This window comes from Achromobacter sp. Marseille-Q0513, from assembly GCF_018195695.1.
Taxonomy (GTDB): Bacteria; Pseudomonadota; Gammaproteobacteria; order Burkholderiales; family Burkholderiaceae_B; genus Achromobacter.
In genome coordinates, this window is the sequence record NZ_JAGTJY010000014.1 from 1 (window position 1) to 42,800 (window position 42,800).

Annotated in this window: 40 protein-coding genes and 1 pseudogene (1 of these 41 running past the window's edge); 23 read left to right on the forward strand and 18 right to left on the reverse strand. The window is 66.0% G+C overall.

Going from position 1 to position 42,800, the window contains the following annotated elements; translation table 11 throughout:
- Window positions 1–59 precede the first annotated feature (59 nt).
- Window positions 60–1,238 carry an MFS transporter gene (locus KDH83_RS05250; protein ID WP_212313383.1) on the forward strand — a complete coding sequence of 393 codons (1,179 nt, stop codon included), beginning with the start codon at window positions 60–62 and terminating at the stop codon, window positions 1,236–1,238.
- Window positions 1,239–1,845: 607 nt separating this feature from the next.
- Here KDH83_RS05250 and KDH83_RS32950 read toward each other — a convergent pair.
- The 4 genes from KDH83_RS32950 to KDH83_RS05270 form a co-directional block, all read right to left on the reverse strand.
- Window positions 1,846–3,225 carry an HNH endonuclease gene (locus tag KDH83_RS32950; protein ID WP_212313289.1) on the reverse strand — a complete coding sequence of 460 codons (1,380 nt, stop codon included), beginning with the start codon at window positions 3,223–3,225 and terminating at the stop codon, window positions 1,846–1,848.
- Window positions 3,226–4,248: 1,023 nt separating this feature from the next.
- Window positions 4,249–4,665 (reverse strand): VOC family protein, encoded by a 417-nt coding sequence (locus KDH83_RS05260; RefSeq protein WP_212313291.1) that lies wholly within the window; start codon window positions 4,663–4,665, stop codon window positions 4,249–4,251.
- A 167-nt stretch (window positions 4,666–4,832) separates the two neighbouring features.
- On the reverse strand, window positions 4,833–5,543 hold the full coding sequence (locus tag KDH83_RS05265; protein ID WP_212313293.1) for a hypothetical protein: 711 nt from the start codon (window positions 5,541–5,543) through the stop codon (window positions 4,833–4,835).
- Between the two features lie 628 nt (window positions 5,544–6,171).
- The gene (locus KDH83_RS05270) at window positions 6,172–6,636 is read right to left on the reverse strand and encodes a MarR family transcriptional regulator (RefSeq protein WP_212313295.1); all 465 of its coding nucleotides are present in this window, start codon (window positions 6,634–6,636) and stop codon (window positions 6,172–6,174) included.
- 189 nt (window positions 6,637–6,825) lie between these two features.
- On the opposite strand from KDH83_RS05270, the gene KDH83_RS05275 reads away from it, so the two are divergent.
- The 3 genes from KDH83_RS05275 to KDH83_RS05280 are packed head-to-tail and all read left to right on the forward strand — an operon-like array spanning window position 6,826 to window position 9,186.
- On the forward strand, window positions 6,826–7,278 hold the full coding sequence (locus tag KDH83_RS05275; RefSeq protein ID WP_212313297.1) for an Ohr family peroxiredoxin: 453 nt from the start codon (window positions 6,826–6,828) through the stop codon (window positions 7,276–7,278).
- Window positions 7,279–7,290: 12 nt separating this feature from the next.
- Entirely contained in the window at window positions 7,291–7,422 is a 132-nt protein-coding gene (locus KDH83_RS32840) for a hypothetical protein (RefSeq protein ID WP_283093801.1), read from the forward strand.
- A gap of 51 nt (window positions 7,423–7,473) precedes the next feature.
- The gene (locus tag KDH83_RS05280) at window positions 7,474–9,186 is read left to right on the forward strand and encodes a cytochrome c biogenesis protein CcdA (protein WP_212313299.1); all 1,713 of its coding nucleotides are present in this window, start codon (window positions 7,474–7,476) and stop codon (window positions 9,184–9,186) included.
- Between the two features lie 76 nt (window positions 9,187–9,262).
- Here KDH83_RS05280 and KDH83_RS05285 read toward each other — a convergent pair whose 3' ends face one another.
- The 6 genes from KDH83_RS05285 to KDH83_RS05310 form a co-directional block, all read right to left on the reverse strand.
- Window positions 9,263–10,936, reverse strand: coding sequence for a cation/acetate symporter (locus tag KDH83_RS05285; RefSeq protein WP_212313301.1), 1,674 nt, complete (start codon window positions 10,934–10,936; stop codon window positions 9,263–9,265).
- Window positions 10,933–11,304, reverse strand: a complete 372-nt coding sequence (locus KDH83_RS05290) for a DUF485 domain-containing protein (RefSeq protein WP_212313303.1) — start codon at window positions 11,302–11,304, stop codon at window positions 10,933–10,935. Before KDH83_RS05290 ends, KDH83_RS05285 begins: the two co-directional genes overlap by 4 nt.
- A 233-nt stretch (window positions 11,305–11,537) precedes the next feature.
- Window positions 11,538–12,917 carry an acetyl-CoA carboxylase biotin carboxylase subunit gene (accC, locus tag KDH83_RS05295; protein WP_212313306.1) on the reverse strand — a complete coding sequence of 460 codons (1,380 nt, stop codon included), beginning with the start codon at window positions 12,915–12,917 and terminating at the stop codon, window positions 11,538–11,540.
- Between the two features lie 13 nt (window positions 12,918–12,930).
- Complete coding sequence (accB, locus tag KDH83_RS05300; protein WP_212313308.1) at window positions 12,931–13,464, reverse strand: acetyl-CoA carboxylase biotin carboxyl carrier protein; 534 nt, start codon at window positions 13,462–13,464, stop codon at window positions 12,931–12,933.
- Between the two features lie 31 nt (window positions 13,465–13,495).
- Window positions 13,496–14,965, reverse strand: coding sequence for a pyruvate carboxylase subunit B (locus KDH83_RS05305; protein WP_212313310.1), 1,470 nt, complete (start codon window positions 14,963–14,965; stop codon window positions 13,496–13,498).
- A gap of 519 nt (window positions 14,966–15,484) precedes the next feature.
- Window positions 15,485–16,237, reverse strand: a complete 753-nt coding sequence (locus KDH83_RS05310) for a GntR family transcriptional regulator (protein ID WP_212313312.1) — start codon at window positions 16,235–16,237, stop codon at window positions 15,485–15,487.
- A gap of 392 nt (window positions 16,238–16,629) precedes the next feature.
- Here KDH83_RS05310 and KDH83_RS05315 point away from each other — a divergent pair, with 392 nt between their 5' ends.
- A complete protein-coding gene (locus tag KDH83_RS05315) occupies window positions 16,630–17,586 on the forward strand; it encodes a 2-hydroxyacid dehydrogenase (protein WP_212313314.1) in 957 nt (318 codons plus the stop codon).
- 242 nt (window positions 17,587–17,828) lie between these two features.
- Here KDH83_RS05315 and KDH83_RS05320 read toward each other — a convergent pair whose 3' ends face one another.
- From KDH83_RS05320 to radA, 3 genes are all read right to left on the reverse strand, one after another.
- Window positions 17,829–18,095: a hypothetical protein gene (locus KDH83_RS05320; RefSeq protein ID WP_212313316.1), complete on the reverse strand. Its 267-nt coding sequence runs from the start codon at window positions 18,093–18,095 to the stop codon at window positions 17,829–17,831.
- Between the two features lie 165 nt (window positions 18,096–18,260).
- Window positions 18,261–19,088 (reverse strand): sulfite exporter TauE/SafE family protein, encoded by an 828-nt coding sequence (locus KDH83_RS05325; protein WP_212313385.1) that lies wholly within the window; start codon window positions 19,086–19,088, stop codon window positions 18,261–18,263.
- Window positions 19,089–19,201: 113 nt separating this feature from the next.
- Window positions 19,202–20,563, reverse strand: coding sequence for a DNA repair protein RadA (radA, locus tag KDH83_RS05330; protein WP_212313318.1), 1,362 nt, complete (start codon window positions 20,561–20,563; stop codon window positions 19,202–19,204).
- A gap of 100 nt (window positions 20,564–20,663) precedes the next feature.
- Between radA and KDH83_RS05335 the strand changes: the two genes are divergently transcribed.
- The 3 genes from KDH83_RS05335 to hpaR all read left to right on the forward strand — a co-directional run bounded on the left by KDH83_RS05335 (window position 20,664) and on the right by hpaR (window position 22,209).
- Window positions 20,664–20,909 (forward strand): hypothetical protein, encoded by a 246-nt coding sequence (locus tag KDH83_RS05335; RefSeq protein WP_212313320.1) that lies wholly within the window; start codon window positions 20,664–20,666, stop codon window positions 20,907–20,909.
- 87 nt (window positions 20,910–20,996) lie between these two features.
- Window positions 20,997–21,626, forward strand: coding sequence for a hypothetical protein (locus tag KDH83_RS05340; RefSeq protein WP_212313322.1), 630 nt, complete (start codon window positions 20,997–20,999; stop codon window positions 21,624–21,626).
- 142 nt (window positions 21,627–21,768) lie between these two features.
- A complete protein-coding gene (hpaR, locus tag KDH83_RS05345; RefSeq protein ID WP_212313324.1) occupies window positions 21,769–22,209 on the forward strand; it encodes a homoprotocatechuate degradation operon regulator HpaR in 441 nt (146 codons plus the stop codon).
- A 30-nt stretch (window positions 22,210–22,239) separates the two neighbouring features.
- Here the strand turns inward: hpaR and hpaD are convergent, their stop codons facing one another.
- Together hpaD and hpaE are read right to left on the reverse strand one after the other, a co-directional pair.
- On the reverse strand, window positions 22,240–23,091 hold the full coding sequence (gene hpaD, locus KDH83_RS05350; RefSeq protein WP_212313326.1) for a 3,4-dihydroxyphenylacetate 2,3-dioxygenase: 852 nt from the start codon (window positions 23,089–23,091) through the stop codon (window positions 22,240–22,242).
- A 54-nt stretch (window positions 23,092–23,145) separates the two neighbouring features.
- Window positions 23,146–24,612, reverse strand: coding sequence for a 5-carboxymethyl-2-hydroxymuconate semialdehyde dehydrogenase (gene hpaE, locus KDH83_RS05355; protein ID WP_212313327.1), 1,467 nt, complete (start codon window positions 24,610–24,612; stop codon window positions 23,146–23,148).
- Window positions 24,613–24,852: 240 nt separating this feature from the next.
- Between hpaE and KDH83_RS05360 the strand changes: the two genes are divergently transcribed.
- The 4 genes from KDH83_RS05360 to hpaI are packed head-to-tail and all read left to right on the forward strand — an operon-like array spanning window position 24,853 to window position 28,299.
- Complete coding sequence (locus tag KDH83_RS05360) at window positions 24,853–25,887, forward strand: fumarylacetoacetate hydrolase family protein (RefSeq protein WP_212313329.1); 1,035 nt, start codon at window positions 24,853–24,855, stop codon at window positions 25,885–25,887.
- 23 nt (window positions 25,888–25,910) lie between these two features.
- On the forward strand, window positions 25,911–26,660 hold the full coding sequence (locus KDH83_RS05365) for a fumarylacetoacetate hydrolase family protein (protein ID WP_212313331.1): 750 nt from the start codon (window positions 25,911–25,913) through the stop codon (window positions 26,658–26,660).
- A 23-nt stretch (window positions 26,661–26,683) separates the two neighbouring features.
- The gene (hpaH, locus tag KDH83_RS05370) at window positions 26,684–27,487 is read left to right on the forward strand and encodes a 2-oxo-hept-4-ene-1,7-dioate hydratase (RefSeq protein ID WP_212313334.1); all 804 of its coding nucleotides are present in this window, start codon (window positions 26,684–26,686) and stop codon (window positions 27,485–27,487) included.
- 11 nt (window positions 27,488–27,498) lie between these two features.
- On the forward strand, window positions 27,499–28,299 hold the full coding sequence (hpaI, locus tag KDH83_RS05375; protein ID WP_212313336.1) for a 4-hydroxy-2-oxoheptanedioate aldolase: 801 nt from the start codon (window positions 27,499–27,501) through the stop codon (window positions 28,297–28,299).
- Between the two features lie 75 nt (window positions 28,300–28,374).
- Here the strand turns inward: hpaI and KDH83_RS05380 are convergent, their stop codons facing one another.
- Together KDH83_RS05380 and alr are read right to left on the reverse strand one after the other, a co-directional pair.
- Window positions 28,375–29,094 carry an SDR family oxidoreductase gene (locus KDH83_RS05380; RefSeq protein WP_103275193.1) on the reverse strand — a complete coding sequence of 240 codons (720 nt, stop codon included), beginning with the start codon at window positions 29,092–29,094 and terminating at the stop codon, window positions 28,375–28,377.
- Between the two features lie 222 nt (window positions 29,095–29,316).
- Window positions 29,317–30,444 carry an alanine racemase gene (gene alr, locus KDH83_RS05385; protein ID WP_212313338.1) on the reverse strand — a complete coding sequence of 376 codons (1,128 nt, stop codon included), beginning with the start codon at window positions 30,442–30,444 and terminating at the stop codon, window positions 29,317–29,319.
- Window positions 30,445–30,671: 227 nt separating this feature from the next.
- Between alr and KDH83_RS05390 the strand changes: the two genes are divergently transcribed.
- The 6 genes from KDH83_RS05390 (at window position 30,672) to hpnE (ending at window position 38,191) form a co-directional block, all read left to right on the forward strand.
- Window positions 30,672–31,166: a sigma-70 family RNA polymerase sigma factor gene (locus KDH83_RS05390; protein WP_249204869.1), complete on the forward strand. Its 495-nt coding sequence runs from the start codon at window positions 30,672–30,674 to the stop codon at window positions 31,164–31,166.
- A gap of 91 nt (window positions 31,167–31,257) precedes the next feature.
- Entirely contained in the window at window positions 31,258–32,256 is a 999-nt protein-coding gene (locus KDH83_RS05395) for a FecR domain-containing protein (RefSeq protein WP_212313340.1), read from the forward strand.
- A 209-nt stretch (window positions 32,257–32,465) separates the two neighbouring features.
- Window positions 32,466–34,928 carry a TonB-dependent receptor gene (locus KDH83_RS05400; RefSeq protein ID WP_212313341.1) on the forward strand — a complete coding sequence of 821 codons (2,463 nt, stop codon included), beginning with the start codon at window positions 32,466–32,468 and terminating at the stop codon, window positions 34,926–34,928.
- Between the two features lie 218 nt (window positions 34,929–35,146).
- The gene (hpnC, locus tag KDH83_RS05405) at window positions 35,147–35,977 is read left to right on the forward strand and encodes a squalene synthase HpnC (RefSeq protein WP_212313342.1); all 831 of its coding nucleotides are present in this window, start codon (window positions 35,147–35,149) and stop codon (window positions 35,975–35,977) included.
- A 31-nt stretch (window positions 35,978–36,008) separates the two neighbouring features.
- Complete coding sequence (gene hpnD, locus KDH83_RS05410; RefSeq protein ID WP_212313343.1) at window positions 36,009–36,872, forward strand: presqualene diphosphate synthase HpnD; 864 nt, start codon at window positions 36,009–36,011, stop codon at window positions 36,870–36,872.
- On the forward strand, window positions 36,869–38,191 hold the full coding sequence (gene hpnE, locus KDH83_RS05415) for a hydroxysqualene dehydroxylase HpnE (protein WP_212313344.1): 1,323 nt from the start codon (window positions 36,869–36,871) through the stop codon (window positions 38,189–38,191). The genes hpnD and hpnE overlap by 4 nt, the downstream gene beginning before the upstream one ends.
- A 60-nt stretch (window positions 38,192–38,251) precedes the next feature.
- Here the strand turns inward: hpnE and crcB are convergent, their stop codons facing one another.
- Window positions 38,252–38,644: a fluoride efflux transporter CrcB gene (crcB, locus tag KDH83_RS05420; protein WP_212313346.1), complete on the reverse strand. Its 393-nt coding sequence runs from the start codon at window positions 38,642–38,644 to the stop codon at window positions 38,252–38,254.
- Between the two features lie 230 nt (window positions 38,645–38,874).
- Here crcB and KDH83_RS05425 point away from each other — a divergent pair, with 230 nt between their 5' ends.
- The 5 genes and pseudogenes from KDH83_RS05425 to KDH83_RS05445 form a co-directional block, all read left to right on the forward strand.
- Window positions 38,875–39,501, forward strand: coding sequence for a PepSY-associated TM helix domain-containing protein (locus tag KDH83_RS05425; RefSeq protein WP_212313348.1), 627 nt, complete (start codon window positions 38,875–38,877; stop codon window positions 39,499–39,501).
- 26 nt (window positions 39,502–39,527) lie between these two features.
- Window positions 39,528–40,043 carry a DUF2271 domain-containing protein gene (locus tag KDH83_RS05430; protein ID WP_212313350.1) on the forward strand — a complete coding sequence of 172 codons (516 nt, stop codon included), beginning with the start codon at window positions 39,528–39,530 and terminating at the stop codon, window positions 40,041–40,043.
- Window positions 40,044–40,093: 50 nt separating this feature from the next.
- Window positions 40,094–40,897 carry a DUF4198 domain-containing protein gene (locus KDH83_RS05435; RefSeq protein ID WP_212313352.1) on the forward strand — a complete coding sequence of 268 codons (804 nt, stop codon included), beginning with the start codon at window positions 40,094–40,096 and terminating at the stop codon, window positions 40,895–40,897.
- A gap of 23 nt (window positions 40,898–40,920) precedes the next feature.
- Entirely contained in the window at window positions 40,921–41,949 is a 1,029-nt protein-coding gene (locus tag KDH83_RS05440; protein WP_212313354.1) for an FAD:protein FMN transferase, read from the forward strand.
- Window positions 41,950–41,954: 5 nt separating this feature from the next.
- Window positions 41,955–42,800, forward strand: a pseudogene (locus tag KDH83_RS05445) (sulfite reductase subunit alpha); it runs 488 nt beyond the window's last position.

A 42,800-nucleotide genomic window follows, 5' to 3' on the forward strand; every position in this document is an offset into this window, starting at 1 on the left:
CATGTGGCCGGTCAGCGCCGTCAGCCTCCCCCACCCACGGCCGTCGCAACGCCCGTCTCCTGGCCATCTGCCAGGGCCTGTTCGTCGCCGCCATCTCCATCGACCTGACGCTGACGGCGCTGACCGGCCACATGCTCGCGCCCAACAAGGCCTTGTCGACCCTGCCATTCGCGCTGATCACGGTCGCGGGCGCACTGGTCACCTGGTTTGCCTCGTTGCTGATGCAGCGCATCGGCCGGCGCAGGGGATTCACGCTGGGCGCGCTGGCTGGCGCGGCGGGCAGCGGTTTATCGGTATGGGCCGTGTTTCATGCCGACTTCTGGGTGTTCTGCGCCGGCACCGCGCTCGTCGGCGTATTCCAGGCCTTTGCTCAGTACTACCGACTGGCGGCGGCGGACGCCGTCGAGCCCGCCGCCAAGAGCCGCGCGATCTCGGTGGTGATGGCGGGCGGCGTCATCGCTGCCATTGCCGGCCCCGCATTGGCCGCCTGGAGTCGCGATCTTTTCGCACCGGTCGCCTTCGCCGGCGCGTATTTGATGGTGGCCTTGCTGGCGCTGCTGTCGGCCGCGCTGCTGTGGGTCGGCTATCGCGACGCCGAAGCGCCCGCCGCGGCAGGCGAGACCCAGGCCGGCCTGCCGGCGCGACCGCTGCGCGAGGTGGCCCGCCAGCCGGTGTTCGTCGCCGCGCTTGCCAACAACGTGGTCGGGTCGGTGTCGATGATGTTCATCATGACCGCCGCGCCGCTGGCCGCCGTGGCGTGCAGCCACAGCATCGGTGACGGCGCCAACATCATGCAATGGCACCTGGTCGGCATGTACGCGCCGGCCTTCTTTGCCGGCACGCTGATCCAGCGCTTCGGCCTGCCTCGGGTGCTGGGCGCCGGCATGCTGCTGAACGTCGCGTGCTCGCTGATCGCGATGACGTCGCCGTCGCTGCCCGCGTTCTATGCGGCGCTGTTCTGCCTGGGGGTGGGATGGAACTTCATGTTCGTCGGCGGCACCACGCTGCTGGCGCAGTCCTACCGTCCGTCGGAACGCGCCCGCGCGCAAGGCGCGGCCGAGATGCTGCGCTATGCCGCCACCGCGCTGGCCACCCTGGCGGCCGGACCGGCGCTGGACGCCTTCGGGTGGCAAGCGCTGAACGCGGCCATGCTGCCGGTGGTGCTGGCGGCCGGCCTGATGACGTGGTGGTGGGCGCGTGGGCCGGCCCGGGGGGTAGCGGTGGCCGGGTCGGATTGACGCTGCGAGCTACCGGCGCCAGGCGAGAGCCTGGGCCGATGTCCCGCGCGACCCGCACCGCATGACCGGGCGTGAAAATCTGCCGCGCCGTTGCCGCCGGCGCCGTTGCTCGAGCGCTTTCAGGCATTGCGCCACGCTGGGCTGCATCTGGTCGTCGGACAGGGCCGCGCGGTCCGATACTTCGGGACACCGCTGGTACTGCGCCCGAGCGGTGGAGAGCAGTGGAATTGTCTTGAAGGCTGATCACTCCGTCGGCACGCGATCTATCCAAACGCCAAAGTCGGCACTGGATGTCCGCTCCCTGCCTTTGGCAACGACTGCTCCGTGCCGAGAGCCGCCTTTGGCGATCGGCTGTTTCCGACTTGTAGCGGAAATTCAGTTTGCAGATTTCAATGTCTGGTGGAGGTTGGAAGCGGTCCTTCGACATCCAAACAGGCCGCTGCTTACAGCCTTCCTGGTGCTTTGGTACCTTCCGCTGGTACATCCAAGCAGGAGGTCTCCGCTAAGTATTCAGGTGTCGCAAGCTCGCCAAAGCACTCCCAATAGAAGCGCCGATCTATTGCGGTGTTAGACCAATGAGTGTGCTCCAGCTTTGCCAATGCTTCTCTCAAAGACCATGCTGCGCACGGTGCCTCGCGAGCGTAGCTCGAAGCGCTGCTTTGTCGCTCGCAGGAAGGTGATCCCAAGCAATCCGCAGACCGGGATGGACTCCAAAATGTTTGCAGGTATCGGGTGTCAGCTTGTTGGACAGGATAATGGCTCCGGCATCATCGAACGAGATCAGGCCACGGTCGAACAAGTTATCCAGTGGCACCGATAGCAGCAGGCCGTTGTTCACGTCGCCGCGAAGAGCCTCGTCAAGACTCCACGCGACGATGTGCGACGCACGGAGCTGGTCATTGCAAGCGACGCCGTGAACCGAGCACTTGTCCGACCATCGGCGTTGAAGAGCTCGCCGAAAAGCTGCGTGCTGAGGTCCTCGGACCCAAACTTCCCGCAGTAGCTCTGATGCAACAGGGTCTACCGAGCCGCCGTCGCCGCTGCTTGGAGGCAACGCTCCCGCTATTAGCAGTTCCTTCACGGCTTGTGCCTGCGCAGCCTCACGCTTAAGTTCACTGAGAATGGCCTGGAAGCCAAGAGCGCTTTGTTTGAGGCTTGTTTTTGCGTAGTGAACGTAACCCTCGATGGCCTGAATCACGTTAGGCACAACGCGCTCTCCAAGCCGAGCAACGATCGCGTCGACAAAGAGCTGCAGCCCGAAAGCGCGCATGGGTGCCTTAAACGTTTCCCCCGCGACTAGGCATCGGAAATTGTTGAAGTTCGCACTGGCCGTGCCTTTGTTGATGCCATAGATTGCGCTCAAGGACTCAAGTTCATGTGCGCGCATGGAGTCTTGCAGATACGTACGCACTGCTGCATCGCGAATCGCCAGGTAGTCTTCGTCAGGAAGGATATGGCCGCGGGATTTACGTGCCGGCCCCGAGCCATCGAGCGCGTGTGTGTTCGGAAGCGCGACCTCCTCGCACCCGGTACCAATGCCTGCCATTGGCACTTGCAACTTGAGCCAAAGGGCGGAACCATCGTCCTGGAGGCGGACATCCGTGATGTCAAAGACGTGGTCTGGCGAGCAACGGTGCGTCTTACCATCTTTCAGGATGGCCCTCATTGGGAAAGGCTGTGGCATGGCTGCAGCGATATGCAGCGCATCCCACAATGACTGCCGGTTCTGCGAGGTGGGCCTGCCACGCTCTTTCGCAACACGGTACCAGTGCTCCCCCGTCTCAGGGTTCTTTGTAATGCCCCACCGCTCGAACTCCCGCGTGCCGTCGATGCAGTGGAAGTTCCAGATCGTCATGCCAAATCGCTTGGCGTTCGCGTTGCGAGCATTGCCCATCGGCACATCGAAAGCAAACCAGCGCTGCCCAGCCTTCAGCACTTGCAGCTTCTCCAGATATGCGCGGTCGGATGGAAGCGAGTAGATCGTCACTAATGGTCCTCACAAGGTCATCTAGTTGGAATGCTCTTGTAGACGATCTGACTGACCGTCTAGGCCACGCATCCAGCGTGTCCGCTATGTTCTGGGCGTCTCACGGTATCGGGTTAGCGGTGCGGGCGCGGAGATGTCCGCTATCGCTGCAAAACAGATACTCAATTGTATTCGCCTAACTTCCGCTTTTGGCCGCGAACCGCCGTTGGTGACGGGCAGCTTTCGACCCAAAGCGGCCAGTCATCTATCGAAATTGACGACTGTATAAAATCGTGCATTTAAATCGACGGGATTACCGAGGCGATGTTGAATCCGCGGAAACTAACGAAAGAACCATATTCTGACACAAAGAAAGGCTCCGCCGAATAAAATTGACCATGCTCCCACTGTCGCAAATCGCGAGGCTGTGCGAAGGGTACGAACAATTTCATCTATGACCGCAACATGATTCTTTCGCAGTTTTTGTAGAGCTGAAAATTCATTTGGAGACATGCGAACGCCCAAAGCCGTCCAAAGTGCGCCGAACATGCTTAAAACTGTTCCATTGAGTTCAAAGAAGAGACTCCAACCAACCTTCCCGAAAAGACCGCTGAGAAACGTAAGCTCTAACAAGACGACAGCTATCGTGGCCACGACAATAACCACCCAAGCAAAAAGGTCCGCCTTTGGCTCACGCAAGATTGAAAGTGCCGCACGAGTATTCTCAGAGGGCCTTTTAGCTCTATTCATAATGAATATTTAGGGTGGTTGTTAGTTTGAAAGCGAACTATAAACGGCTGCCAGTAAGACAGCGACCGCAGTCCGCTTCTGGCCGTCGGCGGAAGTCCGCCGCTGACCTATGAGATAAGAATTGACGAGAACCGGACGTTCCGACGTCGCGTGCGTGATCGACAGGGAAATTTCGTTCTACGATTCAATGAGATGCAACGATTCTTGCAAGCGTTGCACATGCACTGCCGCCCCATCGCCGTCTTGGACAGCGATTCCTTTGCCTGGCGGGACGTCGTCGCGCCGTATCAGTCTTCACTCTGACCACTGCGGATTCCAGACGACCTCCCATAAATGGCCGTCGGGGTCCTGAAAGTAGCCTGAATAACCGCCCCAGAACGTGTCGTGCGGTGGCTTGATGATCCTCGCCCCTGCCATACTCGCCTGCCCCATGACAGTGTCGACTTCGCTTCTTGACGAGACGTTGTGGCCAAGCGTCATCTGAGTCGGATTGATCGGCGTTGCCGTCAATCCCGTGTCGTGGGAAATGCTCGTCCGCGGCCAGAGCGCTAGGCGAAGGCCAGACTGCAAATCTAAGAAGACGACAGCACCATGCTCGAACTCGGTGCCTACTATGCCGTCGGTGGAAAGGCCTAATCCATCTCGGTAAAAGCGCAACGACACCTCAAGATCTTCAACGCCGAGGGCGATGACGGTAACTCGTGGCTTCATGTGCGTGCATCCGTTTTGAGCTACGAGTCTATCTCGGCCGCCACTTGGAAGCCGATAGCAGTCGCCATGAGGCCACTGTCGACCCAAAGTGGAAATCGGCTATGCACGATTGAGCCCCGAAAAGCTGACCCTCAGAGCGCGCACACGTCCAGTCGCTGCGCGTCAACCTAGACAAACGACGTAGCCCCGCCATCCGCGCCGACTCCGAGTGTCCAGAGGTACTTGTCGAAAATGCGGTCAGCGAACCAAAGTTCTTTGAAAACCGCCTTTGCCTCGGCATGCACATCGGACGGGATGCAAGTCCACGCAAGTTGGCGAGGCAGGTCGACGAGCGCTTCCGCCAGAACTCCCTTGTGCGCGTCAAACTGATCTTTCCAGACTGCCGCATACTGCTCGTAGTCGACACCCAATTTGCCTCGAACGCCTCTGAGGCGGCCGAGTGCATCAACTGCTCGCTTGTCCAGTATTCGCACCTCGTGCTCGCCAGCAAACCATAAAAACTTCGTGGCTGCCGACAGTAGATTGGTTCCAGTAATGCTCTTTACCGGCGCGACCTTGCCCAGTTCAATCGCGAGAGTGTGTACCTTGACTTCGGCTTGCTCCGCGCTTTGAGCGGCGACCGTTAAGTGCGCTGCCGCCGTCACCCATCGTTGGCTGCTCGAGAGCGGATTGTCCTTTTCGGTCTTGAATCCGCGGGCTACCATGTACTTCGCCGCGAGATCTCCCAGGACGAGGGCATCAATTGCCCGAGAGCCGTTTTTTTTCAGCTCTTTCATGAACTTGCGGTCTGTCATGAACCATTGATTGGCATAGGACAGCGCCGAGTGCTTCATCAACCAAGGCGCGCTTACATTTGATTTTGTCTTCGTCGATTTCATTGATCTCCCTTTTCGCAGAATCTGGTGAAAACGTGGAGTGCACGCCACCGGAGGACGGCCGGTGTGATCATCCGACCCGTAAGCAGACTGATGCAATCAGTCTGCTCCTGGCCAGCAACAGACACCGTCTAGGGCAAGCAAGTCGCCAGCCGACATGCTAGCAGGCAGACAACCGTCTGCCTGCCCGAACCCTGCAAGACGGCACACCTGCCCCGGCGGCACTTCGAACGGCAAGCGGAAAGCCCGTTCCAACCACTGCGCATGCCGCGCCCGTGCCTTGCGGATCGAAACATTCCGGCGGGCATCCGCCGGCATCGACTCCTGATCCGAAAGCACATGCTGCGAAGACGCCATGAGCCGCTCGACGGCCAGTTCCACAAAGGCCCGCGCGCGCCGTGGCGCCGCGCGACTGCCTGACCGGCCAGCGTGGCTTGCAGCTCCAGGCCCATGTCATTGGTGCATAGCACCGGGGCGAGATCGTAGTCCACCAGATTGCCGCCGACGCGCACGGTCCACGGCATGGGCTTGCCGGCCCTCGGATGCTGGTAGACGCTGCAACGGTGCGCAACCAGCTCCGCAAGGCTGGGGCCATCGGACGCAGCGCCATCATACGTCACCGTCGAGGCGCCTAAGCGCCCTTCGAGCGTGCCGCCTCGACCAGGTTGTCGCGCAGCGCGACGACCTGCTCCCGCAAGGAGGCGAACTGATCGCCCGTGAGCCCGCAAGCGTCGCTCAGGTTGATGCTTGCGGTCTTCTCGCGCAGCAGCCGGCCCTCATCGGTCAGGCGCACCCGAACCAGCCGCTCATCCACTGAATCGCGCACGCGTTCCAGGTAGCCCATGCCTTCAAGCTTCTTGAGTATCGGCGTGAGGGTGTTGGACTCCAGGAAGAGCTTTTCGCCCAGGCTGCTGACGGTCTGGGCGTCCTCTTCGAAGAGGGCGATCATCGTCACATATTGGGTGTAGGTAAGCCCGAGCGCATCGAGGATGGGACGGTACACGCGGCCGAACGCCAGGTTGGTCGAGTACACGGCGAAGCAGAGGAATTCCGCCAGCTTTCTCTGGGACGGATCGGTTGGCGTCTTGGACTTCATCTGTACCTCACGGCTGGCTGATCGGATCGAATGCACCACTTTACATCGCATGCGATGTGGTCGCAAACGATTGGATACAAATTTCCGCGCCATCGATCATTGACGTCGGGATAGGTCATCTTTACCATGCGCTTCAATCGTATTCGATTTAATCGAATGCGATAAATAACCCAACACCCGGAGCTGACCATGACCACCCGCATCCAGAAAGTCCTCTTGACCGGCAAGACCCATACGACCGTTGCCCGCAACGGCGCCGCCCCGAACGGCGAGGAACGGCTCGATATCCGTCTGTCGACGCCCAACAACCCGAGCCTGGTTCACGCGTTCGAGGCCATCCAGCCCCATCCGACCGCCGAACAGCTTTTCGCCGGCGCCTGGTCCGCCTGCTACACCAGCGCGCTGGAAGTCATCGCCAAGCAGATGAAGGTTCAACTGCCCGACGATCGCGCGGTAGCGGTGGAAGTGGACCTGGGCATGTCGGGCAGCGCCTATCTGCTCCAGGCCCGCTTCAACGTGTTCCTGCCCGGACTGGACCCGGCCCTCGCCGAACAGATTGCCCACGCGGCCGACGAAATCTGCCCGTACTCAAAGGCCACGCGCGGCAATATCGACGTGACCCTGAGCGTCCATGCGTCCTGAAGGAAAAGCGACATGCGCAAGCTCCTGCTGGTGCTCATCCTGTTTGCCGGCGGGCTGGCGCATGAACTGCGCAACCCGCTGAGCTGCCAGGCCATCACGGCGCGCAAGGACATCGGTCCGCGCCGGCAAAAGCGAGAGCCATGAATCCAAGCCGGGCTCTCGTCCTCCCCTACCCCGCACCTATCGGTACATCCCATGCTGATCCTGCTTGTGGCCTTTATCGGCGGCATCCTCACCATCGTGAGCCCGTGCATCCTGCCCATCCTGCCGTTCGTGTTCGCGCGTGGTTCGGGCTCATTCCGTACGCATGCGTTGCCCCTGCTGGCGAGCATGGCTGTCGCTTTCGCGGCAGTCGCCAGCCTTGCGGCTGTCGGCGGATCGTGGGTGGTGACACTCAATGAAGGCGCGCGCCATGCCGCGATGGGACTGCTGGCGCTCTTCGGGCTCGCGCTCCTGCTGCCCACGGTGAGCGACTGGATGAGCCGGCCCTTGCTTGCCCTGGGCAAGCGCCTGACCGACAGCGCGCCCGGCGCGCCGCGCATGACCGGGCTGCTGTCCATTGGAGTGGGCATCGGCACCGGTCTGCTGTGGGCGCCGTGCGCCGGCCCCATCCTCGGGCTGCTGCTCACCGGCGCGGCGCTCAACGGGGCGAATATCGAGACGTCCCTGCTGCTGTTGTCGTTCGCATGCGGTGCCGCGCTGGCGCTGGCCGCGGCGCTGTGGCTGGGACGTCGCATGGCGGCCGCCCTGCGCCGCGTCGTGCCGCTGGCCAACGGCATGCGCCGTCTTGCGGGCGCCGCCGTGCTGGCCGGCGTTGCCTTGCCTGCGCTCGGCTGGAATCCGGCGCTCGTCTCCAGCGCGACGGCGCCCGGCATCGCGCGACTGGAACAGCAACTGATCGCACAAGTGCGCCCGAGTTCGTCCGTCCAGGCACCAGCGGCCGCCAGCGGTCCGCTGGCGGCGCTGCCTGGCACGGACGGCTGGCTGAATTCGCCGCCGCTCGACGCCGCCGACCTTGAGGGCAAGATCGTACTGGTCGACTTCTGGACCTACTCGTGCATCAACTGCCTGCGCACGCTCCCCTATCTGAAGACCTGGCACGAAAAGTACAAGGATGCGGGGCTGACGGTGATAGGCGTGCACGCGCCCGAATTTGCATTCGAGAGGCGCCCAGCCAATGTGCGCCAGGCCGTCGCGGATCTGGGCATCCGGTATCCGGTCGCCCAGGACAACGCGTTCAAGCTATGGCGCGCGTTCCACAATCAGTCCTGGCCCGCCTTCTACCTGCTCGATGGTCGGGGTCGCCTGCGCTACGCCGTGGCGGGCGAGCACGACTACGCGCGAACGGAGCGGATGATCCAGGATCTGCTTGCACAGGCGGGGCGGAAGCTTCCCGATGCCAGCGTCGTGACGCCGGAAGCCCGCGGCGTGGAAGCGCCTCCGCAGTGGTCCGCGCTGCATTCCGGCGAGAGCTATCTGGGCCATGACAAGGCAAGCGACTACGCGCCGGGCGCCACTCCGATCCTGCCGGACAGGGAGCGGGTGTATGCGCCCGCGGCCGAACTGGGCGCGAACCAGTGGACGCTGGCCGGCTCATGGCGACTGGAACCGGAGCGCGCGGTGGCCACCGAGTCCAACGGCCGCATCATCCAGCGCTTTCGCGCCCGCGACCTGCACATGGTGCTGGGCCCCTCCGCGGATGGCCGGCCGCTGCGCTTTCGCGTCACGCTGGACGGCCGACCGCCGCTGGCCGACCACGGAACAGACATCAACGCGCAGGGAGAAGGCGTCATCGACCGGCAGAAGCTCTATCAGCTCATCCGGCAACAGTCGCCGGACCGGGACCGGGTCTTTCAGATCGAATTCCTGGACCCAGGCGTTGAAGCCTACGCCTTCACTTTCGGCTGACGAGAACTTGAGGCGGCCTGGGAACGAGCTACCGCCAGCCCTGGCCAACGGCAGCGAAGTCGAGCTACGACCCACGCTAGTGCGAGGCGGGCGCACTGACTCCCACTCCGGTCTGGCTGCGCACATATAGATCAAGGAATCGTGCGCGCTCTGACGCCGCCGCCTCGCTGCGGTCCAACAGCGACACGACGATGGCCACGGCGAACGCCAAAGGCATCGAGAACAGCGCCGGCTGTTCATACGGAAAGAGCGCATCCGCGTAGCCCAGAACGTTGACCCACACGGACTTCGAGGCACAGACCAGGGCCACGGCGGACACCAGGCCGGTATAGCCGCCGGCCAATGCCCCTCTTGTTGTAAGTCCGCGCCAGAACATCGAAAGAAACAGGACGGGAAAATTGGCCGACGCCGCCACGCCGAACGCGATGGCCACCATGAAAGCGACATTCACTTTCTGGAAAACAATGCCCAGCAGGATGGCCACGACACCCAATGCCAGCGTCGCGAACTTCGTGAGTCGCAGCTCCTTGGCTTCGTCGGCCACCCCTCGACAGATGACGTGAACATAGAAGTCACGCGCGATCGCCGATGCCCCGGCAAGCGCCAGCCCCGACACGACGGCCAGAATGGTGGCAAACGTGATCGCCGCGAGGAAACCGAACATCAAGTCACCGCCCACGGCATGCGCAAGGTGCATCGCCACCATGTTTCCGCCGCCCAGCAACTTGCCGTTGATGTCGCCCGCCTCGAAGAACCTCAAGTCCTGGCTGACGATGACGATGGACGCCAGCCCCAGAATCAGCAGCACGTTGAAGAAATATCCGATGAAGCCACTGGCATACAACACGGATTTCCTCGCTTCCTTTGCATCCTTCACCGTGAAGAATCGCATCAGGATATGAGGCATCCCCGCCGTGCCGAAGATGAGGCCAAGGCTCAAGGAAATCGCGGCGACGGGATCCCCCAGAAGCTTGCCCGGCATCAGCAACGCCGCCCCGCTCCGGTGAATCTCCATGGCACGGGAAACCAGCGCCTCGAAATCAAAGTCGAATTTCGAGAACGCGAGCAAGGCCACGATCGTGCCGCCGATCAGCAACAGAAACGCCTTGGTGATCTGCACCCACGTGGTGGCCACCATCCCCCCGAAAATGACGTATGCCATCATCAGGAAGCCGACGATGATCAGCGCCCAGTTGTATTCCAGCCCAAACAAGAGCTTGATCAACTGTCCCGCGCCAACCATCTGGGCGATCAGATAGAAGCAGACCACGACCAGCGAGCCAAGCGCCGACATGGCCCGGATCGGACGCTGGGCCAGCCGGTAGGACGTGACATCCGCGAAGGTGAACTTTCCCAGGTTCCTCAATCTGTCGGTCATCAGCAGCAACAGCACCGGCCAACCTGTAAAGAACGCGATCAGATAGATATAGCCGTCGATGCCATCCGTGTAGATGATCGCGGTGATCCCCAGCAGCGTCGAGGCGGACATATAGTCTCCCGCCAGGGCCAGCCCATTCTGCATGCTGCTTATGCCGCCACCCGCGCTGTAGAAATCCGAAGCGGATCGGCTTCGCTTCGCCGCCCATACGGTGATTCCCAGCGTGACCAGCACAAAGCAGAAAAACAGCGCGATCGCATGCACATTGACGGGCTGGCGCGACGTCTCTCCGATTGCGACATCAGCCCATGCCGCCGGCGATGCCAGCGCCCACCCCAGGAAAAGAATCAAGAGCTTTCGCGCGCGTGTCATTGCGTCCTCCCCTCGCCCGCCTTCTCCACGAGGCTGCGGAGCATCGGATCGAACTTGCCGTTCGCGAACGAGACATAGATCGTGGAGATGATCAGGAACAGCAGGAACAAGGCCAGCTCGGCGGCGATCCCCACCGTCAAGCCGCTCCCGGCGTAGAACGGCTGCGCGGCGAATTTCGGCATCAGGCATACAACGCCCAGAAATCCGAAATAGCCCAGGAAAATAACAAGCAACAGCGAACAAACAAGTCGATTTCGACTGGAAACCAGTTTCGAGAAACTCTTGTTGGCATATATCTTCTCGAATTGCAGCGAGACTTCCGCGGCGGCCTCTTTCACCTGAATAGGCACGGAATGGCTATCAGACAAAACTGTCTCCTTTGGATTTCAAGCGATCACGGGTGCTCGCGGCGCCTGTCATTGCCTGTGTTGGGTTTTATTCTTGTGAATGTGAATGCTCGACTTCCAGCTATCCGGGAAATAGCGCTTCGGCCGCACCTCCGACGGCCTCCTTCCGTATCGCCGCTGGGGCGCACGAACCATCGTGCGTGGACCATCAATCCAGAAAGTGACGCCACCTCCATGTGGCATCACTCCCTGCGCTAGCTCATTTTTCGCGCTTCGGCCAGTTGCTTCAGGTAGGTATCCTGGATGTACCGCGTATGGATCCTGGCTTCTGCGAAGTCAGGACTGCCGATCAGCTGAAGATGGAATTCGCGCGTCGTCTGCACGCCTTCGATTTCAAGCTCCTGAAGCGCACGCTGCATCCGCGCAATCGCCTCGGCCCTGGATTCTCCCCAGCAGATCACCTTGCCCAACAGGGAGTCGTAATAAGGCGGCACCACGTAGCCCGAAAAGATATGGCTATCCATTCGCACGCCGATGCCGCCGGGCGGGGAATACCGCTGGACCTTGCCAGGCTTGGGCTGGAAATCCTGTTCCGGGTCTTCGGCATTGATGCGGCATTCAATGGCGTGACCGTTGAGCCGGACGTCCGCCTGAAGCAGCTCGATGCGTTCCCCCGACGCGATGCGGATCTGAGCCTTGACCAGGTCAATTCCGCAGACCATTTCAGTGACAGGATGCTCGACCTGGATCCGCGTGTTCATTTCCATGAAGTAGAAGCGCTGCGACGCGGGATCGAGAATGCACTCGATCGTGCCGGCGCTGCGATACTGCACATGCCTGCACAAGCTGACTGCCGCCTCGCCTATCTTCGCGCGCAACGCTGCGCTCAACACCGGCGACGGGCTCTCCTCCACAAGCTTCTGATTGCGGCGTTGCGAGGAACAGTCGCGCTCGCCCAGATGCAGGATGTTGTGGCCATCACCCAGCACCTGGATCTCGATGTGCCGGATATCTGTCAGGAATTTTTCCAGATACATGGCGCCATTGCCGAACGCAATCATGGCTTCGCGCGAGGCTTCGAGAAACGCCTTCTCGATCATCGACGCATCGTTGACGACGCGCATTCCCCGCCCTCCGCCACCCGCCGAGGCCTTCAACAGCACGGGATAGCCGATGCTCTCAGCGATCGATGCCGCTTCCTCGGCGGACGCCACGATGCCCTTGGAACCGGGAGTGGTTGGCACGCCGGCCTCTTCGGCCAGCTTCCTCGCCGTTGCCTTGTCTCCCATCGCGCGTATCGAGGCGCCTGTCGGCCCCACGAAAATGAAGCCCTCCGCTTCGACCAGATCGGCGAAATCGGCGTTCTCCGAGAGGAACCCATACCCAGGATGAATCGCATCCACGCCAAGCGCCGACGCCGCTCCCAGAATCCGCTGCGCGTTCAAGTAGCTATCTTGCGGCTTGGGGCCGCCGATGCAAACCGCGCGGTCCGCCATGCGAACCGCGAGCGAGTCCCTGTCCGCCTCGGAGAAAACCTGAACCGTTTCAATGCCCAACTCGCGGCACGCCCGCAGGATGCGGACGGCGATTTCGCCACGGTTTGCAACCAACAACCGCTTGATCTTCGAACCCATCGACACACCCCTCTCAGTTGGCAGGCTCGATCACGATGAGAGGCTGTCCGTATTCCACGGTGTCCCCGTCGGAGACCAGGATTTCCCGGACGATGCCACCCGATTGCGCCGACAGTGCGTTCATCAACTTCATGACTTCAATGATGCACACCGTGTCGTGCGCGGCAATCACGTCTCCGACGGCGACAAAGGGCTTCGCGCCAGGCTCGGGAGCGCAATAGAACGTTCCGACCATGGGCGCACGGACCGTGACGAAATGCTCTGGCCATTCATTGCGGACATGGGCAGCGGGTGCCGGCGTCGTGTTCGATGCCGCCCCGGGGACACGGATCGCGGTTTGCGGCGCCGGCTCCACGGACACGGCGACCGGCTCGGAGCCAGGCAAAGGACGTTGTGCCTGAGTCGCGGCATCGCCAAGCGGCGCATGCTTGCTCAGCGAAATCTCGATGTCGTTGTAGCGCAATCGAAACTCGCCAAACTTGTCGGCTTCCTCGACAAGCTTGATGATTTCCCTGACGTCCTGGTAGGTAAGGGTCTTATCGGTCATTCAGTTTTCTCCTGGGGTGGGCCGGGATGGTTCAGGAACCCACGATGTTCAATTGGAAATCGCCCTGCGAAATATGCACGCGGCCAATCTTGGGGCGCTGCGAGAGATGCTTGAGCAAGGCGACGATGGAATGCTCGTGCTGGTACTCGTATGTATTGGCGCCCTTCTCGCGCAGCATGTCGTCGACCTGGGAGCCGGCGAACATGTATCGCAGCAGCCGCTCATCGTCTGACGCCGTCGGATACTTCTTGCGAAGCGCGGCGACCGCAGGCTCGGGTGCGACCGGCTTCAACGCGATCTGCTTCGAGCCGTTCTCCACAATGCGATCGATCACGTCGGGGACAACAGGCGCCAAGAGCTTCCCGTAATATCCCAGCGCGTATTTCTTGATCTCATTCGGCACGACGCGATATCGCTCGCCGTGAACCACATTGAGTACCGCCTGGGTCCCGACCAATTGCGCAAAGGGCGTGATCATGATCGGGTAGCCCAACTCCTCGCGCACCCTGGCCACTTCCTCCAGCAGCTGATCGAATCGATCGGAAAGCCCGGCCTCTGCCAACTGCGACTTGAAATTGCTCAGCATGCCGCCCGGCATCTGGTGCTGGTAGTGGAACGCGTCATACTCCAGCACCTCGCCAACAGGCTTTCCCTCAGCTTCGGCGATACGCCTGAAATGCTCGCCCACATGATCGACGGTCAGGTCGTCAATCGGCACGTCGTAGCCCATCAGCCGAAGGTTGCGGGCGACACTTTGCGTGGCGGGTTGCGCCGCGCCGTTCGCCAGCGGCGCGATGGATGTGTGCAGGATATCCGCGCCGCACTTCACCGCTTCCAGGTAGACAAGCGGCGCGAGTCCGGTCAGACAGTGGCTGTGAATTTCCAGCGGCATGTCACCGATCACGCGCTTGATCGCGGGAACCAGCGTCCGGATTCGATCAACCGTCAGCAGGCCGGCGGCGTCCTTGAGCATGATGCCGTCGATGACCTTGCTCTGGACCAGTTCTCGCGCGGTCTTGACGTACAGCTCGTCCGTATGGACAGGACTGAGCGAGTACGACAAGGCGCCAAACGTCGTCACGCCCAGGCGCTTCGCGACGCGCGTGGACGCCAGAATGTTCTCGACGTCGTTCAGGCCATCGAACGCGCCGACGACGCGAAAGCCATTGGCCACGGCCCGCTCGACCCACAGCTCCAGGATGTCGTCGGGCAAGGTGTCGAACGTCATCAGGTTCTTGCTTCGGACAAGAAAGCGCAGCGGCGTGTTTTGAACCTTGCTGCGCATCAGGCGCACGCGCTCCCACGGATCCTCTTTCAGGTAGCGAACGCTGACGTCGAATTGAATCGGCGCGACCAGGTCTATCTGCGCGAAGCCTGCCTTGTCCATGGCTTCCGCCACGGGAAGCATGTGCGCTGTCTTCATTCGTGTTGCCCAAAGGCACTGATGGGCATCGCGCAGCGTGGTATCAACGATGCCGATCTTCTTGCGTTGCACGTCCATGGGACCCTCCTTTCAAGATCAATTACTATATAGTAATAGAAGAAAAGAAAGGAATCGGATTGGTGTTTTCCCTGACTTAGCACCCTTATTTTTTTGGGTTTACCTAGTTAAATGACATATCTTCCGGGCGGTCGAAGACAGCCAGAATAAAATCAATACTATGGTGTATTTAGAGACACGTCACTAGCAAGATGGCCACTGAACCGCCCCGTGAGCCCGTGCCATGCAGGTCAGCACGATGTCTCGGGCAGTTCGGGCGCGCGCGGCGCCGGCAACCACCATGCAGGCGAGATGACGGCAATCCCTGTACGCGAGAACGATGTCTTGCCGCGCATCGAACGGCAAGACCACCGCCACGGTGCTCAGGGGCCGATGGCGAGGCAAGTGTCGTGGTGGGCCTGATCTGCTTCTGTTGACGTGCTTTTGATAGTTGTAGGTATCAAACAGAGCATGATTCGATTCGCACGACCGCCCAACACCTGGGCGGGCAGGATCCCCGTGAAAAATCCAGGGCGGAATTCAGACGCACAGGCGCAGCCCGCCCGCGGGCAAGAACAGCTGCTGATAGAAAACGGGTTGCCCGGCAGAGGTGCTCCCCATGATTTCAACATGAGTCCCAGACACCTTTCCCGACACATCAAGATCGCTCAAGATGCTTTTTGGAAGCGCGATGGTTCTAACCGAGCGCATGACATTCGAGGCAGATACCTTGTATACATTCTTGGTCAACTGCACGAAGTTCTCTCCCTTCATGCTGTCCAGCGTAGCCTCCATGAAGTATGGGAACCGGTTCACATCCGCGAAGTACTGGCTGATGAAGGCATAGCCCTCGGCGACGATCTTCCGGTCTAGGCGGACGATCTCACAATCATTGGCGTCGCCGCGCAGCCAATTCGCCCACAGCGCATCCGATTCAACCTGGATCCGCCGCAGCACGGTGCTGGTCATGGGCACGAATCTTGTCCCATCAACCGAAAGCACGCGATAGATCCAGGGTTCCCCCAATCGCTTCTCTCTGGGGATGATGAACGTTCCCGCGCCCCGCTTTCTCTGGACATAGCCGCTGCTGACCAGGGAACCGACGGCTTTCTGGATGGTCCCCAGACTGAACGGCACCAGCGCCGCCATCTCCTGCTCGGTGGGAAACTTGTCCCCGTCGCGCCAATAACCGTCCTCGATCGCAGCGATGAAAATTTCTTTGAGATATTCGTGTTTCACAGGGTTCTCGGAAACCTGAACCTGATACAGCTCGAAGAAATTATTGGATTTCATATCGATAGCACACCTTCCATATCCATCTTGCCCTGCGACCCACTCTGGCGGGCCCCATTGATCCATCCGACAACAGGAGCCCCATTCGTCTTGGGAGCAGCAAATTCAATACCCGCACGAACGCCGGGAATCTACACGATCGAATTCCCGATCACCGCCAGACGATAACCCAGACAAGTCAGCTGAACGCGTTCAGCCCGCCCGCGAAGCCAGACGGCTGGCACAAGACGCCTGCTGGAGCGCCCCGCGTGCGGAGCCGGGGCCGCGCATGCGGCGAGCCACGGGCCATCTCTGCTGAACCCGCCCCTGGCACCAGGCCCGCTCAAGCACAGGCTCGCCATCCGCGTCGAATCAAGTAGCATGGACCTTTCGCCACCCACTTGTACGACAACATGACCACCAAGCCTCGCATCATCCAGGTCGGTTCGCTGGCCGGTTCCCCCTCCGCCAACCAGACCCTGGCCGACCGCTACGACGTCGTCGAACTCTGGAAATTCCCCGACCGCAAGGCCGCCCTGGCCGAACACGGCAAGGGCATCACGGCCATCGTCACCTCGGCCAACTTCGGCGCCAACGCCGAACTGATCGACGCCCTGCCGGACCTGAAGGCCATCTGCAGCTGGGGCGTGGGCTACGAGACCATCGACGTGGCGGCGGCGCAGGCGCGCGGCGTGCAGGTCAGCAATACGCCCGACGTGCTGACGGACTGCGTGGCGGACCTGGCCTGGGGCCTGTTGATCGCGGCCGCGCGCCGCATGGGCCAGGGCGAGCGCTTCGTGCGCGGCGGGCAGTGGGGCCAGATTCACGGCAGCATTCCGCTGGGCATGCGCGTCAGCGGCAAGAAGCTGGGCATCGTCGGCCTGGGCCGCATCGGCGATGCCATCGCCAAGCGCGGCGCGGGCTTCGACATGCAGGTGCGCTATCACAACCGCAGAAAGCGCGACGACGTGGCATACGGCTACGAAGCCTCGCTGGTCGAGCTGGCGCGCTGGGCCGATTTCCTGATCGTGGCCACGGTGGGCGGCGCGGGCACGCGCCATCTGGTGAACCAGGAAGTGCTGGAAGCGCTGGGCCCCAAGGGCATCGTCGTGAACATCGCGCGCGGTCCCGTCATCGACGAAGCCGCGCTGGTCGCCGCGCTGGAAGCGGGCAAGCTGGGCTGGGCCGCGCTGGACGTGTTCGAGCACGAGCCCAAGGTGCCGCAGGCGCTGCTGGGCAGCGACCAGGCCGTGCTGCTGCCGCACATCGGCAGCGCCACGCTGGAAACGCGCCAGGACATGGAAGACCTGATGCTGGACAATCTGCGCGCGTTCTTCGAGACCGGCCGCGTGGTGACGCCGGTGGAGTAGGTCCACCCCCGAAGCGCTCCGCGCTTCCCCCTCAAGGGGGCGCAGCTGCGGACCGGCAAAGCCGGCTCCGCGCTGCCCCGCTTGGGGGCATCGGGTTCTTGCGGGCGTAGGGGTTGCGCCTGGACACCGGAATGAAAAAAGCCTCCCGGTGCCCATACCGGGAGGCTTTCGAGTTTCCGGGCGGCGACGGCGCCGCGTCGGAATCTCTTTGCAAAGGAACTGCGGGTGTGGCCCGCGCCGGTTTACTTGGCCGGCGTGGTCGCCGGCGTCATCGCGCCGGCCTTGTCGGTCTTGTCCATCTTGTCGGACTTGGCGGCGGCGGGCTTGGCGGCCGCCGGCTTGGCCGAGGTCTTGTCGGCCTTGTGGTGTTTGCCGCCGTGCTCCATCTGGCTCTTGGTTTCGCCCGGCTTGGCGGTCGCGTCCGCGGCGAAGGCCGCCGGCGCTGCCGCGAGACCCAGGCACAGGGCCGAGGTGGAAAGGAACGCGGCAATACGGGAGTGGGTCGTCATGTCATGTACTCCTGAATGATCAAAGGCCCAGGGCCTTCTTCCAGCAAGGTGCGGCAAGGTGTTCGCCGCAAGCCCCGTACTTCGTTGGAATGCAGACCGGCGCGAAGGTTCTGCGCGGAACCAGAAATTTTCCCGCGCTAACGCTTGGTCATGAGATCGTGACAATCATGCTTCGAATACCAGCAGCGCCACCGTGGCGAACAGCATGAGCGCGAAGCAGGCTCTCAGCCGGCGTTCAGGAAGACGATAGGCCAGGCGCACGCCCACCGGCACGAAGGCCAGGCTGCCCACGGCCAGCGGCGCGCCCACCATCCAGTTGGCCTGCCCGGCCCAGGTGTACGTGATGAGCGCGATGGTGGAGCCGGGTATCACCATGCTCAGGGCCAGCGCCTGCGCGGTGGTCTGCGGCAGGCGGAACACCGAGGTGATGATGGGCACGGCCAGCACCGCGCCGCCGACGCCGAAGAAGCCGCCGAGCGTGCCGCACAACATGCCCAGCGCGCTGGCGCGGCGCGGCGTGAAGACAGGCGCGGCGCTCTGTCGCGAGGCTTCCTTGCCGGTGCTGTTGCGTGCGTCCTTGTTCTGATCCTTGCCCGCGCCGCGCGCCACCGTCGGCCGCGAGGCGCGCCAGGTCTGCCATACATAGAACAGCGCGATGAAGAACAGGAACACGGCGAAGCTCAGGCGCAGGCTGCTTGAGTCGATGCCCAGCGCCAGCCGCGCGCCGAACCAGGTGAACACGACCGCGCCCGCCGCCCCGGCCGCGGCCACGCGCTTGTCGATGCGCACCTGCTGGTTGTACTTGCGCACGGCCATCATGATGGTGGGCAGCACCATGATCAGCGCCGTGCCCTGCGCCAGCTGCTGCGGCAGGTCCATCAGCAGCACCAGCGCTGGAATCGCGATCAGCCCGCCGCCGATGCCCAGCACGCCGCCCATGAAGCCGATGAGGCCGCCCGCGGCCAGGCACAGGACGATGACGAACAGGTTCACGGCTTGCTCCAGCTTGCCCGCGCCATGCGCGCGGGCGGTCAAGATGTCGGATGAGAATCGCGTTCAGGCCCGGGGCCTGGCTCGCGCCATGCGTGAGTTCGGACAGGCCGCTCTCAGCGCAATTTTTCCAGCGCGGCGTCAAGCCGGTCGACCGCCCAGATCTCCAGGCCCTCGATGGGCTGGCGCGGCGCGTTGGCCTTGGGGATCAGCGCCACGCTGAAGCCCAGCTTGGCGGCCTCGCGCAAACGCTCCTGGCCGCGCGGCGCGGGCCGGATCTCGCCGGCCAGGCCGACCTCGCCGAACGCGATCAGGCCGCGCGGCAGCGGCCGATCGCGCAGCGACGACATGATGGCGAGCAGCACCGGCAGGTCGGCCGCCGGCTCGGTGATGCGCACGCCGCCGACGGCGTTGACGAACACGTCCTGGTCGAAGGTGGACACGCCCGCGTGCCGGTGCAGCACCGCCAGCAGCATGGCCAGGCGGTTGCCCTCCAGGCCCACGGTCAGGCGCCGCGGATTGGGCGCGTGCGAGCTGTCCACCAGCGCCTGGATCTCGACCAGCAGCGGCCGCGTGCCTTCCTGCGTGGCCATCACGCAGGAGCCGGCGACCTGCTGCTCGTGCTGCGACAGGAACAGCGCGGACGGATTGGCCACGCCGCGCAGGCCGCGATCGGTCATGGCGAACACGCCCAGCTCATTGACGGCGCCGAAGCGGTTCTTGAACGCGCGCACCAACCGGTACGAGGAATGCGTATCGCCCTCGAAGTACAGCACCGTGTCGACGATGTGCTCCAGCACGCGCGGCCCGGCCAGCGCGCCGTCCTTGGTGACGTGGCCGATCATGACGATGGCGATGCCGGTCTGCTTGGCCAGCCGCGTCAGCTGCGCGGCGCATTCGCGCACCTGCGACACCGAGCCGGGCGCGGCGGTCAGCTCGCCGCTGTACAGCGTCTGGATCGAGTCGATCACGGCCACCGTCGGCTTCTGCTCGGACACGGCGGCCTGGATCGCCTCCAGCCGGATCTCGGCAAGCAGGTTGACGTTGCCGGTGGCCAGGCCCAGCCGGCGGGCGCGCAGCGCGACCTGCTCGGCCGATTCCTCGCCGGTCACGTACAGCACCGAGGTGGTCTCGGACAGGGACGCCAGCGCCTGCAGCAACAGGGTGGACTTGCCGATGCCGGGATCGCCGCCGATCAGCACCACGGCGCCGGCCACCAGGCCGCCGCCCAGCACGCGATCGAATTCATCCAGGCCAGTGGGCTGGCGCGGCGTCTCGCGGGCCTCGATCTCGGACAGGCTGCGCACCGGACTGCTGCTGGCCAGCGGCGCATACCGGTGGGCGGCCGCCGACGGGGCGGACGACTCCACGGTTTCCTCCAGCGTGTTCCAGGCATTGCAGTGCGGGCATTTGCCCTGCCACTTCGGGGTGGTGCCGCCGCATTCGGCGCAAACGTAAACGGTTCGATTCTTGGCCATGCCAGAGTTTACCGGTATCGCTTGCCCCGTTTGCCGCACGCGGCCATCGCATAAGGACGATTTTGCGTCGTCATCGACTGCGGATGCCCCGGCCTGGTGCATGAATCTTTCGACAGACTTTCGAAAACCGCAAGAATTCGAGAAACTGGGGGCCAGATACAAGAAATTAACTGCCGGATTTTTGCAAATCGCGCATAATCAGGCGATCACACGCAACGACAATCCGCCGGCCTTTAAGGCGGTGCCGGCGCCCGGTCCTGGTCCGGGCGCAATGGCGAAATCGCCGCGTGATCGCTGGGCGGCTTTCCAGGACGCCGCACTAAACCGGAACACGACCCAAGCCTGACGAGACCGCCGGACCACCGGCGCGGCGAACGCGAAGGTCAAACGTGCATGCGCCTTGCCACCGGGCGCATCCGCGAGGAGTACGCGCATGAGCACTACGTATCGCCCCCCATTCGACGAAGACGACGAGCTGGACCTGCGCGCCCTGTACCGTAAGACCAGATCCGGCAGTCCGGAACTGGACGCGGCGGTACGACGCAGCTGGCATCCCGGACATAGCTGGCACCCCGGCTGGGCCGCCGCCGCCTGCGCCTTCCTGGTCGCCGGCCTGTTCACCTGGACCAACATGCGCGAGAACGCCGACGCGCTGGACAGCAATCCGATCGCACAACTGATGGCGCCCAGCGAACCAGGGACGGATCAAGACCGCGCCCCCGCCGCCGAACCCGCCGTTGCCCAGACGCAGGAAGCCCCCGCCGCGCAACGCGCCGCATTGCCCGCGGCCGACACTTCGGTACCGCCGCAGCAGGCCGCCCCCGCGGCCGCAGCGCCGGCGCCGGGCGCCGCCCAGCCCGAGGCGGCCGCGCAGGAACCCGCCCAGGCGCAGGCCGCCCTGAGCGACGAAGAAATCGAGTCGCGGCTGGCCCATATCCGCAGCCTGATGCAGGACGATCAACAGGAAGACGCCGCGCACGCGCTGCAGGAACTGCGCCAGGCCGTTCCCGACCTGGCCGTGCCGGACGACCTGCAGGAACTGGCCCAGCAGCATCCGGCCTGATCGTCGTTCCGGCCCGGGCATGGGCGGGCGCAATGCCGCCCGCCCCCTAGCTGTCATCCTCCTTACGCCAGACCCATATTTCATGCGGGTCTGGCGATAAATTGCGGGTAAGAACCGGCGGCTTCTTGCTAACATAGCCGCCATGAGTCCGAGCTTCCACCACCGCAATCTCCCCCATCTGCTGCTGTACGCGCGCGAAACCCTGATGGCCCACTTCCGGCCCTTGCTGCATGCGGCCGGCGTCACCGAACAGCAATGGCGGGTCCTGCGCACGCTGAGCGAAGTCGGCTCAATGGAACCCAACCAGATCGCGCGCAGCTGCCAGATCCTCAGCCCCAGCCTGACCCGCATGCTGGCCGGCATGGAAGAGCAAGGACTGATCAAGCGCGCGCGTTCCAGCCAGGACCAGCGGCGCCAGGAAATCTCGCTGACGGCCAAGAGCAACAAGCTGATCGACCGCATGCGTCCGCAGGTCGACGCCAAGTACGAAGAACTCGAAGCCCGCATCGGCAAGGAACTGCTGGACCGGCTCTACCGCGACGTGGACGCCATGGTCGAGCAGGTCCGCCGCGACGCGGAGTAAGACCGGCGGGCGCCGGCCCGCGCCGCGCGCTCAGGCCGGCACGGGAAAGACCGCGTTCAGCTGGCCCGTGCCGGAACTGGCGAAGTACTCGGTGATGATCTCCGCCGGCTGGTCGTAGGCATCCCAGCCCAGCAGGCCCAGCAGCATGGCGGTGTCATGCATGCCGCCCTCGCCCACGCACAGGTCGGCGTATTCCGGCAGCATGGCGCAGAACGTCTTCCAGTCGCCCTGGCGCCACAGGTCCACCACGCGCAAGTCCACCTGCCGGAAGAACTCCCGGCTGATCTCATGCATGGTGGCTTCGCCGCTGCCGTTGTCGTTGAAGCGATGCGACAGCGAGCCGCTGGCCAGCACCGCCACGCGGCTGTCGCTCTGCTCGATCGCCTGACGCAGCGCGGCGCCGAAGCGCCGGCTGTCCTCCAGCGTGTGCCAGGCGCACCAGGCGGCCACCGACACCACCTTGAAGCGGTCATCGCCGTTCATGTAGCGCATCGGCACCAGCGTGCCGTATTCCAGTTCCAGGCTGGCGATCTCGTGCGCGCGCGTGCCCACGCCCGCGGCGTTGGCGCATTCGGCGATGCGGCGGCCCAGTTCAGGATCGCCACGGTAGGCGTAGCGCATGTCCTTGATGAAGTGCGGCAGCTCGTTGCTGGTGTAGCAGCCCTCGAAGCTGTCATTGCAATTGATGTGGTAGCCGGCGTTGACCAGCCAGTGCACGTCCAGCACCACCATCGTGTCCACATCGAGTTCGCGGCAACGCCGGCCGATCTCCCGATGCCCCTGGATCGCCGCCTCACGGCAACCCTGATGCTTGCCGGGCATTTCCGACAGGTACATCGACGGCACATGCGTCACCTTGGCCGCCAGCGCGAGCTTGCCCATGGTGTTTGTCTCCTGGTTCTAGTCTTGTGTTGTTGTGGGGATATGAAGGACGGCCTACACGCCCCAGCGCGGGATGTGGTGGCTGCCCATGGAAACGCAAACGTTCTTGACCTCGGCGAATACCTCGTAGCTGTATTCGCCGCCTTCCCTGCCCGTGCCCGATTCCTTGGTGCCGCCGAAAGGCTGGCGCAGATCGCGCACGTTCTGGCTGTTGATGAACACCATGCCGGCCTCGATGCCGCGCGCCAGCCGATGCGCGCGGCCGATATCGCGGGTCCAGATGTAGGACGCCAGTCCGTACTTCACGTCGTTGGCCAGCGCCAGGCCATCGGCCTCGCCCTTGAAGGGCAGCAGGCAGGCGACCGGACCGAAGATCTCTTCCTGGGCACAGCGCATGCGGTTGTCCACGTCGGCCAGCACCGTGGGACGCACGAAGTTGCCGCCCGCCAGCCGCGCCGGCAGGCCGGCGGGCAGGTCCGGACCGCCCGCGAGCACGCGGGCGCCCTCTTCCTTGGCCAGCCGGATGTAGCCGGTGACCTTCTCCCAGTGCTGGCGCGTGATCATCGAGCCCACATGGGTGTTTTCGTCGGCCGGGTCGCCCACCACCAGCCGATTCGCGCGCTCGGCGAAGCGGCGCACGAAATCGTCATAGATGGTTTCCTGCACGAAGATGCGCGAGCCGGCGGTGCAGCGCTCGCCGTTGAGCGAGAAGATAGTGAACAGCGCCGCGTCCAGCGCGCGCTCGACGTCGGCATCGTCGAACACCAGCACCGGCGACTTGCCGCCCAGCTCCATCGAGTACTTCTTGACGCCCCCGGCGCTGGCCAGGATCTTCTTGCCGGTGGCGGTACCGCCCGTGAACGAGATGGCGCGCACGCCCGGATGGCGCACCAGCGCATCGCCCGCGTCGGCGCCATAGCCCTGCACCACGTTCAGCACGCCGGGCGGAATGCCCGCCTCCAGCGCCAGCATGCCGAGCTGATCGGCGGTCAGCGGCGACAGCTCCGACATCTTCAGCACCGCCGTGTTGCCCAGCGCCAGACACGGCGCCGTCTTCCAGGTGGCGGTCATGAAGGGCACGTTCCACGGCGAGACCAACGCGCACACGCCCACCGGCTGGTACAGCGTGTAGTTCAGCATCTGGTCGTCGACCGGATAGGTGTGGCCGTTCATGCGGGTGCAGACTTCGGCGAAGAAATTGAAGTTCTCCGAAGCGCGCGGGATCAGCTGCTTGCGCGTCTGCGAAATCGGCAGGCCGGTGTCGCGCGTTTCCAGCTCGGCCAGCATGGGCACGTTCTGGTCGATCAGCTCGCCCAGCCGTCGCATCAGGCGGGCGCGCTCCTTGGCGGGCGTGTTGGCCCACTTGGGAAAGGCCTCGGTGGCGGCCGCCACGGCCGCGTCGATCTCGGCCTGGCCGCCGGCGGCGACTTCGGCGATGGCCTCGCCCGTGGCCGGGTTATAGGTGACAAAGCGATCCTTGCTGTCGACCTGCCTGCCGTTGATCCAATGCTTGATGCTCACGCTCGACTCCTGGCTGCGGACCGACGCGCGGGCGGCGCCGCGCGGTCGGACATATCTTATTCGTTAACTCGTTAACATTATTCTCGAAGACCCACGTCTGTCAACAGCCCGCGGCCCGCAGCGGGAAATCCCCAAGGCCGTTTGCGACGCTGGCGCATTGCCGCTGGCGGGCTTTTTCACTATCATTAATTAACATGATAACTACTTAGCACGGAGGGGAACCCCGTTCCCGCAACCGCCATGCCGCATATCTGGATCGAGTATTCAGGCAACCTGGACCTGGACACGCGCGCGCTGATGCGCACCGTGCAGGACGCCGCCATCGGCGACGGGTCGCTGTTTCCGCTGGCCGGCGCGCGCACCCGCGCCGTCAGGATCGACGACTGCCTGATCGTCGACGGCCATCCCGACAATGCCTTCGTCCATGTGCTGCTGCGCATCGGCCACGGACGCAGCGACGCGCAGAAGTCCGCGCTGGGCGAACGCGTGTTCCAGGCGCTGAGCACGGCCATGGCGCCGCAGATGGCGACGCGTCCGCTAGGTCTGTCCTTGCAGATCGAGGAAGCGGATCCGGTGCTGAACTACAAGCTCAACAACTACCGCGACTACCTGAAGGCGCGCGCCGAGGCCGCGCTGCGGCCGCCGCGCACCGTGGTCGGCGCGGCGCTCAACTACCGGCAGCAGCTGGAAGCGCTGGGCGAGGCCGCGCACGCCGCGCCCTACCAGCGGCCGCCGCAAGCCCCGGTGCTGTACATCAAGCCCGCCAACACCTACGCGCAGGACGGCGACACCATCCTGATGCCGGCCGACGTGGCCGAGGTGCAGGTGGGCGCCTGCCTGGGCATCGTGTTCGGCCGGAGCGCCACGCGCGTCAGCGCGGCACGGGCGCTGGAGTACGTAGCGGGCTACCGGGTGGTGGCCGACCTGTCCGAACCGCATGCCAGCTATTTCCGGCCCGCGCTCAAGCAGCAATGCCGCGACGGCTTCTGCCCCATCGGCCGGGATCTGACGCCCGCCGCATCGGTCGCCAACCCCGACGCGCTGGATATCGAGGTGCTGGTCGACGGCCAGACCGCGCAGCGCGCCACCACCGCCGACCTGGTCCGCCCGGTGGCGCAGCTGATCGCCGACGTGACCGCCTTCATGAGCTTCGAGCCGGGCGACATCCTGCTCGCGGGCGTGCCCGCCGGCGCGCCGCGCCTGCGGGCCGGCCAGCGCTACGAGATCCGCATCGCCGGCGTCGGCTCGCTGGCCAACCGCCTGCAGGCCGCCTGAATCCTCCCCCTAGCGGACCCGCCATGAAACACGCCCGCATCGTCCTGGACGGAATCGTCCACGCCGCCACCGAAGCCGGCCCCGGCCAGGTGCGCCTGCCGGACGGCCGCGTCCTGGCCGAAGACCAGGTCCAGTGGCTGCCGCCCATCGAGCCGCGCACCACCTTCACCCTGGCCATCAACTACGCCGACCACGCCAAGGAACTGGCCTTCAAGGCCCCGGCCGAACCGCTGGGCTTCCTGAAGGCCGCCAACACCTTCGTCGGCCACCGCGCCCGCACCTTCCGTCCGGCCGACGTGGCGTTCATGCACTACGAGTGCGAGCTGGCCGTGGTCATCGGCAAGACCGCGCGCAATGTGCGCCGCGACCAGGCCTACGACCATGTGGCCGGCTATACGGTGGCCAACGACTACGCGCTGCGCGACTACCTGGAGAACTGGTACCGCCCCAACCTGCGCGTCAAGAGCCGCGACACCTGCACGCCGCTGGGCCCCTGGCTGGTGGACCGCGACGACATCCCCGACCCCATGAACCTGACGCTGTCCACCCACGTCAACGGCGTGCGCACGCAGCTCGGCAACACGCGCGACATGGTGTTCGACGTGCCCGCGCTGATCGAGTACTTCAGCAGCTTCATGACGCTCTCGCCCGGCGACCTGATCCTGACCGGCACGCCCGACGGCATCGTCAACGTGAAGCCCGGCGACGAGGTCGTGACCGAAATCGAAGGGGTGGGAAGACTGGTCAACACCCTGGTCCCCCTGCCCGCCTGACATCCCCAACTCCTGGAACCCCCATGCTGGACACCGCCACCGTGCGCGCCCTCGCGGCGCGCCTGCACGAAGCCGAACGCACCCGGACGCAGATCCGCCAGATCTCGCTCGACCATCCCGACATCGCCATCCCCGACGCCTACGCCATCCAGAAGGCCTGGATGGAAATCAAGCTGGCCGAGGGGCGCGTCAAGCGCGGCCACAAGATCGGCCTGACCTCGCGCGCCATGCAGCAGGCCTCGCAGATCGACGAACCCGATTTCGGCATGCTGCTGGACGACATGTTCTTCCAGGACGGCGCCGAGATTCCCGCCGGCCGCTTCATCCTGCCGCGCCTGGAAGTCGAGCTGGCCTTCGTGCTGGGCAAGCGCCTGCAAGGCCCGAACGTCACGCTGTTCCAGGTCTACGACGCGGTGGACTACGTGATCCCTGCGCTGGAGATCATCGACGCGCGCTCGCACGGCATCGACCCCGACAGCAAGCGCCCGCGCAAGGTCTTCGACACCATCGCCGACAATGCCGCCAACGCCGGCGTGGTGCTGGGCGGCCGGCCGGTGAAGATCGGCGAGCTGGACCTGCGCTGGATCGGCGCCATCCTGTCGCGCAACGCCGTCATCGAAGAGACCGGCGTGGCCGCCGGCGTCTTGAATCATCCGGCCAATGGCGTAGTATGGCTGGCGAACAAGCTGGCCGCCCATGACGTGGCGCTGGAAGCGGGCGAGATCATCCTGTCGGGTTCCTTCACCCGGCCGGTCGCGGCCCGCGCCGGCGACACCTTCAACGTCGACTACGGCGTGCTCGGCTCCGTCAACTGCCAATTCATCTGAGCCTGTCGTACATGGACATCCTGACCAATCCCTTCAAGCAGGCGCTGCGCGCCGGCAAGCCCCAGATCGGCCTGTGGGCCGGCCTGGCCAGCGGCTATACGTCCGAGATCTGCGCCGGCGCCGGCTTCGACTGGCTGCTGATCGACGGCGAGCACGCGCCCAACACGCTGCAGACCACGCTGGCGCAATTGCAGTCGGTGGCCGCCTATCCGGTCGCGCCGGTGGTGCGCCCGGCCTGGAACGATCCCGTGCAGATCAAGCAGATCCTGGACACCGGTGCGCAGACGCTGCTGGTGCCGATGGTGCAGTCGGCCGAGGAAGCCGCGGCCGCCGTCGCCGCCGTGCGCTATCCGCCCGCCGGCATCCGCGGCGTGGGCAGCGCGCTGGCACGCTCCTCGCGCTGGAACCGCATCCCCGACTACCTGACGCGCGCCAACGATCAAATGTGCGTACTGGTGCAGATCGAGACCCCGCGCGCCGTCGACGCCCTGGATGAAATCCTGGCGGTGGACGGCGTGGACGGCGCCTTCATCGGCCCGGCCGACCTGTCCGCCAGCATGGGCTACCTGGGCCAGCCCGACCATCCCGAGGTCACGCAGGCCATCGACAACGCCATCCGCCGCATCGTGCAGAGCGGCAAGGCCGCCGGCATCCTGCACAGCAATGTGGAGCGCGCCAAGCACTACCTGTCGCTGGGCGCCAGCTTCGTGGCGGTGGGCGTGGACGCGGTGCTGCTGGCACGCGCCGCCGAGCGGCTGGCCGGCGAGTTCAAGAACGTCGCGGCGGTGGCGCCCACCAAGGGACCGTACTAGCGCCGTCGTCTGCGGACCGCCCATGAAAAACGCGCACCGTGGGTGCGCGTTTTTCATGCCGGGGCCGACACAGGCTCAGGTGCGTCCGCCCAGGCTGCCGCCCCCGTCCACGCCCAGCACCTGGCCGGTGATGAAGCCGGCGTCGTCGGACAGCAGGAACGCGATGGCGGCCGCCACCTCGGCGGGCGCGCCCAGGCGCTTCATCGGCACGGAGGCCAATGCGCGCTTCTCGGCGTCGCTGCCCGCCGGACGAGTGGCGCGGAACATCTCGGTCTCGATCGGGCCCGGCGCCACGGCGTTGACGGTGATGCCGTACTCGGCCAGTTCCAGCGCCCAGGTGCGGGTACAGCCGACCAGCGCGCTCTTGGCCGCCGAATAGGCGGTGCGTTCCAGGCCGCCGTGGATGGCGCGGCTGCACACGTTGACGATACGGCCCGCGCGGCGCACCTTCATCGATTCGACGAAGGCCTGTGTCACCTGCACCGCGACGCGCACGTTCAGGTCCAGCACGCTGTACAGCGAGGCCAGGTCGATCTCGCCCAGCGGCTGCGGCGTCACCAGGCCAACGTTGTTGACCACCGCGTCCACGGGGAATTTGTCGCGGATCTCGCGCAGCACTTCCTCGGTGCGGCCGGCGTCGGACAGGTCACAGGCATACAGGTAGCCAGGGAAATCCACGTCGGTGGTGTTGCGCGCGATACCGACCACGTGGCAGCCCAGGTCGGACAGCCGCTGGGTCAGCGCCCAGCCTATGCCCTTGGTGGCTCCCGTGATGAGCACGCATTTGTCCTTCATGGATCGAAACCTCGCAGTCTGTTTTCTGGGGTGAAAACGGGCGCATGAGCGCCCGGTTTCAATTTACAAATTCAAGTAGACACCATCCCGGGCCGCCTGTCTTGTAAATTGCGTAGCAATTCTTGCCCGGCGTACACCCGGCGTCGGAACGGAGCCTGCACCCGCTACAGCGTGGCGGCCACGGGCGGCCCTTCGAACGGAAAAAGGCAGGTCCGGGCCGCTTCAGGGTTCGCGGATGACCGGCACGCGCGGCGCCACCGCGCACAGCAGCTCATAGCCAATGGTGCCGGCGGCCTGGGCCACCTCGTCCACCGACGGGCCGTCCTCGCCCCAGAGCGAGACCGGCGAGCCCACGCCGGCGGCCGGCACCGGATCCAGGTCGACCATCAGCATGTCCATGGACACCCGGCCAACCAGCTGGGTGCGCACGCCAGCCACCATGACGGGCGTGCCGGTGGAGGCGTGCCGGGGGTAGCCGTCGGCATAGCCGCAGGCCACGACGCCGATGCGCATGGCGCGCTCGGCGCGGAAAATGGCGCCGTAGCCAACCGAGTCGCCGGCCTTGAGTTCCTGCACCGCGATGATCTCGGAACGCAGCGACTGGGCGGGCCGCAGGCCGAAGGAGGCCGCGTCCGCGTCGGCGAAGGGCGAGGCGCCGTACAGGCAGACGCCCGGCCGTACCCAGTGCGCCTGCGTCTCGGAACCGACGGCGATTTCCGCAAAGCGCAGCGTGGCGGCGGAATTGCAGACGCTGACCGCGCCCGGGAATCTGTGCGTCACCGAATTGAACAGGCCCAGCTGCTCGTTGACGCCCTGCGGACCATCGGCGCAGGCGAAATGGGTCATCTTGCCGACCGAGCCCAGCACGCCCTGCTGCTGCAGAAGCTGGGCGCGCTCGAAGGCCGCCGGATAGGCCGCCGGGGTGAAACCCAGCCGGTTCATGCCGCTGTTCAGCTTGAGCATGATGTCCACCTTGCGCGACAGGCGCGCCCGCGCCAGCATGTCGAGCTGCTCGCGGTGATGCACGCTGGTGCTCAGGTGATAGCGGTCGATGATGTCCAGGTCGGCGGGTTCGAAGAAGCCCTCAAGCAGCAGGATCGGGCCGCCCCAGCCGGCCTCGCGGCAGCGCACCGCCTCGTCCAGGTCCAGCATCGCCAGCCCCTGCGCCGAGGAGAACCCCGCCACCGCCTGTTCGATGCCATGGCCGTAGGCATTGGCCTTGATGACGGCCCAGATCGACGGCGGCAGGCCCTGGGCCGCCGCGGCGGTCTGGTCCAGGTGGCGGCGCACCGTGGCCAGGTTGTGGGTAAGCGCGGAAACGGAGACAGTGGCGGATATTGGGCGCGGCATGATGTGTGATCCTGTGGCGCTCAAGTGTATATGCTTCTTTCCGGAAGCGCCCACGGCGCATGCGCCTTGCGCGGGCAATCGGACCGCCGCCGCGCCAGCGGGACACGTGGACGCCCGCGCCGCCGCCGGCCGGTTCCGGTACTTTCGCGGCTTCACGAAAATAAGAATCATTGCTAATATTGCGCCCGTTCGTTTCCACTTACGTCGCGCTCCGCTTCCCTCTATTCATGTCGCGCTTGCCTATACGCGAAACCGGCTGGCTGGCCCAATATCGCAAGCTGCTGGGTTCCTGGGCCAGGCGTTCAAGCTCACCGAGGGACTCGGAAGACGCGGTGCAGGACACCGCCCTGGCCCTGCTGGAACTGAAGGGCGACGACATCCGCGAACCGGAACACTACTTCCGCCGCGCGACGGCCAACCGGCGAATCAGCATCCATCGCGCCGAGACGTTGCGGGCCAGCCAGAATCTGGACGACCTGCCGGAAGACCAGCATCCGCTCGCCGCCAGCGCCGAGGCCTCCTTTGAAGCGAACCAGACCGCCCGGGCCATGCTGGCCGCGCTGGCGGAACTGCCCGACGCGTGCCAGCAGGCATTCCGGCTGCGCCAGCTGGAGGGCCTGACGAACACCGAGATCGCTTCCCGGCTCGGCGTTTCGCGCAACATGGTGGAACGCTACATGATGCGCACCCTGCGCCATCTGCAAGACAGGCTTGCCCCATAATGACGGCTCGCCCGACCCGCACCCGCGTCTCGCCGGCCCCGCTGCCGGCGGCCTGCGCGCATGGCGTGCCCATGGCGACCACCTTCGAACCATGACAGACCGCATCGACCCTTCCACCTTGACGGACAGGCGCGACCTGGCCGCCTACTGGCATGCGCGCCTGCATTCGGATGCCGTCTCGCAGGAAGATCGCCTCGCCTTTGAACAATGGCGCCAGGCCGACCCCGCCAACGCGCGGCAGTACCAGGTCGTCACGGACCTCTGGACGGCTGCCTGCGCCCTGCCCAAGGATGAAGTCCGCAAGCTCGGGGCACGGCCCCGGGCCAAGACCGACGCCCGCGCCCGGCTGACGCCATGGCGATGGCTGGGAGGCGCCGCGCTTGCCTGCGGCACCGCCTTGCTGGTCGTAGCGGCGGATCCAGCGGGTTGGCGCGATGCGGCAAGCTATGACGCCGAGTTCTCCACGGTGCGCGGCGAACGCCGCGAGATCGCGCTGCCCGACAACTCTGTGCTGCTGCTCAATACCGACACGCGCGCGACGGTGCGCTTCTTCAAGGACCGGCGCACGGTGCAGCTGGCGCAAGGCGAAATCCTGTTCCAGGTGGATGGCAAGCAAGGCACTCCCTTCATCGTGCAGGCGGGCGAAGGCAGCGTCCGCGTCACCGGCACGCGATTCGATGTCCGGCGCGACGCCGACACGTTTGCCGTGAGCGTGCTGGAGGGCGCCGTCGAAGTGCGCAATGGCCCCTGGTGGCACCGCCGGTCCGCCCGGCTGCTGCCGGGCAACCGCGCCCAGGCCGAGGGCAGCGGCGACCTGCGCGTGGAGCAAGCCGCCGACGTCGACAACGCCACCGCCTGGCGCGGCGGCAAGATCGTCTTTCGGGAAACCGCGATGGCGGACGCCGTCCGCGAGCTGAACCGCTATGCCGGCCCCCGGATACGCGCTCCTGAAGCCCGCGCGCGCGACTTCAGGGTCTCGGGCGTGTTCAGCGTGGATGATGTCCCGGCATTCCTGGACGCGCTGCCGCGCATCGCCCCGGTCACTGTCCAGACACGCCCCGACGGCCAGATCGAGATCCTGGCGCGCTGAACCTTCCCACGATGCCACCCGCGCGTCCTGCGTCCAGCGCGCGACATTGCGTTCGTCCGCGCAACGATACTTTTTGAAACAACATTCATTCGAGCGGGGATTCAGGAGCCGGCGCAAGCCGCGCGTCTTATCAGCAAGGGGGCGCATCGGCGCCCGCCTAGCCCGCCGCGCGCCGATCCCCGGCGCGTCTACGAAGGATGAACAGCATCGTGTCCCATCGCAAGTCCCGCCACGCCGCCCGGCACTGGAAGTACCGATCCGCCCTGTGCCTGAACCTGGCCATCCGGGCCGCGCTCCCCGCGCTCGCCCTGGGCGCCACCACGACGGCGCGCGCGCAGGACGCGGCGATGGAGCTGGACCTGCCCGCCCAATCACTGGACAGCTCCCTGATCCAGCTGGGCCGGCAAACGTCGCTGCAGATCTTCTATGAGCCGCGTGTCGTGGCCGGCATCCAGGCGCCGGCGGTACGCGGCCGCATGGCGCCCGAACAAGCGCTGCGCCGGTTGCTGCAAGGCAGCGCCATCGAGTATCAGCGCAGAGGCAACAACATCACCTTGTCCCTGCCCGCCACGAGCGGCGCGGCGCAGCTGGAACCGGTACTGGTCACCGGCGCGGCCGACGATGTCACCGAAGGCACGGGCGCCTATTCGACGGCCGGGCCCAGCGCCACCGCCACCGGCCTCGCCCTGACGCTGCGCGAAACGCCGCAATCGGTCACGGTCATGACGCGCCAGCGGATGGAGGACTTCAATCTGCAAACCGTGGCGCAGGTCATGGAGCAGACCCCGGGCGTCTACGTCGAACACTACGGCGATTCGGTCCGATTCCACGCGCGCGGCGGAGAAATCAACAATTTCCAGATCGACGGCCTGCGCGTGAGCCAGATGGCGCTCGCGTCCGGCGCCCCCACCGCCAACGGCCTGTCGGGCGACGACACGGCCGACATGGACCGCATCGAGATCCTCAAGGGCTCGGCCGGCCTGCTGCAGGGCGACGGCTATCCCACGGCCACCATCAACATGATCCGCAAAAAGCCCACCCGCGAATTCCAGGCCCACATGAGCCTGGGCGGCGGCACCTGGAACACGTACCGCAGCGATATCGACGTCAGCGGCCCGCTCAACGCGCAAGGCAGCCTGCGCGGACGCGCCGTCGCCAGCTACAAGGACGGCGACAGCTTCCGCGACCGGGCCAGCAACCGCAACACGCTGCTCTACGGCGTGATGGAATGGGATGTCACGCCCGCCACGCTGTTCAGCGCCAGCCTGAGCTACAAGACGCTGCGCAACCGGGGCGGCGCGGGCTGGATGGGCGCGCGCGCCTACGACGCCGACGGCAACCGCGAGGACATCCGCTCCCGCTCCTACAATCCCGCCCCCGCCTGGTCCGGCTATACCCAGCGCGTACTGACGGCGTCCTCCTCGCTCGAACACCGCATCTCGGACGACTGGACCGCCCGGATCGCCGCGAACCACCAGGAGGCCCGCATCCCGACCTGGATCAACGCGCAGATCGCCATGCCCGGCGATGCCTACATCAGCCGGTTCCGGGACCAGAAGGACACCATGCAGAACGTTGGCCTGCGCCTGTCCGGGAACATCGCGGCATTCGGACGCAAACACGAGTTGGTGCTGGGCTACGACTTTTCCAAGAGCCGCTACGACATGGAACGGGACAACCCGGCGGACTTCAGCCGCTACGACCGCTACGCATCCGAACACTTCTACGACCCCGACGGCGGCGCGGATTTTCCCAAGCCCGCGGGCGACGAATGGCGCTGGTCGCGCGGCCACCATAGCGAAACGATCCGGCGCGGCTGGTATGCCACGGGCCGGATCCATGCCACCGACAGCCTGAAGCTCATCCTGGGCGCGCGCATCTCGGACTACAGCTACCGCTACCGCGAACCCTCCATGGTGCGCGGCGCGCAATACCTGGATCGCAGCGACATGCGCGAACGCGGCGTCATCACGCCATATGCGGGCGTGGTCTACGACCTGAGCCAGGATTGGACCGCCTACGCCAGCTACGCAAGCGTGTTCCAGCCGGTATCCGTGCAGGATGAACAGGGCCAGACGCTCCCCCCGCAAAAGGGCACCACCTATGAAACCGGCCTGAAGTCCGACCTGCTGGACGGGCAGCTCAGTTTCAGCGTGGCCCATTTCTGGAAGCGCTGGGAACGCACCTATGAAGAGTCCGGCGGACTCACGCCCACGGGCGACCAGGCCTACCGCAGCGTCGACGGCGCGATGGAACGCGGCTACGAAGTCGAATTGACCGGCCAGCCCGCCCGAGGCTGGCAGGTGCAGGCGGGCTACGTCATGAACAACAGCAGCCTGAACGGCAATACGGGCAAGCCCAGGCACCAGCTCAAGTTCGCCGCCAACTACCAATTCCAGGGCGACCTGGCGGGACTCACGCTGGGCGCGGCCGCGCGCTGGCAAAGCGCCACGGAGGCCAATAGCTACGCCCGTCTGGAACAACCCGCCTACTGGGTCGTCGACACGATGGCGCGCTATCGCTTCGACCGCCACTGGTCGGCCAGCCTGAACGTAAACAACGTGTTCGACAAGAAGTACTACGCCAGCGTCAACGGCATGGCCGGCTGGGGCATGTACTACACCTGGGGCGCGCCCCGCAACGCCTTCCTGAACGTGCGCTACGACTTCTAGGCGCCCTCGGGCGGGGACGTTGCGGGCGACGCGGCGGCCGCCTGCCGGCGGCATGGCCCGGATACGCGAATCCGGGTCATCCGAATCGCGTATCCTTGAAGGCAGGCGAGCCACATAAAATGTTCCAGGCGCATCCTCCGGGCGCCAGAATAGTTTCCGGGCCTCCCGCCCACGCCGGTTCCCGACCGGCCGACGCGGCCAGACTGCATTCAACGACCATGCCCATCGATCACTACGAGAACTTCCCCGTCGCCTCGCTGCTGCTGCCGCGCAGGCTGCGCGGCGCCGTGACCGATATCTACCGGTTCGCCCGCGCCGCGGACGACATCGCCGACGAAGGACCCGCCAGCGACGCCGAACGGCAACAGCAGCTGGCGGCCTTTCGCGCCGAGCTGCACCGCATCGGCGCCGAGCCGGGCGCCACGCCCGCCCCCGGCGATCCGGCGCTGGCGCGGATATTCGGGCCGCTGGCGGCCACCATCGCGCGTCATCAGCTGCCGATCACGCCGTTCTACGACCTGCTGTCGGCCTTCGAGCAGGACATCGCCGTCGCGCGCTACCAGGACTACGCCTCGCTGCTGGACTACTGCACGCGCTCGGCCAATCCGGTCGGCCGGCTGATGCTGCATCTGTTCCACGCCGCCAGCCCGCAGAACCTGGAACAATCCGACGCCATCTGCACCGGCCTGCAGCTGGTCAATTTCTGGCAGGACGTGCGCGTCGACTGGCACAAGCACCGCGTCTACCTGCCCCAGGAAGACCTGCGCCGGCATGGCGTCTCCGAGGAAGACCTGGGCGCCGCCCGGCTGACGCCCGCCTGGCGCGAACTGATGGCCTTCCAGGTCGAGCGCACGCGCGCGCTGCTACACTTCGGCGCTCCGCTGGCGCGCCGGCTGCCGGGCCGCATCGGCCTGGAGCTGCGCATGGTGGTGCAGGGCGGGCTGCGCGTGCTCGAACGCATCGAGGCCGGCGGCTACGATGTATTCATGAACCGCCCCGAACTGGGCGCCAAGGACTGGGCCATCATGCTGTGGCGCTCCATCAAGTAAGCAACAAGACAAGCAACAGGCCCCGCCGAATATGACCCCTGACGAATACTGCCAGGACAAGGCCGCCAAGAGCGGCTCCAGCTTCTACTACTCGTTCCTGTTCCTGCCGCCCGAGCGCCGCCGCGCGATCACGGCGCTGTACGCCTTCTGCCGCGAGGTCGACGATGTGGTCGACGAATGCACCGACCCCTCGCTGGCCCGCGTCAAGCTGGCCTGGTGGCGCACCCAGATCGACCAGATGTTCGCAGGCAAGCCCGAGCACCCGGTGACGCTCGCGCTGCAGCCGCATCTGCAGAGCTGTTCGATCACGCGCGAGCGGCTGCTGGCGGTGGTCGACGGCATGGAAATGGACCTGGACCAGACCCGCTACCTGGACTGGCCGGGCCTGCGCAAATACTGCTGGCACGCCGCCGGCGTGGTGGGCGAGCTGTCGGCCGGCGTGTTCGGCTACACCGACCCGCAGACGCTGGTCTACGCGGAAAAGCTGGGCCTGGCGTTCCAGATGACCAACATCATCCGCGACGTGGGCGACGACGCCCGCCGAGGCCGCATCTACATCCCGGTCAACGACATGCAGCAGTTCGAGGTCAAGGCCTCGGACATCCTCAATGGCGAATACTCCGAGCGCTTCTCGGCGCTGATGAAGTTCCAGGCCGACCGCGCCCGCGAACTGTACCGCGAGGCCATGCGCAGCCTGCCCGAGGCCGACCGGCGCGCGCAGCGCCCGGGCCTGATGATGGCGGCCATCTATCACGCGCTGCTCGACGAGATCGAGCGCGACAACTGGCAGGTGCTGCACCAGCGCATTTCGCTCACGCCCCTGCGCAAGCTCTGGCTGGCCTGGAAGACCTGGGTGGGCGGCGGCCGAGGGCTGGTCCGCCGGCTGGCGCGGTGAAGGCCGCGGTCATCGGCGCGGGCTGGGCCGGCCTGGCCGCCGCCGTGGCGCTGCGCGAGGCCGGCGCCAAGGTCACGGTCTTCGAGGCCGGCCACACGCCCGGCGGACGCGCCCGGCGCGTCTTCCACGGCGAATTCGACACGCCGCTGGACAACGGCCAGCACCTGCTGTCCGGCGCCTACCGCCACACGCTGGCGCTGATGCGGCGCGTCGGCCGCAACCCCGATGCCCTGCTGATGCGCCGCCCGCTGCGGCTGGCCAGCCTGGACGGCCGCTTCCGCCTGTCGGCCCCGCGCCTGCCGGCGCCCTTGCACCTGGCCGTGGCCGTGCTGGGCGCGCGCGGCCTGTCCTGGTCCGACCGCTTCGGCATGCTGCGCCTGATGCGCGGGCTCAAGGCCATGTCCTGGGCGCCGCCGCGCGACTGGACCGTGCTGCAACTGCTGCGCCACTACGCGCAATCCGACACCCTGATCCGCCAGTTGTGGGATCCGCTCTGCCTGGCCGCGCTGAACACGCCCACCGCCCAGGCCTGCGCCGGGCTGTACGCGCGCGTGCTGCGCGACAGCCTGGGCGGCCGGCGCGAAGCCAGTGACCTGCTGCTGCCCTGCACCGACCTGTCGGCGCTGTGGCCGGACGCCGCCGCGCGCCACCTGACCATGCGCTACGGCAGCACGGTGCGGCAGCTGCAGCCGTCGCAAGACGGCGTGGTGGTCAACCAGGAACGCTTCGACGCCGCCGTGCTGGCCGTGCCGCCCGCCTTTGCCGCGCGCCTGCTGGACGAGCCGCTGCGCGAGGCCGGCGCCGGCGGCCTGCTGGACGCGCTCAAGTCCTTCGACTACCTGCCGATCGCCACGCTGAATCTCCGGCTGGCCGGCTCCTGGCGCCTGCCCGAACCCATGATGATGCTGCGCGAGGATCCCGCGCGCGGCCATCTGGGGCAATGGCTGTTCGACCGCGCGCGCCTGGTCGGTGACGACAAGACAGGCGAACTGGCCGTCGTGGCCAGCGCCGCCGTCGGCGTGGCCGAGCGCAACCGCCAGCCGGTGATCGAGGCCCTGATCGACCAGGTGGCCGAGCAAGCCGCCCGCCACCCCGCGCGGCTGCCGCCGCTGCCCGAGATCCGGGCGGCCGAACTATTCATCGAGAAACGCGCCACCTTCGCCGCCGTGCCGGGCCTGACCCGGCCGCTGAACACCACGCCCTGGCGCGCGCTGGCGCTGGCCGGCGACTGGACCGACACCGGCTATCCCGGCGTGCTGGAAGGCGCGGTGATGAGCGGACTGGCAGCCGCCCGGACGCTCAATCCCCGGGCCGTCTGATCCGGCGGCGGCGCCAGGCCGCGCGCTGCCCGGCAGGCGCGCCACAAACGGGCGGCGGCTTCAACGGAACAAGGCCGCCGTCGCCAGCCCTGCCCCCGTCAGCAGCAGCGAGCCCGCCAGGCTGATGCCGGCATAGCCCAGCGCGCTGCCATAGGCGCCGCGTTCCAGCATGGCCACGGTCTCGGCGGAAAAGGTCGAGAACGTGGTCAGGCCGCCCAGGAAGCCGGTGATGGCGCCCAAACGCACCCAGGCCGGCCATTCAGGATGCGCCGTCACCACCGCCAGCAGCAGGCCGATCAGATAGCCGCCGACGAGGTTCACGGCCAGCGTGCCCCAGGGCCAGGACTCGATGTTCAGCCACAGTCCGGCCAGCCAGCGGGCCCACGCGCCCAGCGCGGCACCCAGGCCGACGGCCAGGAAGTTCAGGGGAATCAGGGTTTGGTATGCGGACATGGGATCGGAAAGCCGCGCGCTTCGGGCCGTATGGATTGCACCCGTAGCAGTATGCCGAAAAACACCGCACCCGCGCCAATCGCCGCGCTCATGCGCGAATCGGAAGCCAGCCCTGGCCCGCTTGGCGTGCCGCGAAACAGGTTGAAATGCCCGCATGCGCCCGGGCCAGGCACTTATAAGATTCATTCTCATTAAGTGCTAGAATCCGCGGCTGCTCTCCCCTCGACCACATGGACAGTCATCTCCCCCCCCAGCGCCGGGCCTACTGGCTCAAGACGCTGCACCAATGGCACTGGATCAGTTCGGCGATCTGCCTGCTGGGCATGCTGCTGTTCGCGGTCACGGGGCTGACGCTGAACAACGCTTCCCACATTGAATCGAAGGCCGTGGTCACCACGCGCCAGGCCACGTTGCCGCAGGACGCGCTGCGCCAGCTCGCGCCCGCGCCCGGCCAGAAGAAGGCGCCGCTGCCCGAGCCCGTGTCGCGCTGGCTCGACCGCGAATTGGACACGTCCACCGCCGGCAAGCCGGCCGAATGGTCCGCCGATGAAATCTACCTGTCGCTGCCGCGCGCCGGCGGCGACGCCTGGCTGTCGATCGACCTGGCCAGCGGCGACATCGAATACGAACGCACCGACCGGGGCTGGATCTCGTACCTGAACGACCTGCACAAGGGCCGCAATACCGGCCTGGCCTGGAGCTGGTTCCTGGACGTGTTCGCCGTGGCCTGTCTGGTCTTTTCGCTGACCGGCCTGGTGCTGCTGAAACTGCACGCCGGCAACCGCGCCGCGACCTGGCCCATGGTCGGCCTGGGGATCGTGATCCCCGTGGTGCTGGCCCTGCTCTTCATCCATTGATTCAACGATCCGCCCTGGAGACATCCATGCGCAAGCTATTGCTGCCGGCCCTCGTGGCCGGACTGATCGCCCGGACCGCCAATGCGGCCGACCTGGGCCTGTCCATCGAGGTGCCGCGCCTGGACGTGGCCGAATACCACCGCCCCTATGTGGCGATCTGGATCGAGAACCCCGACCAGAGCGTGGCCGCCGACCTGGCCGTCTGGTACGACGTGGCCAAGAAGAACAACGAAGGCACCGAATGGCTCAAGGACATGCGCCAGTGGTGGCGCCGCAGCGGCCGCAACCAGCAGTTCCCGGTGGACGGCGTGAGCGGCGCGACCAAGCCCGCCGGCAAGCACGCGCTGGCCTTCAATGCCGCCGCCAAGCCGCTGGCCCAGCTCAAGCCCGGCCAGTACGCCGTGGTGGTGGAAGCGGCCCGCGAGGTCGGCGGCCGCGAGCTGCTGCGCATCCCCTTCCAATGGCCGCCGCAGAAGGCCGAACAGCTGAGCGCGCGCGGCGAGCATGAGCTGGGCGCCATCGCGCTGGACCTGAAGCCGTGATGAACCGCAATACGAACGCCAACGCCCAATCGACCGCGAGGAGCGCAACCATGAAGCAATCCGTCAAACACCTGGCCGCCGCCCTGGCGCTGTGCCTGCCCTTCGCCGCCGGCGCGCACGACGTCTGGGTCGTGCCGTCCTCCACCGTGCTGTCGGGCGCCGACAGCTGGATCACCGTGGACGCCGCCGTCGGCAACGACAAGTTCCACTTCAACCACGCGCCGCTGCGCCTGGACGGCCTGGCCGTGACCGCGCCGGACGGCTCGGCCGCCGAGGCCGAGAACTTGAACCGCGGCAAGCTGCGCAGCACCTTCGACCTGCAGCTCAAGCAGAGCGGCACCTATCGCGTGGCCGTGGTCAACGACGGCGTGTTCGCGCGCTGGAAGGAAGACGGCAAGCCCAAGCGCTACTTCGGCAAGCCCGAGGGCCTGGCCCAGGCCGTGCCCGCCAAGGCCGACGAGCTGGAAGTCTCGCAAAGCCTGGGCCGCGTCGAGACCTTCGTCACCGCCGGCAAGCCCAGCGCCGTCAAGCCCGTGGGCCGAGGCCTGGAACTGGCGCCCGTCACGCACCCGAACGACCTGTACGCCGGCGAGAACGCCACCTTCCAGATGCTGCTGGACGGCAAGCCCGCCGCGGACCTGGAAATGACCATCGTGGCCGGCGGCATCCGCTACCGCGACCAGGTCGGCGAGATCAAGGCCAAGACCGACAAGGACGGCAAGTTCTCGGTCAAGTGGCCGCAGCCCGGCCTGTACTGGGTCGAGGCCGGCATGGAAGACGCCAAGGTCAGCGTGCCGCAGGCCAAGAAGCGCCGCCTGTCCTACGCCGGCACCTTCGAAGTGCTCAAGCCCTGATCCGGCTGAAGGCCCAGGCCGCCATGTCCGTGCCCGCGTCCTACGCGCCCCGGGGGGCGCCCGCGCCCGTGGTGCGCGTGGCCTACGCCGCCCTGCCGTCGCGGCCGGCCCCGCAGGCCGCCGCGCTGGCGGGCGCCACCATGGGCACCACCTGGTCGGCCCGGCTGGCCCTCCCCGCGGGCTGCAACGAAGCCGCGGCGCGCCAGGCCATCCAGGCCGCGCTGGACGAGGTGGTGGCCGAGATGAGCACCTGGGAAGACCAGACCGACATCACCCGCTACAACCGCGCCGGCCCCGGCTGGCGCGCGCTGCCCGCCGGCTTCTGGCACGTGCTGCGGCACGCGCTGGCGCTGGCCGAAGAGAGCGGCGGCGCCTATGACCCCACCGTCGGCCCGCTGGTCAACGCCTGGGGCTTCGGCCCGCACCAGCGCGCCTTCGAACCGCCCTCGCCCGCCGCCGTCGAGGCGGCCCGCGCGCGCTGCGGCTGGCGGCGCGTGAAACTGGATCCCGAACGCCGCGCCGCCTGGCAGGAAGGCGGCACCTACCTGGACCTGTCCTCGATCGCCAAGGGCTACGGCGTGGACCGCGCCGCGCAGGCGCTGGACGCGCTGGGCGCGACCGGCTATCTGGTGGAAGTGGGCGGCGAGCTGCGCGCGCGCGGCCTGCGGCCCGACGGCCAACCCTGGCGCGTGGCCGTGGAAGTGCCCGACGCCAGCGACGCCCACGCGCTGGCGCTGCCGCTGCGCGACCTGAGCACCTCCACCTCGGGCGACCTCCGCCGCCACGCCGGCAGCGGCGACGCGCGCTACGCCCCCCCCACCGCCCCGCGCGCCGGCCAGCCCGCGCCCACCGGCGCGGCCGCGGTCCCCGTGCTGCCCGCCGACTGCGCGCGGGCCGACGCCCTGGCCACGGCGCTGACCGTGCTGGGCGAAACCGAGGGCCTGGACCTGGCCCGCCGCCACGGACTGGCGGCGCTCTTCATCCTGCGCGAAGCCGGCGGCTTCCGGCTCGCCGCCACGCCGGCGTTCCAGGCGCTGGCCGCGCAATCTTGAACGCCATGACCTTGCGCCTGACCGCCGCGGCCGGCGCGGTGCTGTGCTGGCTGCTGCTGTGCGCCTGGGCCTGGCGCCGCGTTCGCCGCGAACGCGCGCGCGAGACGCGAGCCCGCCAGGCGCTGGACCAGCCGCCGCCGCGCGCCGCCGTGCTCGTCGCGCACGCCAGCCAGACCGGCTACGCCGAGACGCTGGCCGTCCAGACCGCCGACTCGTTGCGCGCCGGCGGCCTGGACGTGCGCGTCGCGGCCCTGGGCCAGCTCGACCTGGCGCGGCTGCGCGGCTATGAACGCGTGCTGTTCGTGGCCAGCACCTACGGCGAAGGCGATCCGCCCGACACTGCCGCCGCCTTCGCCAGCCTGATGCAGCCGGCCGCCGGCGCGGCGCCGCAACTTCCGGGCCTGCGCTACGCCGTGCTGGCGCTGGGCGACAGCGAGTACGCGCAGTTCTGCGGCTTCGGCCGCGCGCTGGATGAATGGCTGCACGCGCAGGGCGCGCAGCCGCTGTTCGACCGCGTCGACGTGGACAACGGCGACGCCGCCGCGCTGCGCCACTGGCAACATCACCTGGGCCTGCTGGCCGGCCGCAGCGACCTGCCCGACTGGGAAACGCCGGCCTACGAACCCTGGCGCCTGCAAGGCCGCGAACGGCTCAACCCGGACAGCCAGGGCGGCCCCTGCTACCTGCTGACGCTGGCGCCGCCGTCCGGCGCCGCGCCCCTCTGGCAGGCCGGCGACATTGCTGAGATCGGCCCGCGCCGCGAACGCGGCGGGGAACTGCTGCCGCACCGCGAATACTCGATCGCCTCCCTGCCCGCCGACGGCGTGCTGCAATTGCTGGTGCGCCAGATG

Bases quoted from the DNA above. Each gene is read 5' to 3' on its own strand.
- KDH83_RS05440 (WP_212313354.1), top strand. From the start codon at position 40,921: ATGTCCGTGCCCGCGTCCTACGCGCCCCGGGGGGCGCCCGCGCCCGTG.
- KDH83_RS05335 (WP_212313320.1), top strand. From the start codon at position 20,664: ATGAATCTTTCGACAGACTTTCGAAAACCGCAAGAATTCGAGAAACTG.
- KDH83_RS05280 (WP_212313299.1), top strand. From the start codon at position 7,474: ATGCTGATCCTGCTTGTGGCCTTTATCGGCGGCATCCTCACCATCGTG.
- KDH83_RS05365 (WP_212313331.1), top strand. From the start codon at position 25,911: ATGAAACACGCCCGCATCGTCCTGGACGGAATCGTCCACGCCGCCACC.
- KDH83_RS05285 (WP_212313301.1), bottom strand. From the start codon at position 10,936: ATGACACGCGCGCGAAAGCTCTTGATTCTTTTCCTGGGGTGGGCGCTG.
- KDH83_RS05425 (WP_212313348.1), top strand. From the start codon at position 38,875: ATGGACAGTCATCTCCCCCCCCAGCGCCGGGCCTACTGGCTCAAGACG.
- KDH83_RS05260 (WP_212313291.1), bottom strand. From the start codon at position 4,665: ATGAAGCCACGAGTTACCGTCATCGCCCTCGGCGTTGAAGATCTTGAG.
- crcB (WP_212313346.1), bottom strand. From the start codon at position 38,644: ATGTCCGCATACCAAACCCTGATTCCCCTGAACTTCCTGGCCGTCGGC.
- hpnD (WP_212313343.1), top strand. From the start codon at position 36,009: ATGACCCCTGACGAATACTGCCAGGACAAGGCCGCCAAGAGCGGCTCC.
- KDH83_RS05315 (WP_212313314.1), top strand. From the start codon at position 16,630: ATGACCACCAAGCCTCGCATCATCCAGGTCGGTTCGCTGGCCGGTTCC.
- KDH83_RS05305 (WP_212313310.1), bottom strand. From the start codon at position 14,965: ATGGACGTGCAACGCAAGAAGATCGGCATCGTTGATACCACGCTGCGC.
- KDH83_RS05275 (WP_212313297.1), top strand. From the start codon at position 6,826: ATGACCACCCGCATCCAGAAAGTCCTCTTGACCGGCAAGACCCATACG.
- hpaR (WP_212313324.1), top strand. From the start codon at position 21,769: ATGAGTCCGAGCTTCCACCACCGCAATCTCCCCCATCTGCTGCTGTAC.
- hpnC (WP_212313342.1), top strand. From the start codon at position 35,147: ATGCCCATCGATCACTACGAGAACTTCCCCGTCGCCTCGCTGCTGCTG.
- accB (WP_212313308.1), bottom strand. From the start codon at position 13,464: ATGACCGATAAGACCCTTACCTACCAGGACGTCAGGGAAATCATCAAG.
- KDH83_RS05430 (WP_212313350.1), top strand. From the start codon at position 39,528: ATGCGCAAGCTATTGCTGCCGGCCCTCGTGGCCGGACTGATCGCCCGG.
- KDH83_RS05265 (WP_212313293.1), bottom strand. From the start codon at position 5,543: ATGAAATCGACGAAGACAAAATCAAATGTAAGCGCGCCTTGGTTGATG.
- KDH83_RS05360 (WP_212313329.1), top strand. From the start codon at position 24,853: ATGCCGCATATCTGGATCGAGTATTCAGGCAACCTGGACCTGGACACG.
- KDH83_RS05435 (WP_212313352.1), top strand. From the start codon at position 40,094: ATGAAGCAATCCGTCAAACACCTGGCCGCCGCCCTGGCGCTGTGCCTG.
- KDH83_RS05395 (WP_212313340.1), top strand. From the start codon at position 31,258: ATGACAGACCGCATCGACCCTTCCACCTTGACGGACAGGCGCGACCTG.
- accC (WP_212313306.1), bottom strand. From the start codon at position 12,917: ATGGGTTCGAAGATCAAGCGGTTGTTGGTTGCAAACCGTGGCGAAATC.
- hpaD (WP_212313326.1), bottom strand. From the start codon at position 23,091: ATGGGCAAGCTCGCGCTGGCGGCCAAGGTGACGCATGTGCCGTCGATG.
- KDH83_RS05270 (WP_212313295.1), bottom strand. From the start codon at position 6,636: ATGAAGTCCAAGACGCCAACCGATCCGTCCCAGAGAAAGCTGGCGGAA.
- KDH83_RS05380 (WP_103275193.1), bottom strand. From the start codon at position 29,094: ATGAAGGACAAATGCGTGCTCATCACGGGAGCCACCAAGGGCATAGGC.
- KDH83_RS05310 (WP_212313312.1), bottom strand. From the start codon at position 16,237: ATGAAATCCAATAATTTCTTCGAGCTGTATCAGGTTCAGGTTTCCGAG.
- KDH83_RS05320 (WP_212313316.1), bottom strand. From the start codon at position 18,095: ATGACGACCCACTCCCGTATTGCCGCGTTCCTTTCCACCTCGGCCCTG.
- hpaH (WP_212313334.1), top strand. From the start codon at position 26,684: ATGCTGGACACCGCCACCGTGCGCGCCCTCGCGGCGCGCCTGCACGAA.
- hpaI (WP_212313336.1), top strand. From the start codon at position 27,499: ATGGACATCCTGACCAATCCCTTCAAGCAGGCGCTGCGCGCCGGCAAG.
- KDH83_RS32840 (WP_283093801.1), top strand. From the start codon at position 7,291: ATGCGCAAGCTCCTGCTGGTGCTCATCCTGTTTGCCGGCGGGCTGGCG.
- radA (WP_212313318.1), bottom strand. From the start codon at position 20,563: ATGGCCAAGAATCGAACCGTTTACGTTTGCGCCGAATGCGGCGGCACC.
- KDH83_RS05390 (WP_249204869.1), top strand. From the start codon at position 30,672: ATGTCGCGCTTGCCTATACGCGAAACCGGCTGGCTGGCCCAATATCGC.
- KDH83_RS05340 (WP_212313322.1), top strand. From the start codon at position 20,997: ATGAGCACTACGTATCGCCCCCCATTCGACGAAGACGACGAGCTGGAC.
- alr (WP_212313338.1), bottom strand. From the start codon at position 30,444: ATGCCGCGCCCAATATCCGCCACTGTCTCCGTTTCCGCGCTTACCCAC.